The organism is Bacillus sp. 22475, assembly GCF_052044835.1.
In the GTDB taxonomy this organism is placed as follows: Bacteria; Bacillota; Bacilli; order Bacillales; family Bacillaceae_G; genus Bacillus_A; species Bacillus_A cereus.
On sequence record NZ_JBQENW010000004.1, the window covers coordinates 57,672 to 115,342 of the forward strand.

The window sequence follows — 57,671 nt, forward strand, 5'->3', positions numbered from 1 at the left end:
TCGGCTTCAATTGGAACAAGCTTCTTCGCAACTTGAATGCTATAAATCGATGCAAGTACTTGTCTTACATCACCGTTTCCTGACGTATGAAGCAATTTCTTTTCATTATGAAACAGTTTTATCGATACTTCTGGATGTGACATTGCAATACGATACACGATATCTGTAATATTCCCGAGCTCCGTATGAATGGTTTTCATATATTTAAGACGCGCTGGTGTATTAAAGAATAAGTTTTGTACTGTAATATCTGTTCCTTTTCGGCTCGCAGTTTTCTCTTGCTTTATAATGTCTCCACCTTTAATGATGAGGTGTGTACCAGGCGCATCACCTGTGCTAGTAATTAATTCTAATTCACTAACAGAGGCAATACTCGGCAATGCCTCACCGCGGAAACCGAGTGTTCTTATGCGAAACAGATCGTTTTCATCTTTAATTTTACTCGTCGCATGGCGTTCAAAAGCGACGATACAGTCTTCTTCTGCAATACCATCACCGTTATCAATGATACGAATTTTCGATAACCCAGCTTCTTCTAAGTGGATTTCAATAGATGTACTATTCGCATCGATAGAATTTTCCACAAGTTCTTTTACGACTGAAGCAGGGCGCTCTACTACTTCCCCTGCCGCAATTAAGTTAGAGAGTTGGTCATCGAGTTTGCGAATTTTCCCCATCTACTTACTCATCCTTTCTTTAACTTCTTCTGTAAGCGATACAATTCGTTCATCGCTTCTAAAGGTGTCATATCAAGTAAATCAATTTTTTTAATTTGCGCAAGTACTGCGCTTTCTTTTTGATCAAGCACAGGCTTGTCTTGTTTTTTTGAACATTGGTCTCCTCCAAAGAAAGATAGTTGTGACTCTTCTTCAGTCTCTTCTTTCTTTTCTTGTATTTCTGCCGGTTCTTCTTTTACAACTACAGGTTCTGGAACAACTTCTTGTACCTTTACTTCTACACGCTTTGGAATAATAATTTCTTCCTGTCCTTCCAGTTGTGCTAACACTTCTTTCGCGCGGGCGATTAAGCTATCTGGAAGCTCTGCAAGTTGCGCAACGTGAATTCCGTAACTTTTATCAGCTGCTCCATCTTGAATTTTATGAAGGAATACTACTTTTCCATTCTCTTCAATTGCTGAAACGTGTACATTTTTCAGTTGATCTAAACTCTCTTCTAACACAGTCAATTCGTGATAATGCGTAGAGAATAACGTTTTTGCACCAATTTGGTCATGAATATGTTCAATGATTGCTTGTGCAAGTGCCATACCATCATACGTAGATGTACCTCGTCCAATTTCATCGAATAAAATTAAACTTCTTTCTGATGCGTTTGCAATTGCATTTTTCGCTTCTAACATTTCGACCATAAATGTACTTTGACCTGATATTAAATCATCCGCTGCACCAATTCTCGTAAAGATTTGATCAAATACAGGTAATACTGCTTCTGTTGCTGGTACGAAACAACCGATTTGCGACATAACAGTTACAAGTGCTAATTGTCTCATATACGTACTTTTACCAGACATGTTTGGTCCTGTAATTAAAAAGACATCCATCTTCTCTGGCATAATACAATCATTCGGTACATACAATTTCCCGTTCAATACTTTTTCAACGACAGGATGACGACCATCTTTAATAAAGATTTCACGCTTCGTTGTTAGTACAGGTTTTACAAACTGTTCTTCTTCACTAACTGTCGCAAAACTTTGCAGTACGTCTAATTCACTAATTACTTTTGCTAAATGTTGTAATTTCGGAATAAATACTTTTACTTCTTCACGAAGCGCTGTAAATAAATCGTATTCTAATTGTACAATTTTTTCTTCTGCTTCTAAAATTAACGTTTCTTTTTCTTTCAGTTCATCTGTAATGAAACGTTCAGCATTAGCAAGCGTTTGTTTTCGTTCGTAGCGGCCTTCTGGAAGTGCTGCAAGATTCGCCTTCGTCACTTCAATGTAGTAGCCGAAAATACGGTTGTACCCGATTTTTAACGATTTAACTCCTGTAATATCACGCTCTCGTTTTTCAAGCTCAGCGATCCACGTTTTTCCGTTTTTACTAACGTAACGATATTGATCAAGCTTGTCATTATAACCGTCTTTAATAATATCTCCATCTTTAATAGAAAGCGGTGGGTTTTCTTGAATACTTCTTCCTAGTAATTCAGTTAAGCTCTCACATGGATCCGCTCCTTGAATTAACCTTGCTGCATAAGCATTATCTAACAAACTAATCGCTTCTAAAATAGCTGGCACTTGAAGTAAAGATCGTCTTAACTGTAATAAGTCCCTTGCATTGACATTACCAAATGCAACTTTTCCTGCTAAACGTTCTAAATCATATACTTCTTTTAATTTTTCTTTTAAATCTTCACGTAAGAAGTAATCATTTACAAATGTTTCAACCATTTCTAAACGCTCTTCAACTTTTTCTTTCTGAATAAGTGGACGTTCCATCCACTGTTTTAACATACGACCACCCATAGCTGTTTTTGTTTTATCCAATAGCCATAATAATGATCCTGTTTTTTCTTTCGTTCGAAGTGTTTCTGTCAACTCTAAATTTCGCTTTGAATGCACATCAATTTTCATAAATTGATTCGTATAATAAATTTCTACAGGTTGTAAATGATCTAATGAACGTTTTTGCGTTCTTATCACATAGTTAAATAAGCGTCCAATTGCTTTAATTAACTTTGCTTGCGAAACATTTTTCACAAGATGTTCTAACCCTTCAGGAATTGCCGTTGCATCTTCATATGAAATTGTCATTTTTAACGTTTCAGTTAATTTATTTAATTCATCTTTAGAAAATGAAGAATCTACAACAATTTCTTTCGAACCAGTTGCATACACTTCCAATAAAATATCTTCTACTGAACCAGTTAACAATGTTACTGTATTTTGTCCAGTCGTTAAATCATTACAAGCTAAAGCATATGATCCATCTTCAAAATGTGTTAATGCGGCTAAGAAGTTGTTTTCTTTCTCATCAATTGTACGCCCTTCCATCATCGTTCCTGGCGTAATTAGTTGTACTACTTCACGGCGCACTACACCTTTAGCTGTTTTTGGATCTTCCACTTGCTCACAAACAGCAACTTTATATCCTTTTTCAACAAGTTGTTCAATATAGTTTTTAGCTGCATGATGGGGTACACCGCACATCGGTATACGATCACTACTGCCACCATCTCGGCTCGTTAATGTAATCTCAAGCTCATGAGCTGCTTTAACGGCATCTTCAAAGAACATTTCATAAAAATCGCCTAATCGGAAAAATAAAAAGGCATCTTGATAGTCTGCCTTAACCTTTAAATATTGCTGTATCATAGGGGTATATTGCGTCATACTTTTCCTCCATAATTCTTACATAGTAATCAATTTTCATATATGTCACATTTCACGGACATCCATATCTCCTATTTCAGGAGTCTATCTTCATTATAACATATTTCATAAAGAATCATGTTCATTCAGCCCCACTTATATAAAGTAAAAAGCTAGGAAGAACTTCTCCCTAGCTTTCTATTACTCTTCTTCTGCATCAACGATAAAGTTCGGATCTAATTCTTCAAATTCATCATCAGCAATTTGGAAATCATCATCTGATTCTACGCAGCCTTCAGGATTTACACTTACACAAATTTTCGTTTCTCCAACTACTTCTGTTACAAATTCACGTTCTACAGTTACAACAATTTTATTACCGTTTGGTGATACAAGCGCTTCTAAACAATTTGGTGGCTGAATAACACGAGCAATAATTTCTAAATCGTCACCAGAAAAGTTTTTATCACGATAACCAATGCTTACTTCGTCCGTGTAGTTCACGCGTTCTGTTACAACTTCAGTCTTTGTATTTCCATCAAATGAATACCAAGTGTTCACATCATAGAAACCTTCAATTTCCACATGCTTCCCATTTTTTCTTGCTTCGTACGAGTGGTTAATTACCCAGCACCCTAAAATACTTGTTGGTTCATTATTCGATTCACATGTATGCGTTGACTTTGTATACTTACGTCCTTTTCCAACCACTGCTTTTGTAATAATCTCTCTAAATTCGGACATTCGTAACCCTCCTCAATCACTATTCACTTAATCATATGCGTGACAATAGCGGAATGTGTCATTCTTTTTTTGAGAAGAGCTTACGTTTAATCAACTAAAAAAAAGAGATGTCAATATGACATCTCTTTAACAACCACAATTTCCTTTTTTACTTTCTACCGCTGCACCAGTTTCACCCTTAAGTACATCGCCACCAGTTGAAATTAGTATTTCATCTGTTACGTTGTTAGAAATTGTACTAGCAACTAACTGTAATAAGTCATTTACGTATGTTTGTGAAGATTTAAATTCTTGTACGACTGGAATACTGTCTAACTTATCTTGCAATGCATCAATTTCAGCTTCTACCTTTTTTAAAGCTTCCCATTTCCCGTAATGTTGCAAGTTTACTGCTTGTTTTTGCAGTGCTTTAATTTCATCGATTGCGCGCTTTACATTTTCATTTTTATGAATTTGCGCCTCTGCTTTCTTAAAAAAATCAACTTCTTCTGTTTCAGAAATCATTTTTGCTAATTCTTTCGCTTGTTCAACAATTTCATCTTTCGAATATGCTTTCATCAATTATTTCACCTCAATCGGCTCTTCAACTAATTCCCCGTTAAGAGACCAAGTTTTTGCTTCCGTTACTTTTACTTTCACAAGCTGACCAATTAAAGATTTTGAAGCGACGAAGTTTACAAGTTTATTCGTACGAGTATAACCTGCAAGTACTTCCGGATTATTTTTACTTTCCCCATCAACTAACACTTCTACAATTTGACCTTTGTAACGACTATTCTTTTCAATTGCCAACGTATTTACTAGTGTATTTAAGCGTTGAAGACGTTCTTTCTTCACTTCCATTGGTACATTATCTTTCATTTTTGCAGCTGGTGTACCTTCGCGAGGAGAATAAATAAATGTAAAGGCAGTATCAAATCCTACTTCACGATATAACGACATCGTTTCTTCAAATTGCTCATCTGTTTCATTTGGGAAACCAACGATAATATCTGTTGTTAATACTGCATCTGGAATTGCTTCTTTAATTTTTCTTACAAGTTCTAAATAATGCTCACGCGAATATTTACGCGCCATAATTTTCAACATCTCTGTACTTCCAGATTGAACTGGTAAATGGATATGTTCTACTAGGTTGCCACCTTTGCCAAGCACTTCAATTAAGTGATCATCGAAATCACGTGGATGACTCGTTGTAAAACGAATACGGGCAATATCAACTTTACGGAGCTCGTCCATTAAATCGCCAAGACCGTATTTTACATCTTCAAAGTCTTTACCATATGCATTTACGTTTTGTCCAAGTAACGTAATTTCTTTATAACCATTTGCAGCTAAATGACGAATCTCTTGGATAATATCTTCTGGACGTCTACTTCGCTCTTTTCCTCGTGTATACGGTACAATACAATACGTACAGAACTTATCACAGCCATACATAATATTTACCCAAGCTTTAATATCACCACGACGTACTTTCGGAAGGTTTTCAATTACGTCGCCTTCCTTTGACCAAACTTCAACTACCGTTTCCTTCGAGAACATCGCATCTTTTAGAATGTACGGTAATCTATGAATATTATGCGTTCCAAACACCATATCTACATGCTGATTTTTTTGCATAATTTTATTTACAACAGATTCTTCTTGAGACATACAACCACATACACCAATTAAAAGGTCCGGATTTCTTCGTTTTAGTGACTTTAAATGGCCCAGTTCACCAAACACTTTATTTTCAGCATTTTCACGAATGGCACAAGTGTTTAATAAAACTACATCTGCATCCTCAGTTGAAAAAGTTGGTTCATATCCAAGTGTTGTGAAAATACCTGCCATTACTTCCGTATCATGCTCATTCATTTGACAACCATATGTACGAATATAGAACTTTCGGCCTGTACCAAAATTGCGAAACTCTTCAGGTAAGCCAAAATCCCGTTCAATTTTAACTTCTTCTTTCCCGCGCTTTTTCGCATCCTTTAAGGAAGGTGGTTGATATACACTTTCAAAGTATTTACTATAATCTTTCTCTTCTTTTTTCGTAGAGGAATTTGCTTGTTGACTTGCTAATCGTTGTTGCTCGTTCATCGGTAATCTCCTTTCACCCTTAACTATACACACTCTATAGTCCATTTTAATGCGCTTAGACTCACCTCAAAAATGGTTAGATAGCTTGGAGATAACTTGTCCTTTGAAACTTGAGTAATCAATCTAATCATTCATAAGAATGTAGTCTTCCCCACGCAAATAGACATTCCCTTTTTATCATTTCTTGTTGTCCTACCCAAAAGCATATTGCTTTATCCCTATAAACATTACCATAGTATGACGTGTTTCGCCAATTTTAACAATCCAGAGGCCCTTTATTATCTTACATTTCATAAGCAATGAACTTGCCATTTTCATACAACGATTTACATATTATTTTACCATTCTGAATTTTCTAAGTAAATAAAACTACCCTATATTTTTTGCACATAAAAAAGGTTACCAAATCGGCAACCTCCTCTTCTTACATTACATAAATTCAGCAACAAGCTCATCAAACATTTTCTGATCCATATTTAAATCAGATTTCACTAAAGGCTCTTCACTATAGCCTTTAACAAGTTCTTGATATGATGGTTGCTTAGTATTTTGATAAATCAAACCTGTTACTAAACCGTTATTTTCCATTAACGTTTGCATAGCCATCATGCGATTAGATGGATCATATCCCTCTACTGTGCTTAGTTTCGTTAAGTTCTCTTTAAACCAATCGTAAGTATTTACTTTATTATAAGTAACACATGGACTGAATACGTTAATTAATGAAAATCCTTTATGGTTAATACCAGCTTCAATAATTTGTGTTAATTCTTTTAAATCACTCGAAAAGCTTTGCGCCACAAATGTCGCACCAGCTGTTAAAGCCATTTCCATTACATTTAGTGATGGTTCAATTGAACCTTGTGGTGTGCTTTTCGTTTTAAATCCCGCTTCACTACGTGGTGAAGTTTGCCCTTTTGTTAACCCGTAAATTTGGTTATCCATTACGATGTACGTAATGTCGATATTACGACGAATAGAATGGATTGTATGTCCCATACCAATCGCAAATCCATCACCGTCACCACCTGAAGCGATAACTGTTAAATCACGATTTGCCATTTTCACACCTTGTGCAATTGGAAGGGCACGACCATGAATACTATGCACACCATATGAATTAATATAACCTGAAATACGGCCTGAACAGCCGATACCAGAAATAACAGCAAGTTCATCTGGATTTAAGCCAACGTTAGCTGCTGCACGTTGAATTGCAGCTTGCACTGAGAAGTCTCCGCAACCTGGGCACCAGTTTGGCTTTACACTGTTACGAAAGTCCTTAAATGTTGCCATTTAATACAACCCCTTTTTTGCATTCGTTGTAAATCTCTTTCGGCAAGAATGGGTTTCCATCATATTTTAAAAGACTAGAAATTTTCTCACCATTACCAAGATTCATTTTCATAATGTTAGCAAGCTGACCTGTTGCATTGTTTTCTACTACTACAACACGCTTCGCCTTTTTCACAAGTGGATCGATTTCAGCTGTTGGGAACGGGTGAATTAAACGCACATGAGCATGGTTTACTTTCATACCCTCTTGTTCTAAACGCGTCATTGCCTCTTCGATCGCACCACGAGTTGAGTTAAATCCAACAAGCAATACATCTGCTTCTTCATGCTTAACATTTTTATAAACAGGGGTATTAAACTTCAAGTTCTCCATTTTACGGAAACGTTTGTCCATTTGATCTTTACGGTTTATTGCTGATTCCGATGGCTTTCCAGTTTCATCATGTTCTACACCTGTAACATGGTGAACACCATTTTTCATACCAGGTAAAACACGCGGCGAAACGCCGTCTTCAGTTACTTCATAACGCTTGAAGTATGCTTTATTTTCACGTTCTGGTAATTCTGCTTCTAAATCAAGCTTACCACGACGGATTTCCACTTTATCTAATTTAAGTGGTTCTACTGTTTGTTTTCCTAACGAAAGCTGTAAATCTGTTAAGAAAATAACAGGAACTTGATATTCTTCAGATAAGTTAAATGCTTCTACAATGTCATAGAAAGCTTCTTCAACTGTACTTGGCGCCATTACGATTTTTGGAATTTCACCATGCGTACCGTAAATCATCGCCATTAAGTCAGACTGTTCTTGTTTCGTTGGTAATCCCGTACTTGGACCACCACGTTGTGTATCAACAATTACTAATGGGGTTTCTGTAATACCTGCTAAACCGATTGCTTCCATCATTAATGACAGACCAGGACCAGCAGATGCAGTTAATGTACGAACACCAGCATAGTTTGCGCCAATTGCCATTGTACAAGCTGCAATTTCATCCTCAGTTTGGATTACTGTTCCGCCGACTTTCGGTAATTTTTTAATTAAGTATTCCATAATTTCTGATGCAGGTGTGATTGGGTATGCTGACATAAAACGAGCACCACCAGCTACCGCACCAAATGCGATTGCATCGTTTCCAATCATAAACATGCGTTTTTTACCATCAGCTTTTTCAAGCTGCATCATGTTTACTTTCTCACCTAGTAATTCTTTCATATATTGAGAGCCGCGTTTAATTGCGTCCATATTCTTTTGAACGACTTGCTCTCCTTTACGACCAAAGATTTCTTCAACAACATCTAAATAAGCTGTTTCGTCTAATCCTAATACTGCACTTGATGCTCCAACAGCAACCATGTTTTTCATTAATGATGTGCCTAATTCTGAAGCAATATCTGTAAACGGTATCACATATAGATTTACATCTGTATTGTCGGGTATTGTTGGATTAAATTTCGCATCCGCAACTACAATTCCACCTGGACGTAGTTCGTGGAAGTTAAAATCAATTGTTTCTTGGTCAAAAGCAATTAAAATATCTAAATCATCTGAGATCGCGCGTACTTCTGTTGTACTTACACGAATTTTATTATTTGTATGGCCGCCTTTTATACGTGATGAGAAGTGGCGGTAACCGTATAGGTAATATCCTAATCGGTTTAATGCAATACAGAAGATTTCTCCTGTACTTTCAATTCCTTCACCTTGTTGGCCTCCAACTTTCCATGAAAGTTGACTAATCATCTCCTACACCCCTTTTGGCTGCATTCATTGTAGTGTATTTTTTTACAGTAATAGTTTAGCATTTTTTATGCAAATAAACTACAACGGACGCAAATTATGCCTCTTCTGATTTCCCTGAATCTTTAGTATAAAGCTATTTTGTTTTTCATTCTAGTATTAGGTCTTAAAAAAAGCAATAAAATCAAATGAATTAATTTTAATTTTTCTGAATTTTAAACCACAAACTTAAAAACTCATATGTTCAACAAAATTATCATATAAAAATCTTTCTACAGTAGATGCAGCATAGTATTTATAAAGCTCATTCATGACATTTTCATAATCTCCATAGGCAGATACATTGACAACCGTATCTACAATCCCATCAAAATCTGAACCAAACCCTATATTGTTTTCTCCACCTAGCGAGCAAATATATTCGATATGTTTTATGATATCAGTTATATTTGCTTGCCTTTCACTTGTTAGAAACTGCGGTACAAAAGTGACACCAATTACGCTATTTCTCTTTATAAGCGCTTTAATTTGCTCGTCATTTAAATTGCGAGGATGCTCGCACAGTTTATAACAATTTGAGTGGGATGCAATTGGGTTATTCGCAATTTCTATCACATCCCAAAAACTTCTCTCATTTAAATGTGATAGATCCGTCCATAGGCCCAAAGTATTTAGCTCGTGTACAACTTGTCTACCAAAAGTAGTTAAACCTGCTCCACGTGTCTCTAGCGCCCCATCAGCTAACAAATTCGCATAGTTCCATGTTAATCCGAAAGAACGTACACCTAACCGATAAAACAAACGTAATTTCATCGCTTCTTTACCAATTGCTTCGCACCCTTCTAACGTTAATAGCGCGCCAACCTCGTCCTGTTTTAATCTATTTATATCCTCTTTCGTTCGGATAAATCTCACACCTGATAGCGATAAAATTTCATTATAAAAAATATCTATCATTTGTAATGCCGCTTCAAATCGTTTTTCATACGCCACTGTTTCTGGCACATATACAGCAAAACATTGTATACTTCCTTTTCTTTCTTTTAACTGTTCAAATGTAATATGTAATTGTGAATCATCGTTAAAATTCCTTTTCCCTTGTGCACTCCATAACTGAAGAAGCACGTCACAATGAGCATCAAAAATTTTCATTTTCATTCCTCCATTATAAAAACAACCTGTTTGCATACTGCAAACAGGTTGTTTAAAACTTAACGAGGTTCTACAATTAATTTTATTGCTGTACGCTCTTCGCCATCAATCATAATATCTGTAAACGCTGGGATACAAATCAGGTCCAAACCACTAGGCGCTACAAATCCTCTTGCGATTGCTACTGCCTTTACCGCTTGGTTCAATGCACCTGCACCAATAGCTTGAATTTCTGCTGTTCCGCGTTCGCGAATAACACCTGCAAGTGCACCAGCTACAGAATTAGGGACCGACGTTGCTTTAACTTTTAATATTTCCATTCCGCGTTTCCTCCTCGTTTCTTTAAAAAGTATTAGCAATTATTTCACTTTAACTTATATTCACGAGGAATGGCGCGTATTCCTGCTAAATTTTCGTAATTTTTCTAAAAAATTAAAATATAATAACTTATCTAAAATTTAACAGAAATTTACTCAAAAAATGGTTGATCGTCATTAATTAAAATGCGCTCAATTTTCTTTGCTTTTCCTGTATTTGGATCCACATCAATTAACACTGCACTTAATTGCGTTCTACCACTTGTTACTTCAAATCGTACTGGTAAGTTTGTTAAAAACTTCTTCAATACTGCTTCTCTGTCCATACCTAATATTCCGTCATATGGCCCTGTCATCCCAACATCTGTAATATATGCCGTTCCGCTTGGTAAAATACGGTTATCTGCTGTAGGGACATGCGTATGCGTACCTACTACTGCTGTAGCACGCCCATCTACATACCAACCTAGCGCTTGTTTTTCACTTGTAGTCTCCGCATGGAAATCAACAAAGATAATATTCGTACGTTTTTTCGCAATATTAATTAATTCATCCACTTTACGGAATGGACAATCAATCGGAGGAAGGAAAGTACGTCCTTGTAAGTTAATAACTGCAACTTCTGTTCCATTACAGTTCACAAAGATAAGTCCTTTTCCTGGAGTTCCTTCTGGGAAGTTAGCTGGTCTTGCAAGATATTTTGCATCATCGATGAATTCAAATACTTCACGATTATCCCAAGCGTGGTTTCCAAGTGTAACTGCTTGCGCCCCACATTCTAAAAAGTTTCGATATATTTTTTCTGTAATCCCACGGCCACCTGCTGCGTTTTCTCCATTAATGATTGTTACTGTAGGTGTATATTTTTTCTTTAATGCCGGTACGTATTGTTGAATCATACCTCTACCAGGAGATCCTACTACATCCCCAACAAATAATATTCTCATATGTCTTACCCTTTCTATGTACTGCATTTTTTATTGCTATAGCATCAAGTAAATTCCTTATAATATGTTTATTATAAGTTTGTTTCACTTTTATGCTGTATAACTAACTGTCTTTATTTTATCCAATTCCAACACAAAAAAATAAAGTGGTGTTTCACCACTTTATTTTGCGTATTCCACTGCACGTGTTTCACGAATAACAGTTACTTTAATATGTCCTGGGTAATCCAGTTCATTTTCAATACGTTTTCGGATATCACGAGCTAAACGATGAGCTTCTAAGTCATCGATTGTATCTGGTTTTACCAAAATACGAACTTCACGTCCTGCTTGAATTGCAAATGATTTTTCAACGCCTTCATAAGACTCTGAAATCTCTTCTAACTTTTCAAGACGACGAATATAGTTTTCAAGTGTTTCACTACGAGCTCCCGGTCTTGCAGCTGATAAAGCATCTGCTGCTGCAACTAAAACTGCAATGATAGAAGTTGGTTCTGTGTCACCATGGTGAGATGCGATACTGTTTATAACTACAGGATGCTCTTTATATTTCGTTGCGAGTTCAACACCAATTTCAACGTGGCTACCTTCTACTTCATGGTCAATCGCTTTTCCGATATCATGTAATAGACCAGCACGTCTTGCTAGTTTTTCATCCTCGCCAAGCTCTGCTGCCATAAGTCCAGTTAAATATGCAACTTCCATAGAGTGTTTTAAGACGTTTTGTCCATAACTTGTACGGTATTTTAAACGACCTAAAATTTTAATTAAATCTGGGTGTAATCCGTGAACACCCACTTCAAACGTTGTTTGCTCTCCGACTTCGCGAATATACTCGTCCACTTCACGTCTTGATTTTTCGACCATCTCTTCAATACGCGCTGGGTGAATACGTCCGTCCTGTACTAGTTTATCAAGAGCGATACGAGCTGTTTCACGACGAATTGGATCGAATCCAGAAAGGATTACCGCCTCTGGTGTATCATCGATAATTAAGTCAATACCCGTTAACGTTTCTAACGTACGAATATTACGACCTTCACGCCCGATAATACGTCCCTTCATTTCGTCATTTGGAAGATTTACAACCGAAACGGTTGTTTCAGCAACATGATCAGCTGCACATCTTTGCATTGCAAGAGATAAAATCTCTTTTGCTTTCTTATCCGCTTCTTCTTTCGCGCGAACTTCACTTTCTTTTACCATAACAGCGATTTCATGAGAAACTTCATTTTCTACTTTACCAAGAATAATTGCTTTCGCTTGTTCGCGTGTCAGATTGGAAATGCGCTCTAATTCTGTTTGTTGCTTTTGAACTAACTCTCCCACTTTGCTTTCCAACTCTTCAATCTGTTGTTGTCTCGCTACAAGAGAATCCTCTTTCTTCTCTAACTGCTGCTCGCGTTTATCGAGCGTTTCGTCTTTACGATCAAGGTTCTCTTCTTTTTGCATTAAACGATTTTCTTGTTTTTGTAATTCGCTTCTACGGTCACGAATTTCTAATTCAGCTTCTGTACGAAGTGTATGAATTTCATCCTTTGCTTCTAAAAGCGCTTCTTTCTTAAGTGCTTCAGCCTCACGATTCGCTTCGTCTAGAATACGTTTCGCTTCATTAGCCGCACCATTAATCTTCGCTTCAGCAATAGACTTTCGAACAAAAAAGCCAACAACTGCACCGACTGTTGTTGCAAGCAAAATGGAGATGAGTATCCAAACTGTACTACTCATGATTTCACCTCCCCTTGCTATGAATGAAAAAAGACTGTCGGCATGTACATTAAATTACAACATACAGCAAAGACCGTCGTCCCGCTTTTTTAAGGGACTTTCTTCATTTCACAATTAAAATGTCATATTATTATTTCGGTAAGTTTTAAACCTTACTCCGAATATTACTTCTCTTCTTGAGAAGAGTATATCGTATATAAGAAAAAATATACATTCTCATTGTATCTATCGTAATTTTCATTGTCAAGCGTTGTCTACTTTTACTTTCTTTACCTTCAGTCCTGAATGTTATCTGAATTTGAAAAATTGATAGCATATTATCCTGGAAAACCTTAGTAAATACCATTTTATTCCCTTAAAACGCATGAATATTCCTCTTTACACATCCCATTTGAGTCAAAAAATATTTTAACCACTACGATAGATACCCCTTTAATAGAAGGTAAAAAAATAAAAGACACGGGTCCCGTGTCTTTTATTTTTTAATCTTGAAGAGTTGAATCTTCCGTGTCTTCCACACCAGAATCTTCACCAATTCCGTGATGATCACGAACAAAGAAGGCAATTTCCTCTCTTAAGTCCGTATTCTCTTTTAAGAATTGCTTCGAATTTTCACGACCTTGTCCTAAACGTTCTTCATTATAAGAATACCAAGCACCGCTCTTTTGAACGATATCAAGCTCAGAAGCCATATCCAAGATTTCACCTTCTCTTGAAATACCTTCTCCGTACATAATATCAACTTCAGCAACACGGAATGGTGGCGCTACTTTATTTTTCACTACTTTTACTTTTGTTTTATTACCAACGATGTCGTTACCTTGCTTTAATTGCTCCGCACGACGCACTTCAAGACGGACAGTTGAATAGAATTTCAACGCACGACCACCTGGAGTTGTTTCTGGCACTATCTATAGATTTTCCATCTCTATAGTCCGGACTATCTCTTCATCTCTTTACAGAGAGCCTTGCACTTCCAGCAGTAGCCTATCATCTGCCGTACCCTACTCAGTTAACTAAAAGTCCTTTTCGGTAGTCTCTACACCTTCCCCATATCACTATGGAGCTTGGCACGGTATTACCCTAAATAATGGTGGGCTTCACCGTTAGCAACTATATGGATAGTTACACCCTTAGGCAATAAGGTTCACAAGGTTTTTTAACATGCTATCACTAGCAAGGGAAACCCATGGTAAACTCCTTAATCTTTTCGATTAAGCAACTTGTAGTTGATTTCCGAACATAACCCCAACTTTTTCACGAATTTGGTTAATAAAGATTGCAATTGTTTTTGATTTGTTGATTGCCCCTGAAAGCTTACGAAGTGCTTGTGACATTAAACGTGCTTGTAAACCTACGTGTGAGTCACCCATGTCGCCTTCAATCTCTGCTTTCGGTACAAGAGCTGCTACAGAGTCAATTACGATAATATCAACCGCACCACTTCGTACAAGTGCTTCTGCAATTTCTAATCCTTGCTCCCCTGTATCAGGCTGTGATAATAGTAATTCATCTATGTTAACGCCTAATTTTTGTGCATATACAGGATCCATTGCGTGCTCCGCATCGATGAATGCTGCTTGTCCACCTTGACGTTGTACTTCTGCAATTGCATGTAATGAAACTGTCGTTTTACCTGAACTTTCAGGTCCGTAAATTTCGATAATACGGCCACGTGGGTATCCGCCTACACCTAGCGCCACATCAAGTGCTAAAGAACCACTTGAAATTGTAGAAATTCTACGTTCCGCTTGTTCTCCTAATTTCATAATTGAACCTTTACCGAATTGCTTCTCTATTTGTTTTAACGCCATATCTAATGCCGCTTGACGATCACTCATTCAAAATTCCTCCTTAACTGAATTGCTAATCTTATTATACCTATTTTCAATTCAATTTGCCAACAAAAATCGAACATTTATTCGATTTTTTTATTTTCCATTACATAAATACGGAATTTAACTATAAAAAAAGCTAGAAGAAACTTATATCTCTTCTAGCTTTTTATATAAATGATAAAATCCATATTTTGTCGAGCGTTCTCTAATTTGTTGACGACTTCCACTTAAATTAAGAGGAAAGACTACAGTTTGTTCACCTTTAATCGCCAATCCAACAAATACTGTTCCTGGCTCTTTCTGTTCTGAAGCATCTGGCCCTGCTACCCCAGTGAAACTAATTCCGATATCCGCTTTTAATAAATCCTTAACATTTTCAGCAAGATAACGAGCACATTCCTTACTAACTGCACCATCAGTATGCAACACTTCTTCAGGCACACGTAAAACATGTTGCTTCACATCATTATGATAACAAATGACACCGCCTTTAAACACAGAAGAAACACCAGCGTTTTCAGTTACTTGATTTCCAAAAAGACCACCTGTTAAACTTTCTGCACACGCTAAAGTTAACCCTTTTCTCTTCAATAACTCGATTGCCTTATAATGCAAAAATTCTTGGTCATATCCGTAGAAAAATTCTCCTACTCTTTCTAAAATCAAATCTTCCACATGTTGAATTAGTTTCTCCGCTTCGCTAACATTTTGATGCTTAGCGGTTAAACGTAATGTCACTTCTCCATCATTTGCTAACGGGGCGATTGTTGGGTTTGTTTGTCCATCAATTAAATCTTGAACTTTCACCTCTAATTGGGACTCCCCAATACCGAAGAAACGAAGCACACGAGAATAAATGTTTTCTCCTGTTGTAAAATTACGTAAAAAAGGCTCTACGTAACTTACATACATTGGTTTCATTTCTTTTGGCGGCCCTGGTAATAAAATATAAACTTTTCCGTTCTTATTTACCCCCATCCCCGGCGCCATACCGTGGTCATTTGCAAATACTGTTGCTCCATTTAAAACGAGCGCTTGCTTTTTATTATTCTCCGTAAATTCACGGCCTGTACGCTTAAAGTAATTACTTATTAAGGCTAATGCCTTTTCATCATACACAAGCTCTTCATCTAAACTAGCAGCTATCGTTTCTTTCGTTAAATCATCTTTTGTCGGTCCTAATCCACCTGTAAAAATAAGTATATCAGCACGTTCTTCCGCAGCTTCAATCGCCTTTTGCAATCGCTTATTATTATCACCAACAACAGTATGATAGTACACGTTAATTCCGATTGAAGCTAACTTTTCAGATAAAAACTGGGCATTTGTATTTGCAATTTGTCCAAGTAATAATTCAGTTCCAACCGCAATAATCTCAGCATTCATCCCAATTCCCCCATAAACTTCTATTTTGAGTTTACAAAAGCAGCTCTATTTTTCCAGAAATAATCCCATCCTGAAATAACAGTAAAGATTAATGCAATCCATATGAAGATATCAGCAACTGGAATATGGATTAAATTTAAAGGTACATCGTGTAATAAATATGCTGCAATCGCAATAATTTGTGTCCATGTCTTAATTTTCCCTAGCTGATTTGCCGCAACTACTTCCCCTGTTCCAGCAAGTACAAGACGTAAACCTGTTACAGCAAACTCACGACTGATAATTACAATAACAATCCAAGCCGGTACATATTGCATCTCTACCAATGTAATAAGTGCTGCCGAAACAAGTAATTTATCAGCTAACGGGTCAAGAAACTTCCCTAAATTCGTTACAAGATTATACTTTCTTGCGTAATGTCCATCAATCCAATCTGTAGCTGAAGCAATGATAAAGATAAGTGCCCCTACTAAATGCTGAATTGGCAAATCAACATCACCAATTTTGTATGAACCCCAATCAAAGGGCGCTAACATAATTACCATAAAAATTGGAATTAAGAAGATTCTAGATATTGTAATTTTATTTGGTAAATTCACAGCTATTCCTCCATCATATCAAAAACATTTGTTCATCGAAAAAAAGTCATCGAAGCGATGACTGTTATTGTGCAGGTTGCTCTATCCCTTGGTTTTTAATCACCAATCTTTGGTGATATTCTTTTTGTGGATCTAACGGGAAAGCAAGCACTTGGCCATTCAGTTTAATTTCAACATTCGGTGCACTTCCAATATTAAGTCGTACTTCTTTTAATGTTGATACATCGCGTTTTTCTGTTTGACCGCTTTGTACTGTAGTGTTTAGAATTTCGTTACCCGCATCATCCTTAACATCTACATAACTTGCACCCTTCGCTGAAATTTCCAATTCTAACGTTTTATTATTATGAATTTCCAAAGTAGATACCTTACCAGTTGTTCCAACTACTTTCACTTCTTGCTGTCCAGTTGGTGGTGCTGGTTGCTCCTCTTTCTTTGGTTCTTCTTTCTTTGGTTCCTCTTTTTTCGGCTCTTCCGCTTTCGCTTCATCTATCTTCGTATCTAACGGAGAATCTTTTGCTTTTTGAACTTCAATTTTCTCACTTTGAGCACTCGGAACTTTTTCATCATCTTTTCCAGTTAACGCTTGAAACACAAACCAGATTACGACTCCAACTGCGATTACTAACAGCGCAACTAAGATTTTCGGCATGTGATCTGCAACTGGCCATGATGAAGATTTTTGCATTGTTTCTTGTGTTTTTTGTCCCGTTGATACTTGTGGAACTTCACGCTTTTCAGATTGTGGTATCGTACTCTGATGTTCCACAAGCAGTTCCTCTCCATGTAATCCAACCGCATCTGCGTATTGTTTAATGAATGCACGCGCATAAAAAGCTCCTGGCAATACATCATAATTGCCTTCTTCAATTGCCACTAAATGGCGTTTTTGAATTTTTGTAATCTCATGCAGCTGATCAATAGTCAAGCCTTTTGCTTCTCTTGCTTCTTTCAGCTTTTGTCCCAATTCCGTCACTACTAACACCTCAATATTTCTTTAAAAGTCAAACATAGAGAAATTATTTTGCGTACCTTGCTCAATTTCATCTACTAAATTATATTGAATTTCTTCATCATAATCGTTACGCAACTCGATAATATAATCAAAATCATCCAATGTGTATTCTGACTGACTCACAAATACATCAGGATGTTCTACAACTTTCGTTGCAGGCAATCTCATAATTTCACGAACGAGCTGCCAATGTCTTTCGTTAGCACGCTTCGTTGACACAATTCCATCTAGGATGAAAATATTGTCATCGCTATACTCATCTTCAATTAATTGACTACGAACAGTTTGCTTAATAAGAGTAGATGATACAAATAACCACCTTTTATTTGCACAAACACTTGCAGCAACAATGGATTCTGTTTTTCCGACACGAGGCATTCCGCGTATCCCAATTAGTTTATGGCCTTCTTTTTTCATAATTTCTGCCATAAAGTCTACCAGTAAGCCTAATTCATCACGCACAAATCGAAATGTTTTCTTATCATCTGCATCTCGTTGTATGTACCTACCATGCCTAACTGCTAGCTTATCTCTTAGCTTGGGCGGACGATATTTCGTTACCGTTATGTTATCCATCGTATTTAAAATTGATTCAAGTCTAGAGATTTGCTCTTGATTATCACACATAAGAAGTAACCCACGTCGTGCATTATCTACACCATTAATTGTGACAATATTAATGCCGAGCATACCGATTAACGAAGAAACGTCACCAAGCAAGCCAGGTCGGTTTTTATGTATTTCATATTCAAAATACCATTCAATCATCCAAGATCACTCCCCTTGCTTACTTTACACCTACGTACTATATTATATGATTTCACCTTAATAGGGAAGCTAAATGTATAATCTATCCTGTGTAATTATTATACAAAAAAAGTAGAGAGGAGAATCTCCTCTCTACTTTTACTTATGTTGTACAAACTTAACCATTAAGTTTGCGATTGTATGTTGCTCCTGTTCATCAGCAACTTTCCAAAGCTCAGCTAATAATTTCTCTTGGTCATTGCGTCCTTCTACTTCATTAGCAAGGTAGTCGCCAACACGAAATGCCATATCTGATACCGCACCGCCGTCTAAACCTTTTCCTTGCGCTTGCTCTAAACGATCTCCTAAAAAGCTCTTCCACTGATCAAAATTATCTAATACTGACATAATTAAGCACCTCACTATTGAGTAATAAAATCATGCTTAATTTGTGCAACTATTCATTTTTTATGTAAGAAATTTTTAACAGTGCCAACCGCCATTCACTCCGATGATTTGTCCAGTTATGTAAGATGCTCCTGGTGATACGAGGAATGCAACTGTTTTTGCTACTTCTTCTGGTAACCCTATTCTACCTAATGGTATATCTTCAGCAATTCCCATTTTATCTTCTTCAGAAAAAACACTTAACATTTCCGTTTCAATTGCTCCTGGTGCTACCGCATTCACACGTAATCCACTTAAAGACACTTCTTTCGCTAAAGCTTTCACATATGAATTTTGCGCCCCTTTTACCATTGAATAAAGCACTTCACAAGAAGCCCCTATTTGTCCCCATATAGATGAAACAATTACAATATTACCACTTCTCCTCCCAATCATAGGCGGAAGTGCCATTGAAAGTAATTTATATACGTTCTTCACTTGAAGTTCTACCATATAATCCAATTCATCGTTTGTTACATCTGTTACTAGCCCAAAAATACTCTTCCCAGCTGCATATACAATAACATCAATAGGCTGTTCAATTTGTCCCCACAATTGCTCTGGTCCATCACTAGAAGCCAAATTCGCTTGAACAGGGATAACTTCCCCCCATTCCTTCTGCAATTCCAATACCTTTCCTTCACTGTTATTGTAATGTACATAAACTGTATATCCATCTTGAATTAATTGTTTCGAAATAGCAGAGCCAATCCCCCCGCTCCCTCCAGTTACTAACGCATACTTTTTCATAAATTCCCTCTCTTATCTCTACAAGTTCAATTTTCACACAACTAAATAATACCCTCATCTTACAATTTTTCAATGATAAGATGAGGGTATCTTTAAAATGTTATTTTTTCGGTAACACCTGACAAACACTCATTTTTTCTTCTGATAACAATAATTTTGCTACTTCTTTTAAGTCTTGAACGGTTAGCCCTTCCAATACAGTCAATGCATCAAATAGACTAGATTCATTAAACGCATATCGTGTAAATTGATTTGCAATATATTCTGGTGAATTCAACGAGCGTAAAAAACCACCAATTTTCTTTTTCTTCACTCGTTCTAATGCCACCGCATCTAATTGATCATAATCTGTTTTTAATAAAATATCTTTTAAACGATCTGCCAATTCATCAGGTTGTTTCGTATCACCGCCAACCATTGCAAAACCGAAGTTATTTTCTTCTGTATAGTCATACGAGAATGAATCATCAATAAGCCCTTCATTATATAAAGCTTCGTAATGAACAGAACTTTTTCCAAATAAATAATCTAAAAGTAACGTAAGCGCAATTTCTTGTTTTAAAAGCGCTTGCCCTTTTTCTTTTAAATTAGTCGCTTTAATACCAACTAAACATTTCGGTGTTTGCACAGGCATTGAAATAATTTTTTTCTTTTCATTTACCTCATTTGGTTCCTCTTCAAATGAACGCACAATTTCTGGCTGGTTTTTATAATCTTTTTTCGCTTGATTTTCACGTACTAAATCCATTGTTTTCTCTGGATCAATTGCACCCACAACAAATAATAACATATTGCTCGGATGATAAAATGTTTCATAACATTCATATAATAAATCTTTCGTAATTTTACTAATAGATTCGATTGTCCCTGCAATATCAATTTTAATTGGGTGTTTTACAAACAAGCTATCAATTAACCCAAAGTACAAACGCCAATCTGGGTTATCTTGATACATTTGAATTTCTTGCCCAATAATCCCCTTCTCTTTTTCAACTGTTTTTTCAGAGAAATAAGGCTCTTGCACAAAGTTTAGCAATGTATTTAAATTTTGTTCTACGTTTGAAGTACATGAAAAAAGGTAAGCTGTTCGTGTGAAGGATGTAAAAGCATTTGCCGATGCTCCTTGTTTACTAAACAATTGGAAAGCATCGTGATCTTCTTTTTCAAATAATTTATGCTCAAGAAAATGTGCAATCCCATCAGGTACACGAATCATTTCTTCTTTCCCTAATGGTACAAATGTATTATCTACTGAACCATATTTCGTCGTAAACGTCGCAAATGTTTTATTAAATCCTTGTTTCGGTAAAACATATACATCTAATCCATTAGGAAGTTTTTCATAATAGAGTGTTTCTTTTAATTGCTCATAAACAATTTTCTCCATTTACTCTCCCTCCGTTCCTTGTAAAAAGTAAATTGTATCTAGTTCAATATTTTTAGCAACTTTTACAATTTCTTCTTTTGTCACACTTTCTATACCTGTAAGCCATTCTTCAACTGGACGTGTACGATCTGAAATAATACCATGATATAGCATTTCTACAAATCCACGCGGTGTATCAATCGCCTCTAATATTTGATTTTGGATGACACTTTTTGTTTGATGTATTTCTTCTTCAGAAAACTCTCCGTTTTGCATCGCAAGCATTTGTTCTTTAATAATCTCAACTGCTTTTTCATAATTTTTCGCTTCAATTCCTGACATAACAAATAATAAACCTTTATGACTTTCAAAGCGCGATGCTGCATAGTACGCTAAACTATTTTTTTCACGCACATTTACGAATAACTTCGAATGAGAAAAACCACCAAACAATCCATTGAACAATTGCAATGCAAAATAATCTTCATCTTTATATGTGACAAATGTACGATAACCGATGTGTAATTTACTTTGTTTTAATTCTTGTTTTTCAACAACTTCTTTTTCTTCATTATTTCGTCTATGAAGGAGTACATTTCTTTCTCTCACTGGACGAGCTGAAATAGAAAAATACTTACTTACAAGATCAACAGCATTTTCTGAAATATCACCAATAATATATAGATCCATTTCATCTTCCGCTAACACCTTTTGATAATATTGATACAGACTTTCATTTGTAATAGAAGTAACACTCTCTTTTTTTCCATTTGCACTTAAACGATACGGTTCTACTTTGCACATTTCTTCAATTAAGCGTTCGTTTGCATAACGCATTTTATCATCATAAGTAGCTTCAATGCGCTGTAAGAGTGCTCTTTTTTCACTTTCTACGATAGAAGGTAGGAAACCGTTCCCCTCCGTTGCTGGATGTAACACAATATCCGATAACATAGAAAGCGCTTTTTCAAATAACGGTGGTGCATCATGTAAATATACTTCATTTGCAATGTCTACATAAATGGAGATGATATGGTCTTCTCCTTTTTTACTTACATCTACCGCTAAAGAAGACCCGTATAATTCTTCTAAATATTGACGGAGACGAATTACAGAAGGTAATTTTTCTGTCGCACTTTGCAATACGTATGGCAATAGGGCACGCTCTGTCACCGTCTCTTCATTTAAAGGCGCTTTAAAACGAAATACAAACGTATTCGTTTTATATTTATCAGTCGGAATAATATGTACGCGTAAACCACCTAACTCATGTAGTTGTTGTTCCATTAGTTTCATTTATAGCCCTCCTTTACGTATATAGGAATATTCCTCTTCAATATACAGTTTTTAGAAATGAAAAATCAACTTTTCTTCCTTATTATGCTTACATATGATTCCTTCTAAAAACTTTAATATGTAAGGAACATAGTAAAATTCCGTATTAAATATATTCTATGTAAAAAAGCCCACACTAATGTGTGAGCTTTTTTATACTTATAAAATACTTATCGTTTTCCTTTTTCATAAGGAGTTCCTAATGCTTTCGGAGCTTCAGAACGGCCTACAAAACCGACAAGTGCTAATATTGTGAATACATATGGTAATATCGTTAATAAAACACTTGGAATTTGATCTAATACAGGAATTGTTCCACCCGTTACACTAAGAGATTGCGCAAAACCAAAGAATAGAGCTGCACCTAGTGCGCCTAGTGGATTCCATTTTCCAAAAATCATAGCCGCTAAAGCTAAGAAACCTTGTCCTGTAATAGTTGCCCCTGAGAAGTTATTAGAAATTGACATTGCAAATATCGCTCCACCAATTCCAGCAAACACTCCTGATATACAGACTCCAATATAGCGCATTTTATATACGTTAATCCCCATCGTATCCGCTGCCATGGGGTGTTCACCAACAGCACGTAGACGAAGACCGAACGGTGTTTTATAAATAACATACCAAACAACGAATGCTAAAATAATGGCAATATACGAAGTTATTGGTACGTTCGAGAAAAATATTTTCCCTAAAACCGGAATATCCGAAAGGCCTGGAATATCAATCTTTTCAATACGATACTGAATAAAGTCAGTCTGCCCTTTATCAAAAATCTTCTTAATTGCAAATACTGTTAAACCAAGAGATAAGAAGTTAATTGCTACACCACTTACAACTTGATCCGCTCGGAATGTAATAGAGGCTACCGCATGAAGTAATGCAAATAATCCACTACCAATTGCCGCAAATAATAACGCAATCCATGGAGTCATCGTTCCCCAAGTATCACCCATTAATAAGTTTGTAACTACTCCAATAAATGCACCAAATAGCATTAGTCCTTCTAATCCGATATTTACAACACCCGATCTTTCACTAAATACACCACCTAATGCTGTGAAAATTATAGGTGCTGATGTATATAACGTACCCGTCACAAGAATGGCTAATATATCTAAAAAGCTCATTTATTTCCCCTCCTTGCTCATGCGTGTAAGCGCCCATCTTAACACATAACTACATGCAACAAAGAAGATGATACATGCAATAATTACATTAATAAGCTCTGATGGTACATCTGCCTCAAAGTTCATTTGAGGGGAAGCACTTTTCAAACCACCAAATAATAAAGCTGAAAGGATTATACCAAACGGATTATTCCCTCCAAGTAATGCTACAGCAATCCCGTCAAATCCTACTCCTGTAAACGAAGACATCGCTGTCATACTCTGGAATGTTCCTAACCCTTCCATCGCTCCACCAATCCCCGCAAATGCACCAGCAATTGTCATGGAAAATACTACATTACGAGAAACTTTCATACCTGCATATTGAGAAGCATGCTGATTAAATCCTACCGACTTTAATTCGTAACCTAAAGTTGTTCTATCTAATAAGAACCACATTAAAATAGCGATTAAAATTGCTACAATAATTCCCCAGTGTAGACGTGAACCATCAGTAATAGAAGCAAGCCAGTCTGAAGATAGTGACGCACTCTCTTTAATATCATACGTTTTGTCATTACCCGCATGTAAGAAACGCTTAATAATGTCATATGTTACGTACAACGCGATATAGTTCATCATAATGGTTACAATAACTTCATTCACTTGAAACTTCCCTTTTAAATATCCCGGAATGAAGCCCCAAATTCCGCCCACCAATGCTGCGAATAAAATAGATAATGGAATATGAAGGAAAGCTGGTAGTGAGACTGCATAACCGAACCAAACCGCCGCAAGCCAACCAACTAACAATTGACCCTCTACCCCGATATTAAATAAACCTGTACGAAATGCAAACGCCACCGATAAACCAGCAAGAATAAGCGGTATCATTGTACGAAGCGTTTCACCAATCGCACTTGCGCTACCGAACATACCTGTCCAAAGTGCACTATAACCAACAATTGGGTCATAGCCACTAACTAGCATTACAATTGCTCCTACAAGTAAGCCGAAAATAACGGATAGTACTGGGACTAAAATATTTATCGTTCGCTCTGTTAAAAGTTTTTTAGCCATTGGTACCCACCTGCTCCTTCTTTGTTCCTCCAGCCATTAACAATCCAAGCTGTTGTTCATTCGTTTCTTTCGCATCAACTATTGCTACAATTTTCCCTTCATAAATAACAGCAATTCGATCGCTAACATTTAAGATTTCATCTAACTCTAGTGATAAAAGTAGTACACCTTTTCCTTTATCCCTTTGCTCTATTAATCTCTTATGAATAAATTCAATTGCTCCTACATCTAAACCACGTGTTGGCTGTGCCGCGATTAATAAATCTGGATCACGGTCTACTTCACGTGCAATAATTGCTTTTTGTTGATTCCCCCCAGATAGAGCGCGTGCTAACGTTTGGTCACTAGGTGTACGTACATCAAACTGTTCAATAAGAGCCTTTGCTTTTTCTGTAATTTTGCTGAAATTTAAAATCCCTTTCTTTGAAAACGGATTTTTATAGTACGTTTGCAGAACTATATTATCTCTAACAGAAAAATCAAGAACGAGTCCGTGTTTATGACGATCTTCTGGAATATGACCAATTCCCTCTTCTGTTATTCTTCTAACAGGCCAATTTGTTATTTCTTTTCCTCTAATTGCAATAGAACCTGACTCAACTTTTCGTAAACCAGTAATTGCTTCTATTAATTCACTTTGTCCGTTTCCATCAATTCCTGCAATCCCAACAATTTCCCCCGCACGAACAGTTAAGTCAAGGCCTTTTACAGCAGGTAGTTGACGTGCATCGTGAACAACAAGGTTTTCAATTGAAAGTACCTCTTCTTTTGGCTTCGCGTCTATTTTTTCTGTTTTAAAATTCACTTGACGTCCGACCATTAATTCTGCAAGTTTATTTTCATCCGTATTTGCAACGTCAACCGTTCCAATCCCTTTTCCTTTACGAATAATCGTACAACGATCGCAAACTTCCATAATTTCTTTCAACTTATGTGTAATAAGAACAATAGATTTTCCTTCTTGCACAAGCTTTTTCATAATTTGAATTAGCTCATGAATTTCTTGTGGTGTTAACACAGCTGTCGGTTCATCAAATATTAAAATTTCTGCACCGCGGTAAAGGGTTTTCAAAATCTCAACACGCTGTTGCATACCAACTGAAATATCCTGTATTTTCGCATATGGATCTACAGCTAAGCCGTATTGTTCAGACAGCTTTTGAATTTCTTTAGCAGCTTCCTCAACAGCAATTTTCCCTTTTTTCTTCGGTTCATTTCCGAGAATAATATTCTCTGTAACTGTAAAATTATGAACAAGCATAAAGTGCTGATGAACCATTCCAATACCAAGGTCATTTGCCACATTCGGATTGGTAATGTTTACAGACTTTCCTTTAATTTTAATTTCACCTTGTTCTGGTTGGTACAAACCAAATAGTACATTCATCAATGTGGATTTCCCTGCACCATTTTCTCCAAGTAAAGCATGTATCTCACCCTGCTTTACTTGCAGCGTAATATCATCATTCGCTACAATGCCTGGGAATACTTTCGTAATATTATTCATTTCAATTACGTATTCCATTGTGTTCCTCCTTTTAACAGGGAACATTCCCCTATTACACTATTAACTTATTAAGCAATTCGGAAGTTTTATACATACAAAGGTTAGTTCTATGAACTAACCTTTGCTATTTCTCTATTTATTTTTTTAGAGAAGCTTCATATTCTTTATACTCTTTATCTGTAGCCGGTACTTTAATTTCACCGTCTGTAATTTTCTTTTCAAATTCTTCTACTTTTGTTAAAATTTCAGGGCTAACTTTTTTCACGTTATCAGTTGTTTTTGAAATACCAATACCGTCATCTTTTAAGCCAAACGCTTCAATTTTTCCACCTTTTAACTTTCCATCTTTTGCTTCTTTAGCTACTTTTTCTACAGCTACATCAACGCGTTTTATCATTGAAGTTAATGTTACATTTTCAGGCATACCTTCTTGATGTTGGTCACGGTCAACACCGATTACCCAAACATTTTCACCTTTTTTCTTACGGTTTTTCGCTTCAGTGAACACACCGTTACCTGTACCACCAGCAGCATGATAAATTACATCTACGCCTTGACCGTACATTGCTGAAGCAAGAACTGTACCTTTTTCAGGCTTATCGAATGCTTCTGCATATTCAGATACGATTTCAATGTTTGGATTTACTGCCTTTGCACCAGCCTTAAATCCATTTTCAAATTTACTAATTAAATCACTCTTCATTCCACCAACAAATCCTACTTTATTCGATTTTGTTGACATAGCCGCTACCGCACCTACAAGGAATGATCCTTCATGATCTTTAAATGTAATGCTCGTTACGTTCGGTGCATCTACAACAGTATCTACGATTGCAAATTGTTGTTTTGAAGATTCTTTTGCAACTTCTTTAATTGCACCTTCTAATTTATAACCAATTCCGAAAGTTAAATCATATTTATCTTTTGAGAATTTTTTCAAATTCGGAATATAATCAGCTTCTTTTTCAGACTGAAGGTAACGATAATTTGTCTTTTCTTTTAAACCATTATCTTTACCAAACTTTTGTAACCCTTCCCAAGAAGATTGGTTAAATGATTTATCATCAACGCCCCCAACATCTGTTACGAGACCAACCTTGAAGTCTTTATTGTCTTTCGTGTCTTTCTTATCACCGCTCGCCTTATCCGAGTTACCACATGCACCTAAAACTGTACTTGCTGCTAATGTTAATGATAATAAAAGGCCTGCTTTTTTCTTCATACTAGAAACCCCTCCAAAAATGATATATATTTATTTATTCTTACGCTGCTGTCCCTTACTTCTTGCTGTCACCTCCCTAAAAAGGAATTTACCTACATACGCTTTCTTAATACGTGGAAGCTAAATTTATCAGCTCTAAAGTAATTGATAGAATATAAGATTGGCTCATCATTTTGATCATAGTGCATTTGTTTTAATACAAGCAGTGCTGTTTCAGGCTCACATTCTAAAATCGGTGAGATTTTCGGATGATAGCCAATTGGCTCAATGTGAGCAACCGCATATGTTATGCGCTTATGCGTGTTATTATGTATCACTGTTAATAATGATTCCTCATTGTAACCCGATAAATCTGGCAATATTTCTTTTGCAAGTTTATCGATACAATACACAACAGGTTCCCCATCTGCTGTACGCACGCGTTCAATCATCACTGCATTAAAACCATCTTCACTATTAAACTTCTCTTTTTCCTCTTCAGTTAAAGTTGTAGTAGATGATGATAAAAAGATTGTTCCTGGTGTTTTCCCCACACTAGAAATCATATCTGTAATACTAGAAAGTTGTTCTATTCCAGAAGAAAATAATGGCTTTGCATTTACAAATGTCCCTACACCATGTCTACGAATGACAACATTTTCTTCTTCTAAAATACGTAATGCTTCCCTTAAAGTCGCTCTACTTACGCCAAGTTCTTTCGCTAAATCAAACTCTGATGGTAACTTTTGTCGTTCTTTATAAGCCCCATCTTTAATTTTTTCTTTGATGTGATCAATCACCCGTAAATATAGGTGACGACTATCGGATTTTACTGACATAAGACTCCCCCGCATTTCAATTATTCGACCTCTGATGTAAGACTTCTTTTCTCTTTTTTCAACTTACAACATAGTACAAATGACTAACTACTAAAAATAAGCGCAATTGTCGAATAAATAATAATAATTTTTTAAGATGAAATTTTCACTCTTTACTGTATAAAAAAAACTTTGCACCATAAACATTCCTCATTTCGAGAAAAAGTTCGGCACAAAGATCCTTTACATCCTTTGTTACACACTTTTCCCCTCATAGTCTAGCAATTCATGGTTGCCAGGTAGAAACTTATGGACCTTATCTCCAAGATTATATGAGGCAGTGATTCTTTTCGAAGTAATCTTACCATTTGCTCTCATACGTGTCAACAAAATCTAACATTTTTCTACATTAAATATCGAACATTTACAAAAAACATACTCAAAGTATTCGTATTCTAAAGAGCACCTCTAAATGTAAGCCCTTTCTTTATTGTTGAGTATAGTATATAACAAAAACACTATATAAAAAAGCCTAATTGTAAAAACAATTAGGCTTTTTTTAAGAACTTTTTTCTTGTACATCATTAATGAGCACTTCTCTCGGTTTACTACCTTCATATGGACCTACTACACCATTCATTTCCATTGCATCAATTAGACGAGCAGCTCGCGTATAACCTACTCTAAACCTACGTTGTAGCATAGAAACAGATGCTGTTTGCATTTCCACTACAAGTTGAACCGCTTCATCATATAATTCATCTTCTACTTCCTGCTTCGTATCAGGAACATCTTGCGGAATCATATCTTCTTGATATTGTGCTTTTTGCTGTCCAATAACATATTCTACAACTCTCTCAACTTCATCATCTGATAAAAATGCGCCTTGTACACGTACAGGTTTCGATGCACCAATTGGTATAAACAGCATGTCGCCACGACCTAGTAGCTTCTCTGCACCACCACCATCAAGAATTGTACGAGAATCTGTTTGAGAAGATACAGCGAATGCAATACGTGATGGAATATTTGCTTTAATAACACCCGTAATAACGTCAACTGACGGACGTTGCGTTGCAATAATTAAATGAATACCAGCAGCACGAGCCATTTGCGCTAAACGCATAATCGCATCCTCTACATCAGACGAAGCAACCATCATTAAATCTGCTAACTCGTCCACAATTACTACAATATACGGTAATTCGGGTTGTTTCGCTTCTGATTGACTATTATGTTCTTTTATATAATCATTGTATCCTTCAATGTTACGTGTACCACTATGAGCAAATAATTCATAACGACGTTCCATCTCACTCACAACTTTTTTCAATGCTTGCGATGCTTTTTTCGGATCAGTTACAACTGGCGTTAACAAATGAGGCACACCGTTATATACATTTAACTCTACCATTTTCGGGTCAATCATCATTAATTTTACTTCATGTGGTTTTGCACGCATTAAAATACTAACAATAATACCGTTAATACATACACTTTTCCCGCTACCTGTCGCACCAGCTACGAGTAAATGGGGCATTTTATTTAAACGGGCTAATACAGCTTCACCTGTAATATCTCGGCCAAGACCAATTAACAACTTCTCTTCCGGATGATTATTAGCCTTAGAATCAAGAACTTCCCTCAGCGTTACCATCGAAACTTCTGAGTTCGGAACTTCGATCCCTACAGCTGATTTCCCGGGAATTGGGGCCTCAATACGAATGTCCTTTGCAGCTAAAGCAAGGGCTAAATCATCACTTAAACTGACAATTTTGCTTACCTTTACCCCCATATCAGGATACACTTCATATTTTGTAACTGCAGGACCTCTATGCACTTTGGTTACTTTCGCTTTCACTCCGAAACTTTGGAATGTACGTTCTAATTTACGAGCATTCTCATAAATTTCCGCATTTTCATTTGTAACTTGCTTATTCTTTGGAAATTTTAATATATCAAGTGAAGGAAGCTTGTAATCTTTATTTTCTACATTTGAAAATTGCATAGGAGGTGCTTGCGCTTCACTCTCTAACGATTCAACGATTTTTTCTCCACGCTTTTTCTTTGATTCTTCAATTGGTGGAGTCTCTTCAATAAACGGTGAGGTGTTCAAATCTTCTTGCTCTACTTCAATTCGTTTATCCTCTTCTTCATTTACAGGATAATTCTCAGTGAAATTTGAAATAATTGGCGGATCAATTTGGATTTCTTCCATCGGCTCAATAACTTCTTCTTGTTCTGCAGCACGTTTGCTTCTTGTACTTCTTGTTGTTTTTTTCTTTTCTGTTTGTTCAGCCGTTCTTTTGGATCTCCAATCTTTATAATCCCCTTGCATCACTTGAAATTGACTTCTAAGAATTCTACCAACTGGAGCTAACACTTCTCCAATATGTTTATTTGTTATACAGAGTACCCCGAGAATAACTAAAATAATTCCAATGATATAGGCTCCTACTTCGTCGAATAGGAAGTAACATGTCGCGAACATAAGCGCACCAAACATACCACCGCCTAAATGAACGCTATCTGGCCCCTTTTTCATTTCAAGAAAGAAGTTATCTTTCGTACTCACAATAACAGAAGTATTTTGCACTGCTCCATCTTTTGTAAGAAGGTTAAATAATGTAATATGACTAAACATTAATATTGCCAATACAATTAAATAAAATCCAATTAACCGTTTATTTAAAAGGTTCGGCCATCCGCGTTTTATAACAAAGGAAACCGATAAAGCTATTACACCTAACACACCAATTATGTACCACTCACCAAAGAAGAAGCGAAAAAATAACACAAACGATTTCCCTACAACGCCTAGCTGTAAAATCGTAATGATTGAAAGTGCAAAAAGAGTTAAACCGACGATTTCATAATACAAAGTTGGCTTTATCGTACGTCTTGCCTTTGCCTTCGTCCCTCTTTGCTTTTGTTTTGCCATTTCTTCACCTCGTGTTCTACATATAAGTAAAGCTCTCCTAAAAACGCTCTATTTATATGTCTGTTTTCTCTATTTTTCAGGTCTTTATATCTTCTATTTTTACACTTCTTGTAAAATGCTAAATAAACAGAAGAAAGCAGCCTACTCATGGCTGCTCAACCGTCTTGTTTTTTATATTATACCATAGCTTTTAAACAAAATCCTTCTTTTTGCTAAAAGGTTATTTTCTGACCTGGCTCAAACTCTAAATAGTGAAGTGGGTCCGTACTGAGCACACGTACAATAGAATAACACCCATGTTCCTCTTCAGAAACCATTAATTCCACACCATTTATATTTACAACTTTTTGACTTTCACATTGTGAATAATCGGCCGGATACACAAGTTGCTCTGGCATAATTGTATATAAAATCATTGTAACATTGTCCCTTCTGCACTACCTTCCGCGCGAATATCGATTAATTCGTTTAATTTTCGAATTGCATTTCCAATACCACCAACATCATCTATAAGACCGTACTTTACTGCATCCCCACCAATTACATTCGTCCCAATATCTCGCGTTAAATTTCCTTTCGCAAACATAAGCTCTTTAAAACGATCTTCTGTTACTTTCGAGTGCTTCGTCACAAAACGAATGACTCTTTCTTGCATCTTATCCAAATACTCAAATGTTTGTGGCACACCTATGACAAGACCTGTTAAACGAATTGGATGAATTGTCATCGTCGCAGTTTCCGCAATAAACGAATAGTCAGTAGAAACAGCAATCGGTACACCAATGGAATGTCCCCCACCTAAAACTAGAGATACTGTTGGCTTTGAAAGTGAAGCTACCATTTCAGAAATTGCTAGTCCAGCTTCAACGTCACCCCCAACCGTATTTAATATTAAAAGCAAACCTTCAATTTTTGGATTTTGTTCAATCGCAACAATTTGCGGAATGATATGCTCGTATTTTGTTGTTTTATTTTGCGGCGGTAATTGAACATGACCTTCCACTTGTCCGATAATCGTTAAACAATGAATACGTGATTCATTCATCTGTGGTACATTTGTCTGTCCAAGCTGTTGAATTTTTTCTACTATTGAAGCCTCTTTTCCAGCTTCTTTTGGCTCAGCTTCTTTTTCTTCATTTGTATATCGATCACGTTCTGTCATTTCGTATCCCCTTTCACTCGTATATAACTATTATTTCTTAAGTTAGAAATTTCATTCGATAGGGTTAAAAAGAAAAAAAGATCACCCATAAGGGTGATCTTTTTTATACTTCCATAATAATCGGTAAAATCATAGGTTTTCTCTTTGTCTCTTCGTACAAGAACTGTCCTAATAATTCACGAATATTTTGTTTTAACATTGACCATTCAATCGAATATTCTTTAATTGACTGCTCAACAATCATACGTACAATCTCTGTAGATCGTTCAATTAATGCTTCTGATTCACGAACATATACAAAACCACGTGAAATGATTTCTGGACCAGAGATAATTTTCTTTTCATCTTTACCAAGTGTTACAACAACTACTAATATTCCATCTTGAGATAACATCTTTCTATCTCGAAGAACGATATTACCAACGTCACCTACACCTAATCCATCAATTAACACATTACCAGCTTGCACTTTACCGACTAAGTTCGCTTCATCGTCACCAAAACCAATTACATCGCCTTTTTCTACGATAAAGATATTTTCTCTTGTAATACCTACATCTTCAGCTAAATATGCATGTGCTTTTTGCATACGGAACTCACCATGTACGGGTACAAAGTACTTCGGTTTCATTAAATTTAACATTAATTTTAATTCTTCTTGGCTACCATGACCTGAAACGTGAACTTTTCTTTCACCGTAATAAATAACTTCTGCTCCAGCTCTAAATAACAAATCAATAATTTTCGATACAGATATTTCATTCCCCGGAATTGGAGAAGCTGCAATAATAACAGTATCACCTTTACGAATTGAAATTTGTTTATGAGCTTGCTTCGCCATTCTAGAAAGGGCTGCCATCGGTTCACCTTGACTACCTGTCGTTAAAATAGCTACCTTTTTCTCTGGGAAATTATCTACTTCTTGTAATGAAATAACCATACCTTCTGGAACATCTAAATAACCAAGACGTCTTGCAATGTCTACTACTTTCACCATACTACGTCCTACCACTGCTACTTTTCTTCCTGTTTCAGCAGCCGCGTCAAATACTTGTTGAATACGATGTACATTCGATGCAAATGAAGCAACGATAATACGACCTTCTGCACCATAGAACACTTTAGAAATTTCTACACCAACTTCTTTTTCCGAACCTGTATAGCCTGGACGCTCAGCGTTTGTACTATCAGATAATAAGCAAAGTACGCCTTCATTTCCGATTTGCGCCATTTTCCCAAGATCTGCTCCATTATTTCCAATTGGAGTTTGATCAAATTTAAAGTCTCCTGTATACACTACAGCACCTTTTGATGTATGGAAGCAAACACCAACAGAATCCGGAATACTATGTGTCGTTCCAAAGAATGAAACTGTTGTAGTATTAAAATCTACTGTTGAATTTGAATCGATTGTTTTTAAGTCTACACGGCCTAACATGCCCGCTTCGCCAAGTTTTTCTTGTATAAGTCCTACCGTTAATTTCGTTGCATACACTGGAATAGATAATTTACGAAGTACATAAACAATTCCACCGATATGATCTTCATGACCGTGAGTAATAAATAAACCTTTTACTCGCTCTTGATTTTCCACTAAGTATGTAATATCAGGAATAACGATATCAATCCCAAACATTTCATCTCCTGGGAACATTAATCCTGCATCTACAATAAAGATTTCAGAATCAATTTCAACACAGTACATGTTTTTCCCGATTTCACCTACTCCACCAAGAGCAAATACTTTAACAGACTCATTCTCTTTTCTCTTCATGTTGTTGCCTGGTTTAAAAATCTTGCAAACACTGATTTCACTAAAATTGTAGAGACACCAGGGAAACTCTACAACCACCATATATTCACCGTCCAAGACGAATGTCCTTACCGTTATGCGATATCATGTCCTTGTATATTTTTTAAACCAGGTTTCACCTCTCTTTCATTATATAAATCAAATATCTTATTCGATATGATATGAAAATTTAATTAAATTATAATTTCTTCCAATTTTGCTAAGCATACCCGTACTAAGCTACTTAGCCATATTATACCTGATACAAGAAATAGAACACAAGTTAAATCGTGCGAAAGAAAAAGTAAAAGAAAGGAACAGCACTAAAAGTATATGGCTTATTTCCGCTGCTTTTATACTCCATGTTATTTGAAAAAAACCTTAAACACTTTAAATTACTTTCATTTGATGGATTTCCTAGATTTTTTTCTTGAATTGCACAAAAACACTTATAAAATGAAGCTTTTTTATAGATTACGTCATATTTGAGGCAATTCCTATAAAAACATAATTGAAAGTATTTTCTGTACTAGCAACTACTTTTCAACAAATTTAAAGGTGTCAGATCCTTTTCTTATAAACATTGCATTACATGACAAAAGGCTATGAATTACAAAATCTAATAGAAATTTAATAAGGTTGAATTTTTAGCAGGATTTTACAGACATTATCGAGAACAAGATGTTGGAACCAAATTAATGAAAGAACAATATCATACTTTAACAAGTAGAGAACGCGTAGCGTAATATACTCGTTTTCAACATAAAATGTTTTCTATATTATAGGGTCATATACAGACGAGAAAGGCGAGCCTAAAATCATTTTACAAAAGATTCACTTTAAAACATTTTCATATCAATAAAAAAATGACCTAGTTTCACACTAGGTCATTTTTATTAACGAGGAATAGATTGCATTACAGATTGTAACGTTACTCTTTCTTCTTCTGTTAATGGAAGAAGTGGTAAACGTACAGAACCTACATCTAATCCAACCATTTGTAACGCTGTTTTTACTGGAGTTGGACTTGGCGCCATAAATAACGAATCTGTTACTCTTACAAGTAATTGATGTAATTTTTGTGCCTTTTTAAACTCTCCTGCTTGAAATGCTGTAATCATTTCTTGCATTTCATTTCCGATAACATGCGATGCTACCGAAACGATACCTTTAGCCCCAACTGCCATAGCCGGTAACGTTAAACCGTCATCACCGCTGTATACCGCAAAGTCGTCCGCTGTTTTTTCAATGATTTCTGTCATTGTCAACACATCGCCGCCGGCATCTTTAATAGCAACAATGTTTTCTATTTCAGATAAACGAACAACTGTATCAACGGAGATTTGTACAATAGATCGTCCTGGAACATTATATAGCATAACCGGAAGCGGCGTACTTTCAGCAATTGCTTTAAAATGCTGATACATTCCTTCTTGACTCGGCTTATTATAATACGGTGCTACTAGCATTACTGCATCCACACCAACTTCTGTTGCCTTTTTAGTTAAGTCAATAGAAGCATGCGTATTATTGCTACCTGTTCCAGCGATTACGGGCACTCTTTTATCGACAACAGATACGACATGGCGATATAACGCTACCTTCTCTTCTGAAGTTAATGTAGGAGATTCTCCTGTCGTTCCTCCTACCACGATTGCTGTTGTACCGTTATCAATTAAATAATTTACCAATTTCGTTGTCTTTGCAAAATCGATATTCCCGTTTATATCAAACGGTGTTACCATCGCGGTTGCAATTGTCCCAAAATCTATCATGGTCTCACTCCTTATTGTTCCAGTTGCTTTTCTTTTGAAAGCTCAAACGCACTATGTAATGCATTTACAGCCTCCACTAAATCAGTTTCTTTTACAAGAACCCAAATTGTTGTATGACTATCTGCCGATTGCAGGATTTGAATACCTTTTTCCGCTAAAGCTGTAACGATTTTCGCAGTAACCCCTGGGTATCCTGCCATTCCAGCTCCAACGATAGATACTTTCGCACAATGCTCTGTCACAATTGGCTCATATCCAAGGTTCTTTAATAATTTAACTGCATGACTTGATACATTATCACTCACCGTATATGCTACACCAGTAGGTGAAATATTAATTAAATCGACACTTATTCCTTCGTTCGCCATCTCTTTAAACACATGTTGTTGCAAATCATATGCCGTTTCTTTTGCAAGCACTTTAATTTGCGTTACGTTTGATACGTGGGCGATACCTGTAACAGGACGTTCTTCTACATCACGACCTCTTGTAGCGCCGTCATATGCTGAAATAAGCGTACCTTCACTATCAGAATACGTAGAACGTACACGAAGTGGCACTTTTGCATGCATCGCAATTTCAACTGCACGTGGATGAACGACTTTCGCACCTTGATAAGCCATGTTACAAATTTCGTTATACGTTACAGTTTGAAGATGACGTGCATCTTTTACAATACGGGGATCCGCAGTCATAACACCTTCTACATCAGTGAATATATCGATGTATTCAGCATGAAGTGCAACACCTAATGCTGAAGCTGAAGTATCACTACCTCCGCGTCCAAGTGTTGTCGTATCACCTTTTTTCGTTTGCCCTTGGAATCCTGTAACGACGATTACATCTACATTTTCTAACTCTTCATGTATACGATCGCAATTCATTTCAATAATCTTTGCATTCGTAAAGTCATCATTCGTTACAAAACCAGCTTGTGCACCATTTAATGCTGCTGCTTTTATACCGTTCTCATTCAACATATTAGAGAAAACAATTGCAGAGATTAACTCTCCGCACGATAATAATAAATCTTGCTCACGTTTAGAAATAGTAGATTCCTCTTGATTTACAAGACTTAATAACGTATCCGTTGCATATGGTTCACCTTTACGACCCATAGCAGATACGACAGTAACTACTTTATAACCAGCAGCTAATGATTTCTTTATATGATGAAGCGCATGCTTACGTCCATTATCATCACGTACTGATGTGCCACCAAATTTTTGAACAATTATTTTCATATTTTGCACCTTCTCTTAGCCGTTTACACTAATTGTAATTTTACTAAGCGCTCTGCAATTTGAACAGAATTCCATGCAGCGCCTTTTAATAAGTTATCAGATACGACCCAAAGATGGAATCCTTTATCGTTATTTAAATCTTTACGGATTCTTCCAACGAATACTTCGTTTTTACCTACTGCAGTAGCTGGCATTGGATATAACTGCTCTTCTGGATTATCTTGCAGAACAATACCTTCCGCATTTGCAAGTAAGCTCTTTAATTCTGCTACTGTTACGCCTTCTTCTTCTACTTCGATGTAAACAGACTCAGAGTGTCCTGATACAACTGGTAAACGTACACATGTTGCCGCTACTTCTAATTCAGGCATATGCATAATTTTTTTCGTTTCGTTAATCATTTTCATTTCTTCAAACGTAAATCCATTATCTTGGAATTTATCAATCTGTGGAATCGCATTAAAAGCAATTGGGAAATGCTTCTTATCACCTGATACAGGAAGAACATTTGCCTTAACTTCTTCGCCATTTAAGATTGCTTGTGATTGTTCATGCAGTTCTTCAATAGCTGCCGCACCAGCACCTGATACAGCTTGATATGTGGAAACGATTACTCGTTTTAAACCATATTGCTGACGAACTGGCTCAAGAGCTACTACCATTTGAATTGTAGAACAGTTTGGATTTGCAATAATACCATTATGTTCTTTTAAGTCGTTTTCATTTACTTCAGGTACAACAAGTGGCACGTTTTCTGTCATACGGAATGCACTTGTATTATCAACAACAATCGCACCGCGTTTTGCTGCTTCTGGCGCTAATTGTTTCGATACAGATCCACCAGCACTAAATAGTGCGATATCTACTCCTTCAAAGCTTTCAGGAGTTGCCTCTTGAACTGTAAATTCTTCGCCTTTAAATACAAGTTTCTTACCTGCAGATCGTTTAGATGAAAGTAACGTTAATTTCCCGATTGGAAATTCTCGTTTCTCTAAAGTATTTAACATTTGTTCACCAACTGCGCCGGTTGCTCCAACTACAGCGACATGAAAAGTTTTTTGCTTTTCCATCACTATGCCCCTTTCTAGATACCAATCCTTCTATAACTTAGAATCAGAAGGAGTATACAATACCCCTTCTAATCTTAATAACGTTAATTTTATCATATTCTACAGTAAGAATGATGGTTTCATCAAAAATTGTCCGTTTTTTTTCGTTTTTTAATTCATATATCTGAATTTTTCTACGACCACCGGTTGCAATTGCTTTCCTTGCAGCGCTTCTAATACTGTATCTTCCAGTAACTCCATACGAGCTACCATTGAGTTCGGTTTTTTCTCTGGCGCATCTTGACCGAATGGGACGAAATAGATATTTTTTGTAGCCATTAGGCGCATGAGATTTACCCCATTTAATCCTAAAGCATCATTCGTCGAAACTGCCAATACGACAGGCTTGCCATTTCTTAGCGTCGCTTTTGCTGCCATTAGTACTGGAGAATCTGTCATTGCATTTGCAAATTTACTCATAGAATTTCCTGTTAAAGGAGCGATTACCATGCAGTCTAATGGAATTTTAGGTCCAAGTGGCTCTGCTCCAACAATTGAATTAATTGCTTTAAAACCTGTTATTTCTTCAATCTTCTTAATCCACTCTGCTCCTTCTCCAAATCTAGTATTTGTTGATTGAACAGTGTATGAAACAACGGGACGTACTTCTGCCCCTTCAGCAATTAATTTTTCTAAGTGCGGCATAACTTCCTCATACGTACAATGTGAACCCGTAAATCCGAAACCAATTCGTTTCCCCTTCAAACTCATTTCTTTTCCTCCTCCTTTGCAATTGCATCTGCTGCTAATAACTGAGAAAGAACATTTGCTAAAATTTGCCCAGCCGTTTTGGGAGCAACAATACCTGGTAATCCAGGTGCTAGCAACGCTTTGACTCCTCTTTTTTCCGCATATCTAAAGTCAGTACCGCCTGGTTTAGAAGCTAAATCAATCACTAACGTATGAGCTGGCATTTTTGCAATAACATTCGCTGTTACAACGAGGTGTGGAATTGTATTGATTACAATATCGATATTTCCTACTTCTTTCTCTATGTCTTGCATATGAAAAGGAGAAAACATCATTTCTGTAATACGTGCAATATGTTCAGATCGTCTTGCTCCAACTTTGACATGGGCTCCTAATGATTGAAATGCTCTCGCAACACTCATTCCTGTTCTACCAAATCCTAGAACCATTACATTAGACCCATGAATTGTATAGTCGGTATGTTGAATTACCATCATTAATGTACCTTCTACAGTTGGAATAGAATTGTATATTGCCACATCATCACGATCAAATAATTTAACAAGTTTTCGGTTCGTAGTAGATACGAGATTTTCCAAGTAAGGTGTACCAATACCCGAATATATAGTAAAGTGTTCTGGTGTATTTTCAATTTGTTCTTTCGTTATTGAAACTTTTTCATTTGAAAAAATAGTATCTACTTCTCCTTTAGCATTTGTACCTGCAACCGGCAAAATAATTGCGTCTACAGAAGTGAAATCTAAATTTTGTATACTTTCTTTTGCTGCCCCTGTGAAACCATGATCTAACTGATCAAACCCTATCAAAGAAAGTTTCGCATCCAATTCAACTAGCTTACGAATTACTTCTAGCTGCCTTGCATCTCCTCCTATGACAGCAATATGCATCTCAGTCAACATTCCCTAATTCACCTTCTTTTTCTGTCATTTATAAGAAAAGTGCCTACTTTTTCTTTTTCCTCCACATCATATGTAATGTACGAGTTTATGGTGATTGAAAATCCAAATGCACATATGATTTATCAGGTTTCTATGTAGATACAAAAAAGATGACCAAAATGGCCATCCTTCACTCCGAATTTGAACGATCTATACTATCACAAAGAAGCATATCATGTCCGACTTTCTTTATTTGACTCCATGCGACCCTTACTTCTTGTGGTTCCTTTTTAAAACCTCCCCACTTCCCTACAGGTATTATAAGTGTTTGTATTTGTCCGTCTTTCTCATTAATCTCTAAATCCATATAACCTAAGACTCCCATTTTTTCCGCTTTTTCTATATCTACAACCTCTTTACCACTTAATTCACTTAATCGCATACATACTCCACTCCCCCTACTGAATTTTTCATTTGCGTTGTCTATAATTAGTACCTATTCTATATGGATAAAAATAATAACCTTCTCTCATTTAAAAAGAGAGAAGGTTATTATCAGATACATCATAAAAATCGATTATAGTTTTATTCCTTTTGGAAGTTTTCCGTCTGGACTAATAAGTGCCGCAGAGAATTCATCAGTAAACATGTTGCGAATTAATCCGTCCACATTTTCTTTTGTTACAGTGTTTACACTTTCAATAATCTCATCAAGTGAACGATGTTTACGAAGAAGCAATTCATTTTTACCGTTACGGCTCATACGGCTATTTGTACTTTCTAAACTTAACATTAAGTTTCCTTTTAATTGCTCTTTACTATTCATAAGCTCTTTTTCTGTAATACCTGTATTTTTCAATGTCTCTAATGTTTCTTGCATTGTTTCATACAGTGTATCTAATTGTTGGCTACCTGTTCCACCGTAAAGTGTTAACATACCTGTATCTTCATAAGAAGAGTGGTAAGAAAATACCGAGTAAGCTAATCCACGTTGCTCACGTACTTCTTGGAATAAACGGCTACTCATGCTACCTCCTAAAACATTATTTAATACAATTAAGTTATAAATATCTTCGTGTCCCATTTGTAAGCCTTTATATCCTAGACATAAATGAGCTTGTTCCGTTTCCTTTTTACGGGCTACCTTATTGAAATGGAAAATTGGGCTATGTACTTGTTCACGGTTTGTTGTTCCTTCATAACTACCGAAATATTGCTCCACTGTTTGTAAAAATGCTTCATCAATATTTCCTGCAACTGATACAACTACATTTTCAGGTGTGTAATGATCTTTTATATATTGACGTAACGTATCACCTGTAAACGTATTAAGCGTTTCTTCTGTTCCTAAAATAGGATATCCAAGTGGATGCGTTTCATATGTTGCTTTCGTTAACATATCATGCACAATATCATCTGGAGCATCTTCGTACATTTTAATTTCTTCACATACGACATTCTTCTCTTTTTTCAGTTCTTCCTCATCAAATGTTGAATTAAAGAACATATCTGCTAAAACATCTAAAGCATATTTAGCATGCTCATCTAATACTTTTGCATAGTAACAAGTATATTCTTTTGAAGTAAATGCATTCACTTGACCACCAATGCTATCAAATGATTCTGCAATCTCTCGTGCGCTACGTGTTTCTGTCCCTTTAAAGAACATATGCTCTAAAAAGTGAGAAATCCCATTATTTTTTTCATTTTCATTTCTTGATCCCGCATGGATCCAAATACCAATTGCAACCGATCTTACAGTTGGTATATTCTCCATAACTATTCTTACACCATTTTTACAAGTATATTTTTTAATCAAAAACTTTCCTCCTACTGCCAGTTTCTCTAAATAAAACGCTATTATTTAATGATAACAAGTTTAAGGATGAATGTCATGCAAATGTATTTAATCCACACGTTTTTCATCCAGTAATTCAGTTATATTCCCCACTTTATATCCTTGTTCCTTCAATTTTGTAATCATTGTTTCTAAAGCCTCTGCTGTAGACGAAGTAGGATGCATTAATATGATAGCACCTGGATGTATTTTTCTCATTACTCTCTGCAATAGTACATCCGGCTCAGGTCGCTTCCAATCAATCGTATCTACAGTCCACATAATCGTTCCCATTTGAAAATCATCTGCAATCTTTACGACTTCATCTCGAAAGCTTCCACTCGGCGGGGCAAACCATCTTACTTTTTGATTCGTTGCTACTTCTATCATTTGATTTGTTTTTTGTAACTGATCTCGTATTTCATCTGACGATAACGTTTTCATATTAGGGTGTGTGTATGAGTGATTTCCAACTTCTTGTTTTGCATCGACAATCATTTTTGCAAACCGCAAATTTTCTTTCACCCAACGTCCTTCTAAAAAGAAAGTGGCCTTCACATCATGCTTTTTCAAGATTTCTAATATGCGAGGCAAATACTCATTTCCCCATGCCACATTTATTGTTAATCCTACCATCTTTTTATTTGGATGCCCTCTATAAATTGGAGCTGGTGATAAATCTTCCAAATGAACACTCGGTGAGACTTCTTTGAATTCAAGATATTTTTGATTAAATTCCTTTAGCTTCTTCATATTATTATACGATGCTTCAATATCCACTTGTCTTCCATTATATCCAGGTGTTGCCTTCCATATTTTATCAATCATCGCATTTTGAGGTGCAATCTCATACTGTTTTGCATGCTTTTGAATTTCTTCATGCAAGTTATCTTGTGCAAAAACAGAATAAGAGCCTAAACTGACATATAAAGAAAATATACATATGTATGCCAATATACGAACTTTCATATAAACCCTCCCAAATTAACTATATAAAAACATTTTCTTCTTATCTTTGTTAATTTGAGCGTTATAATGAAAACTATACCTATACCGACATAAAAATATATGAACATCATGTTTTTTACATAACAAAAAAAGCCAGTTTAACTGGCTTTTACTTATTGCTGCTCTTGTTTGTTTTCTTCTTTAGCAGCTTCTTTTTCTTGCTCTTCTTTTAGCAATACTTTTCTAGATAGATTTACGCGACCTTGCTTGTCAATCTCGATAACTTTAACTGTAATTACATCACCGATTTTCACAACGTCTTCTACTTTACCTACACGCTCAAGTGCAAGTTCAGAAATATGAACTAATCCATCTTTACCGCTGAATAATTCAACGAAAGCACCAAATTTCTCAACACGCTTCACTTTTCCTTCGTAGATCTCACCTACTTGTACTTCGCGAACGATATCTTCGATAATCTTCTTAGCTTTGTCGTTCATTTCTTGATTTATTGATGAAATGAATACTGTACCATCTTGCTCGATGTCAATTTTAACGCCAGTTTCTTCAATAATTTTATTGATTTGTTTACCGCTTGGTCCAATAACGTCACGGATTTTATCTGGGTTAATTGTCATTGTAATAATCTTTGGAGCGTAAGCTGATAATTCAGTACGTGGCTCTGCAATAACAGATAACATATGATTTAGAATGTGCACACGACCAATTTTCGCTTGTTGTAATGCCTCTTCTAAAATCTCACGTGATAAACCATCGATTTTAATGTCCATTTGCAGTGCAGTTACACCTTGTGCTGTACCTGCTACTTTAAAGTCCATATCACCTAAATGATCTTCCATACCTTGAATATCAGATAAAATTGTGTAATGCTCACCAGATTTAACTAGACCCATTGCAATACCTGCAACTGGAGCTTTAAGTGGAACACCCGCATCCATCATTGCTAAAGTACTACCACAAATACTTGCTTGTGAAGTAGAACCATTTGATTCTAACACTTCAGATACAAGACGTACTGTGTATGGGAAATCTTTTTCAGATGGAATTACAGGCTCAAGAGCACGTTCTCCTAGTGCACCGTGACCAATTTCACGACGACCTGGTCCACGCATCGGTCTTGTTTCACCAACACTAAATGATGGGAAATTGTAATGGTGCATAAAGCGTTTTGATTCTTCTACACCAAGACCATCTAAAATTTGCACATCGCCTAATGCACCTAATGTACAAATACTTAATGCTTGTGTTTGTCCACGTGTGAATAAACCAGAACCGTGTGTACGAGATAAAATACCAACCTCTGATGCTAAAGGACGGATTTCGTCACCTTTACGGCCATCTGGGCGAATTTTTTCAACTGTAATAAGACGACGTACTTCTTCTTTTACAATTTTATATAAAATCTCATTTACTTGTCCTAATGTATCAGCGTCAGCTTCCTGAGCTTCGTAATGCTCAATAACACGCTTTTTCACTTCGTTAATTGCATCTTCACGTGCATGTTTCTCATGTACTTGAATTGCAGAATGCATATCCTTCTCAGCCATTTCACGTACAGCTTGATTAAGATCAGCGTTAACTTCATAAAGTTTCACTTCTGATTTCTCTTTACCTACAGCTTGTACAATCTCTTCTTGGAATGCAATTAAACGTTTAATTTCGTCATGACCAAACATAATTGCTTCTAACATTGTTTCTTCAGGCACTTGATCTGCTCCTGCTTCAACCATGTTAATCGCATCTTTCGTACCAGCTACAACTAAGTGGATATCACTTTGTTCTTGCTGTTCTACTGTTGGATTAATAACGAATTCGCCATTAATACGACCAACTGTCGCACCAGCGATCGGACCTTCAAATGGAATATCTGAAATCGATAACGCTAATGAAGAACCAAGCATAGCTGCCATTTCAGAAGAACAATCTTGATCAACACTCATTACAATGCTGACAACCTGTACTTCGTTACGGAAACCATCTGCGAATAGCGGACGAATTGGACGGTCGATTAAACGACTTGCCAAAATTGCTTTTTCACTTGGACGACCTTCACGCTTAATAAAACCGCCAGGAATTTTTCCGACTGCATATAAACGCTCTTCATAGTTTACTGTAAGTGGGAAAAAATCTACATTTTTAGCTTCTTTTGATGCAGTTGCTGTAGATAGAACCGCTGTATCGCCATATCTTACTAATACTGCTCCGTTCGCTTGTTTGGCAAGCTGACCAGTTTCAACTGTTAGCTGGCGACCAGCTAAATCTATCGAGAAGACTTGCTTTTCTTGACTCATTTAAGTACCCCTCTCAATTTAAAGTATTCAATTCTTCTATGTAAATGGATAGTATATCACAATATTCTACCTCTAGTATTGCCTAAAATTAAGTAAGCTATAAAGCGTAGAAGATATATTTTTACCTAACAAAAAAGCGGGAATATTCCCGCTTCTTTGACTATCGACGTAAGCCAAGCTTTGTGATTAATTCACGGTAACGTGTGATATCGCTATTACGAAGGTAAGTTAGTAAGTTACGACGTTTACCAACCATCTTTAATAGACCACGACGTGAATGATGATCTTTCTTGTGAGTACGTAAGTGCTCGTTTAGAGTGTTAATTTGCTCCGTTAGGACAGCAATTTGAACCTCTGGAGAACCAGTATCAGTCTCATGAGTTCTAAATTGTGCAATGATTTCATTTTTACGCTCTTGTGTTAAAGCCATCCTATTTCACCTCCTATTAATTAAACCCCCAATTACCTAGCAAGCGTCGGTGAGTCGCAATGCCAAGCAATGGTTGTCATAAAGTACATAACATAGAATACTACTTTTCATTTGAAAAAGCAAGTATATTCTTTTCGCTCGCAAAATATTCTTGTGCTGTTTTCTTATCTTTTGCGATTTGTTCAACTAACTCATCAATGCCATTGAATTTCTTCTCTTCTCTTATACGCATATGCCACTCTACTGTAACATTTTGATCGTATATATCTTTGTTAAATTCAAATAAGTGCACTTCAATTGATAATTGACGCTCATCTTCTTTAAAAGTCGGTTTATATCCAATATTACATACACCATCGTACCATTCATCGTGAACTTTTAATCTCACTGCATAAACACCTACAGGTGGCAATAAATACTCATCACTTAAACCTACATTAGCTGTTGGAAAACCAATTTGACGCCCACGTTTGTCGCCGTGTATAACTGTTCCCGCTACAGTATAGGCTCTACCTAAAATAGATGGAATTTGTTCCATTTCGCCATTTCGAATTAACTTTCGTAATGCTGTAGAACTTACTTTCTCTTCTTGAAATTCAACTTTTTCAATCACAGTCTGTGTAAACTCCCCTCTTGCATGAAATGGTAAAGTCTCCATCTTTCCTTTTCCTAAACGTCCATATGAATAATCAAACCCTGCTACTACATGCTTTACATTTAAACCAATAATATAATCATCTACAAATTGTTGTGGTAATAACCCTGCAAATGATTCATCAAATTTAATCACATATAATATATCGATTCCTAAGCTTTCGACTATTTTTTCTTTATCACGCATTGGTGTAATATACTCCACATGCGCATCCTTTTTCCCTAAAACAACAGATGGATGAGGATGAAATGTCATAACTGCACTTTTATATCCTCGGTCGTCCGCTATTTTTTTCGCAGTTCGAATTACACATTGATGTCCTAAATGAATGCCATCAAAAAATCCTAATGCCATTACAGTAGGTGGTAATTCTAATTTATTTTGTTCATGTGGATGAGTTAAATGAATAAGTTTCACGCTTGAATTCACCTTTTTCTGTAATAATCCTTCCAATAATTCATTATAGCTTTAGTTCTTGATTATTCACAAGTACTTTCATCGGCTTTAACATGCCAGGATGTTTCGGATGATGTTCATAAATTGCTAAGCAACGATCATTTTTATCAAACACTGTAATAAATGGTGCTGTTATTTCTAATTCATTCTTTAAGAACATACCATTCTTGATTTTCTCTGCTTGCTTTTCATCTACAACCATTTTTGGAAACTTACTTAATGCTTCATCAATTGAAATGAAGATAGACTCTACTGTTCCATTTTGCACGTTTTCTTCAATTTCTTCAAATGATATGCAATCTTCTAATAAAAATTCACCAGATGCCGTTCTTACAAGGTGAGACATATGTGATGGGAAACCAAGTTTCTCCCCGATCATTACCGCTAACGTTCTTACATATGTTCCTTTACTACACGTTACACGGAAACGGAATGAAATATTTTCTCCTTCAAAAACTTCACGGTCATCAAGTAATACGAATTCATGAATCGTAATTGTACGAACTGGACGTTCCACCTCTTGTCCTGCTCTTGCATATTCATATAATTTTTTCCCGTTTACTTTTACAGCTGAGAACATTGGTGGCATTTGTTCAATCGTGCCTGTTAATTCCGCTAGTACCTCTTCTACTTCTTTACGTGTAATAACACGGTTTACATCTTGTTTCTCCACAACTTCACCAGAAGCATCTTCTGTTGTTGTTGAAAACCCTAATGTTACTTCACCTTCATATGTTTTCGTTTCACTTGTTAAAAATTGTGCAATCTTCGTTGCTCTCCCCACACAAAGTGGTAATACTCCCGTTACATCTGGATCTAATGTTCCCGTATGACCAATTCTCTTTTCTCGCAATATCTTTCTTAATTTAAATACACAATCATGTGATGTCATGCCTTTTGGCTTATGTAATAACACTACACCTTCCATATATGTTCACCTCATCATAATTCTTTCGTAGTAAATATCCAAAACTTATTTTGCATTGAAAAAATGGATAGACAAATGTCTATCCATTATTCTTCACGTTTACCGTCTTTATTAATTTCATGTAAAAGTGTATCAATTCGATGACCATATCCGATAGACTCATCAAACTCAAAGGTAATTTCCGGTGTTTTACGAAGACGAATACGTTGGCCAATTTCTGAACGAATAAAGCCTTTTGCCTTCGCTAAACCTTTTAACGTATTTTCTTTCTGTTCTTCGTCACCTAAAACAGAAATATATACTTTGGCAATTTGCAAATCACCACTCACTTGTACATCTGTTACTGTAACAAATCCGATACGTGGGTCTTTAATTTTACGACTAATGATGTCGCCTAATTCTTTTTTCATTTGCTCGCCTACACGGTTTGCACGTAATTTCATAACTCTTCACCTCATTCAATACCATTCCAATTGTGTTATCGTACGTTCAATTTCAGGAAATGAATCGATGTACTCCAGTACACGATTCATTTCTTTTTCACAGATAACACGATTTGAGGATACGGAAACAATCGCAATTTCTGTACGTTGCCATACATCTTGATGCCCAACTTCAGAAACAGCTACATTATAGCGCTGTTTCACACGAGTTAGCACTCGTTGCAAAATTGCCCGTTTCTCTTTTAAAGAATGCACATCGTAAATCATACACTCGAATGAGAGTGAAGCGACAATCATCGCTTCACTTCTTCCATAACGTATGCTTCAATGATGTCCCCTTCTTTAAGGTCATTATATCTCTCAATTGTAATACCACACTCATAGTTCTGTGCAACTTCTTTTACGTCGTCTTTGAAACGTTTTAACGTATCAAGTTGTCCTTCGAAAATTACGATACCATCGCGGATAATACGAACGCCACTATCGCGTGTAATTTTACCGTCAATTACGTAACAACCTGCGATTGTTCCAACTTTTGTTACCTTGAATGTTTGACGAACTTCTGCTTGACCGATTACTTTTTCTTCGAATTCTGGATCCAGCATACCTTGCATTGCTAATTCAATTTCTTCGATTACTTTGTAGATAATACGGTGTAAGCGAACATCAACGTTCTCTAATTCAGCTGTACGCTTCGCGTTCACATCCGGACGTACGTTAAATCCAATTACAATTGCATTAGATGCAGAAGCTAAAATGATATCAGATTCTGTAATCGCACCTACACCAGTGTGAATGATTTTAACTTTTACGCCTTCAACATCAATTTTACGAAGTGACGCTGCCATCGCTTCAACAGAACCTTGTACGTCTGCTTTTACGATTAAGTTGATTTCTTTTACATCGCTCTCTTGGATTTGTTGGAATAAATCTTCAAGGCTTAATTTAGATTTCTCACCACGTTGTGCAACTAACGCTTCTTGTGCACGTGATTCACCGATTTGACGAGCTTTCTTCTCATCAGCGAATGCCATGAAACGATCTCCAGCCTGTGGTACTTCATTTAAACCTGTAATTTCAACAGGAGTTGATGGACCAGCAACTTTTACACGACGACCAATATCACTTACCATTGCACGAACACGCCCGAATGAAGTTCCAACAACGATTGGATCTCCAACTCGAAGTGTACCGTTTTGAACTAATAATGTCGCGATAGTTCCTTTACCTTTATCAAGCTGTGCTTCAATTACAGTACCCGTTGCATAACGATTTGGGTTTGCTTTATATTCTTCTACTTCACTTACAAGAAGAATCATCTCTAGCAAGTTGTCAATTCCCTCGCCTTGGATTGCAGAAATTGGTACGAAAATTGTATCTCCGCCCCAAGCTTCTGGAACTAATTCATATTCTGTTAATTCTTGCATTACACGATCAGGATTCGCCGCTGGTTTATCCATTTTATTCACAGCAACAATAATTGGTACTCCAGCTGCTTTTGCATGGCTAATCGCTTCAACTGTTTGAGGCATAACACCGTCATCAGCTGCAACAACAAGGATTGTAATATCAGTTACTTGCGCACCACGAGCACGCATCGTTGTAAATGCCGCGTGACCAGGCGTATCTAAGAATGTAATTTTCTTATCATTTACTTCAACTTGGTATGCACCAATATGCTGAGTAATTCCACCCGCTTCGCCAGCAGTCACTTTTGAATTACGAATTGAGTCAAGTAATGTTGTTTTACCATGGTCAACGTGTCCCATAATCGTAACAACAGCTGGACGCTCTTTTAAGTTTTCTTCATCATCTTGCTCATCAATGAATGTTTCAAACTCAGTTTCACTTACAACTACTTCTTCTTCTACTTCAATACCGTAATCAGTAGCAATTAACTCAATTGTATCTTTATCCAAGTCTTGGTTAATTGTTGCCATAATTCCAAGCATGAAGAGCTTTTTAATAATTTCAGATGGCTCTTTACTTAACTTTTTAGCAAGTTCACCTACTGTAAGGCTTCCAGAGAAAGTAATTTTATCTGGTGTTTCTACTATTTGCGTTTGTTGTCTTCCAGCAAAGTTATCTTGACGTTTGTCTTCATTTCCTTTGCCTTTTTTCTTTTTCTTATTGCTGTTCTTTTTACTGCGAACAACTTTCTCTTCTACTTCAAACTCATCTGCAACAGAAGGTTTTTCCGCTCCAGTGTTATATTCATTATCCAATTTGTTTACTACTTCATCTTCTAACATTGTCATATGATTCGAAACCTCGATATTCATCTCTTTAAGTTTTGTCATAAGATCTTTACTTGAGATATTATTTTTTTTTGCATATTCATGTACTCGAATTTTACTCATACCTTCACCCCCGGTAATTTGTATCGAGCATGCTACGTAGCTTTTTCGCAAAGCCTTCATCTAACACAGCTACAACGACTCGCTCGTCTCTCCCAATCGCATGCCCTAATTGTTGTCGATTTTCGACTTTTTTCATTGGTACGTTGTAGTACGTCGTTTTATCAGTGATACGTTTAGTAGTGTTCGCTGACGCATCTTCAGAAAGCAATACGAGCTTTGCTTTACCACTTCGTACTTCTTTTAAAACGAGTTCTTCACCCGAAATGATTTTTCGAGCGCGATTTGCTAGTCCTAAAAACGATTTCCAATCGGACACTTATTTCGACTCCTTCTCAACAAGCTCAAGAAGCTCTTCATACAGAGAACTGTCGATTTTCGCTTTTAGATGATGTTCCAAAATGTTTTTCTTTTGAGCTTGCATAATGCATTCTTTATCTTTTGACAAATATGCACCTCGTCCTGATTTTTTTCCAGATAAATCAATAGACACTTCGCCCTCTTTGGAACGAACAATGCGAACGAGCTCTCGTTTTGATTTCATCTCTTGCGTCGCGATACATTTTCGTAACGGAACTTTTCGATTGCTCATACTCATCACCTCTATTCGATTTCGTCTTCAACTGAATCGAATCCGAATGCGATTACGCTATCTTCTTCTGTTACAATTCCAAGTTGTTTCGCATCAGACTCGCTTTTAATATCGATTTTCCAGCCTGTTAATTTAGCTGCAAGACGCGCATTTTGTCCACGCTTACCGATAGCTAATGATAGCTGGTGGTCTGGAACAACAACAGTTGTTGCTTTTTCATCTTCATCTACAAGTACTTTAACAACTTGTGATGGGCTTAAAGCATTTGCAACATATTCAACTGGATCATTTGACCAGCGAACGATGTCAATCTTTTCACCTTTTAGTTCATCTACAACACGTTGTACACGTTGTCCTTTCGGTCCTACGCAAGAACCAACTGGATCAACATCAATGTTTTCTGCATGCACAGAGATTTTAGAACGATCTCCTGCTTCGCGCGCTACAGAGCGAATTTCTACAGTTCCATCATAAATTTCTGGAACTTCCATTTCGAATAAACGTTTTAAAAGACCAGGATGTGTACGTGATACGTAAATTTGTGGTCCTTTTGTTGTCTTTTCTACTTTTGTAATAAATACGCGAATACGATCATGTGGCTTATATTGCTCATTTGGCATTTGCTCACTTACAGGTAATAAAGCTTCTACTTTACCTAAGCTTACGTAGATGAAACGAGCATCTTGGCGTTGTACAATACCAACCATAATGTCTTCTTCACGATCACTAAATTCTGAGTAAATAACACCACGTTCTGCTTCACGAACTCGTTGTGTTACAACTTGTTTTGCAGTTTGCGCTGCAATACGACCAAAATCTTTTGGCGTTACTTCAATTTCTAGTACGTCGCCATCTTGGTAGTTTGGATTAATTTGTCTTGCCTCTTCTACAGAGATTTCAAGACGTGGATCAAACACATTATCAACAACGTCCTTACGTGCTAAAACTTGAATTGTTCCCACTTCTGGGTTAAAGCTCACACGAACGTTTTGTGCTTGGTTAAAATTGCGTTTATAAGCAGAGATTAACGCTGCTTCAATCGCATCAATAATAATATCTTTACTAATACCTTTTTCTGACTCTAATACGAGCAAAGCATCTAACAACTCAGTGCTCATGAAGATCCCCCTTCTTACTAAAACGTAACAGCAAGTCGCGCATTTGCAACTTTATCCATTGGAATTTGGATTTCTTTTTTACGTGTTTTAATTGTTAATAGTAGTGTAATTGTAGTACCGTCGTAGGAAAGTAACTTTCCTTCAAACATCTTTTCGCCATCAATCGGCTCATATGTTTTAATTGCCACTTGTTTTCCTACCGCTTGCTGGAAGTCTTTCTCTTTCTTTAATGGGCGTTCTGCTCCAGGAGATGATACATCCAAAAAGTAAAGGTGAGGAATTGGATCCTCTTTATCTAAAGCTTCGCTTAAACGTTCACTTACCGCACCGCATTCTTCAATGTCGACTCCCTTTTCAGAATCGATGAATACGCGTAAGAACCAGTCTTGTCCTTCTTTCACATACTCTACATCTACAAGTTCAAGATTTAACTCTTCAACGATTGGCTGCGCAAATGCTTCTACAACTTCTGTGACTTTCTTATCCATAAACAGCCTCCTTCCTGCCGCCATGTACCATTTACAAGAAAAGATCCCGTTCATAAAGACGGTCTATCTTATTCTTTCTCGTTAGCTAACAAAAGCCCCTGCCGTTAAGCAGGGAATATCTGTCTTAGTATTACCAAATTTAAGAAGTAAAACTTGTAACAAAATATGTATATACGACAGAAATGTCTTTACTATCTACATGAATAAAATGTAGATAGTAACACGAAAGAGTGGGTTTCCCCACTCTCTTTTTCACAAAATATACATGACATGGTTATCTCGGTTTATAGTATACCATAGCAAATATTGATTTGCAAAGACTTTTCCTACCTATTAGAACAGTGATAATTGGTTTTGATCCGGTAAATCTCCTAAACAACCTTGGCTATCTAAATACTCAATAATTGTTTTCGAAACCTTACTTCGTTGCTGTAAGTCTTCTTTTGATAAGAAGTCTCCATTTTTGCGCGCTTCCACAATACTTAAGGCTGCGTTCGTACCAAGACCAGGCACTGCATTAAACGGAGGGATTAATGAGTCTCCATCAATAATAAATTCCGTTGCATGCGAACGGTATAAATCAACCTTTTGGAATGAGTATCCACGCTCGCACATTTCAAGCGTCATTTCTAGTACCGTTAATAAACTTTTCTCTTTCGGCGCTGCATCCAATCCTTTTTGAGCTATTTCATCAATTTTCACACGTATGGATGCTGAACCTTTCGCCATCGCCTCTACATCAAAATCATCTGCACGGACTGTAAAATATGCCGCATAGAATAAAAGTGCAAAATGTACTTTAAAGTATGCGATACGCACAGCCATAAGTACGTAAGCAGCCGCATGGGCTTTAGGGAACATATATTTAATCTTCTTACATGAATCAATATACCAACCTGGTACATTATTACCTTTCATGTCATCTTCCCATTCTTCCGGTACACCTTTACCTTTACGAACCGACTCCATGATTTTGAAGGCTAATGATGGATCTAAACCTTGATAGATTAAATATACCATGATGTCATCACGACAACCGATAACTTCACTCAGCGTACATGTACCGTTATAAATTAACTCATTTGCATTACCCAGCCATACGTCAGTACCATGTGACAGCCCAGAAATTTGGACCAATTCTGAGAATGTCGTTGGTTTTGTCTCTTCTAACATCTGTCTTACGAATTTCGTACCGAATTCTGGGATACCAAGTGTACCTGTTTTACAGTTAATTTGTTCTTCCGTTACCCCTAACGTTTCTGGACCAGAGAAAATTTTCATTACCTCTGGATCATCCGTTGGGATTGTTTTCGGATCAATACCACTTAAATCTTGTAACATACGAATAACGGTCGGATCATCGTGTCCTAGTATATCAAGTTTCAATAAATTATCATGAATCGAGTGGAAGTCAAAATGCGTTGTTCTCCACTCAGCACCAATTGAATCAGCAGGAAACTGTATTGGGGAGAAATCAAAGATATCCATGTAATCTGGCACAACGATAATACCACCTGGATGCTGTCCAGTTGTACGTTTTACCCCTGTACATCCCGCTACTAAGCGGTCAATCTCTGCATTCCGAATTGTTAAATTGTGATCATTTGCATAACCTTTTACATATCCATAAGCTGTTTTTTCCGCAACTGTACCAATCGTTCCAGCACGGTATACATAATCTTCACCGAACAGTACTTTCGTATAGTTATGGGCACGTGGTTGGTATTCCCCGGAGAAGTTCAAATCGATATCAGGTACCTTATCTCCTTTGAATCCAAGGAACGTTTCGAATGGGATATCATGTCCATCTTTTACATATGCCACATTACATGTCGGACAATCTTTATCTGGTAAGTCGAAACCAGAGCCTACCGAACCATCATTAAAGAATTCAGATTGCTTGCATTTTGGACAGACATAGTGTGGTGGTAATGGGTTTACTTCTGTAATTTCCATCATCGTTGCAACGAACGATGAACCTACTGAACCACGCGAACCTACTAGATATCCGTCGACTAACGATTTTTTCACAAGCTTATGTGAGATTAAATAAATAACGGCAAATCCATGTCCAATAATACTTTTCAATTCTTTTTCTAAGCGAGCCTCTACAATTTCTGGTAGTTCTTCACCATATATACTGCGTGCCATTTTATAACTCATATCACGTGTTTCATCATCGGCACCCTCAATTTTCGGTGTATATAGATCATCTTTTACCGGACGAACATCACCAATTAATGACGCAACTTTTTGTGTATTCGTTACAACAACTTCTTTCGCTTTGTCCTCACCTAAAAATGAAAAACACTCTAGCATTTCATCAGTTGTACGGAAATGTACTGGCGGTAATGAATGTCGATTTAACGGATTTGCCCCGCCCTGTGAACTAACTAAAATTTTACGATACATTGCATCTTCTGGATCTAAGTAATGCACGTTCCCTGTAGCGACAACTGGTTTATCTAACGTCTCACCTAGTTTTACTAAGTTAGAGATAATTGTTTTTAATTGTCCTTCATCTCGAACGAGTTCACGCTCTACTAAATGACGCAACACCTCTGGAGGCATTACTTCAATGTAATCATAGAACTGTGCAATTTCTTCTACCTCTTCAGGAGCTTTTTGCATCATTGCCTCAAATACTTCACCTTTATCACAAGCCGTTCCTACTAAAATTCCTTCACGGTATTTTTTTAATAGTGACCTCGGTACTCGTGGTACACGGTAAAAGTAATTAAGGTGAGAATATGAAACAAGTTTATATAAATTTTTCAACCCAACATCTGATGTGGCAAGTAACGTCATATGACTTGGACGGCCACGCTTATACGCATCCCCTTGTCCCATACTATCATTTAATTGATCGTGATATTCAAATCCCTTTTCAATTACATCTTTCAACATTTTCACAAGTAAATATCCCGTCGCTTCTGTATCATAAATCGCACGGTGATGTTGCGTTAATTCAATATCAAGTTTTTTACACATCGTATTTAATCGATGATTTTTCATTTCTGGGAATAAGAATCGTGCAAGTTCTAACGTATCAATAACGGGGTTATTCGTTTTTTCTAACCCAGCCTTTTTAAAACCTACGTTAATAAAGCCCATATCAAAGCTTGCATTATGGGCAACAAGTGTATGGTCACCCATCCATTCCTCAAACTTTTTAAACACTTCGTCCACTTCTGGTGCATCAGTTAACATATCATCTGTAATACCTGTTAATTCAATAATCGTCGCTGATAATGGTTGATGTGGATTTGCGAAAGATTCAAAGCGATCAATGATTTCGCCACCCTTTACTTTTACGGCAGCCAACTCAATGACTGTGTCGTATACAGCTGATAAACCTGTCGTCTCAACATCGAAAACAACATACGTTTCCTCTGCAAGTAAACGATGCGCCTCGTTATACGCTATCGGTACACCATCATTAACTAAATTCGCTTCTACACCGTATATAACTTTAACTCCAGCTTTTTTCCCCGCAGAATATGCCTCCGGGAACGACTGAGCCACAGCATGGTCTGTAACCGCAATAGCTTCATGTCCCCATTTACCAGCTTGGGCAACAAGCCTAGAAACAGGAGTAACAGCATCCATTTGGCTCATCGGAGTGTGAAGATGAAGTTCTACACGCTTTTCGCCTTCTGGCGCTTTATCTTTACGAGACGGCCCTGTTATTTCATTAATATCATTTGCAATCATTACTAAATCTCGAACGAATGTATCGTTTTGAACAGAACCACGCGCTTTCACCCACATTCCTTTTTTCAAGGATTGCAGCATTGGAATATCTTCTTTGTCACGCGAGAACATTTTGATCATAATAGAATCCGTATAATCCGTTATTTTTAAAGTTAATAACGTACGCCCACTACGAAGCTCTTTTGTTTCTACATGGAAGACATATCCTTGAACCGTTTTTCTTCTTTCTTCATCTTGAATTTCTCGCATCGGTGTAATCTCTTCATCCGGCTTAATAAGATACCCGAGTGTAATCGGTCCTTCATGCACAACGCTGCTTTCTTCAGCTTGCTTCTTCGCCATTTCTTCCATAGCTTGTATAACACGCTCGCGGTCTTCTTGCTGAGTTTGCTCACGAAACTTTTGCATTTCTTCTGTATTTTGCTGTATATGTGTGTCTAACTGGAAACGCGGGAATCCAAAAACTTCGTATTGATCCCCCACTGGTTTCGCAACGTTTTTCTTTAAAGCAGTAGACTCCAGTTCGTTATTTACATTTATTAACAACTTCACTCCATTCACCTGCGGAAGTTGCTTCTTTAAGTACGCGAACATGGGTGAAAATGTAATTCGTTCCGTACAAAGTGGCCAATACGCCCTTACTTCTTCTTCTGTAAATTGTTTATTCTCTGTTTCTAATGCAAATGTTGTTCTTGCAATATGAGAAAATGATTGCTTAAGCTTTGTTTCTAGCAATTCATATAATTCTGTAGGCAAAATACGTGGCACTTGTAAATCAAAATGCCAACTTTTATTCGCTTTATCAATAACGAGCCTTTCAATACCACCGCCTTGTAAATATTGATTTATAAGGTCGTCTGGTATTTGCAACTGCTGGAGCAAAATTTGAAATCGCTCTTGTTGTTCATTTGTTAAAGACATAAGCACTCTCCTTCCATTTGCTATTATAAATTGAAACGTACTACAAAGAAAGATTTCTTCCTTCTTCTTTTACAAAATACGTTTACAAAGAAAGAGAAGGTACCCCATTACGAGGTACCTCTTCTTATTTTAAAATATTTGCAATATATGTTTGAAGTTCTTCTACTTTTACTTCTTCAGACTCACCTGTAGCACGTACTTTCACTTCTACAATACCTTCGTCTGCTTTTTTACCAACTGTAACGCGAACTGGAAGACCGAATAAATCTGCATCTGCAAACTTAACACCTGCACGTTCTGCACGATCGT

49 protein-coding genes, 2 pseudogenes and 1 riboswitch (2 of these 52 cut by a window edge) are annotated in these 57,671 nt (G+C 36.6%); all 51 genes and pseudogenes read right to left on the minus strand.

All coding sequences use genetic code 11. The features are described 5' to 3' along the window. Nucleotides 1-677, minus strand: the 5' end (the start) of a protein-coding gene (gene mutL / locus ACTJJY_RS08855; RefSeq protein WP_440605388.1) for a DNA mismatch repair endonuclease MutL. It extends 1,267 nt beyond the left edge of the window; only the first 677 of its 1,944 coding nucleotides appear in the window; the start codon lies at nucleotides 675-677; the stop codon falls past the left edge of the window. A gap of 8 nt (nucleotides 678-685) precedes the next feature. After that, complete coding sequence (gene mutS, locus ACTJJY_RS08860) at nucleotides 686-3,358, minus strand: DNA mismatch repair protein MutS (protein WP_440605389.1); 2,673 nt, start codon at nucleotides 3,356-3,358, stop codon at nucleotides 686-688. 180 nt (nucleotides 3,359-3,538) lie between these two features. Then, nucleotides 3,539-4,081 (minus strand): outer spore coat protein CotE, encoded by a 543-nt coding sequence (cotE, locus tag ACTJJY_RS08865; protein ID WP_001288799.1) that lies wholly within the window; start codon nucleotides 4,079-4,081, stop codon nucleotides 3,539-3,541. 126 nt (nucleotides 4,082-4,207) lie between these two features. Beyond that, complete coding sequence (locus tag ACTJJY_RS08870; protein ID WP_000649387.1) at nucleotides 4,208-4,639, minus strand: RicAFT regulatory complex protein RicA family protein; 432 nt, start codon at nucleotides 4,637-4,639, stop codon at nucleotides 4,208-4,210. A gap of 3 nt (nucleotides 4,640-4,642) precedes the next feature. After that, nucleotides 4,643-6,172: a tRNA (N6-isopentenyl adenosine(37)-C2)-methylthiotransferase MiaB gene (gene miaB / locus ACTJJY_RS08875; protein ID WP_078400453.1), complete on the minus strand. Its 1,530-nt coding sequence runs from the start codon at nucleotides 6,170-6,172 to the stop codon at nucleotides 4,643-4,645. 429 nt (nucleotides 6,173-6,601) lie between these two features. Continuing rightward, nucleotides 6,602-7,468: a 2-oxoacid:ferredoxin oxidoreductase subunit beta gene (locus tag ACTJJY_RS08880; RefSeq protein WP_000190155.1), complete on the minus strand. Its 867-nt coding sequence runs from the start codon at nucleotides 7,466-7,468 to the stop codon at nucleotides 6,602-6,604. Next, nucleotides 7,455-9,212: a 2-oxoacid:acceptor oxidoreductase subunit alpha gene (locus ACTJJY_RS08885; protein ID WP_000625417.1), complete on the minus strand. Its 1,758-nt coding sequence runs from the start codon at nucleotides 9,210-9,212 to the stop codon at nucleotides 7,455-7,457. The genes ACTJJY_RS08880 and ACTJJY_RS08885 overlap by 14 nt, the downstream gene beginning before the upstream one ends. 225 nt (nucleotides 9,213-9,437) lie before the next feature. Continuing rightward, the gene (locus ACTJJY_RS08890) at nucleotides 9,438-10,397 is read right to left on the minus strand and encodes a dipeptidase (RefSeq protein ID WP_440605390.1); all 960 of its coding nucleotides are present in this window, start codon (nucleotides 10,395-10,397) and stop codon (nucleotides 9,438-9,440) included. A 23-nt stretch (nucleotides 10,398-10,420) separates the two neighbouring features. Beyond that, entirely contained in the window at nucleotides 10,421-10,681 is a 261-nt protein-coding gene (spoVS, locus tag ACTJJY_RS08895) for a stage V sporulation protein SpoVS (protein WP_000404341.1), read from the minus strand. Nucleotides 10,682-10,830: 149 nt separating this feature from the next. Continuing rightward, complete coding sequence (locus ACTJJY_RS08900; protein WP_001221097.1) at nucleotides 10,831-11,625, minus strand: TIGR00282 family metallophosphoesterase; 795 nt, start codon at nucleotides 11,623-11,625, stop codon at nucleotides 10,831-10,833. Between the two features lie 162 nt (nucleotides 11,626-11,787). Further along, nucleotides 11,788-13,353 (minus strand): ribonuclease Y, encoded by a 1,566-nt coding sequence (gene rny, locus ACTJJY_RS08905; protein ID WP_000099769.1) that lies wholly within the window; start codon nucleotides 13,351-13,353, stop codon nucleotides 11,788-11,790. A 482-nt stretch (nucleotides 13,354-13,835) separates the two neighbouring features. Continuing rightward, nucleotides 13,836-14,258 (minus strand): annotated as a pseudogene (locus tag ACTJJY_RS08910) (recombinase RecA); the annotation flags it as partial. A 327-nt stretch (nucleotides 14,259-14,585) separates the two neighbouring features. Beyond that, a pseudogene (gene recA, locus ACTJJY_RS08915) lies at nucleotides 14,586-15,194 on the minus strand (recombinase RecA); the annotation flags it as partial. 144 nt (nucleotides 15,195-15,338) lie between these two features. Then, on the minus strand, nucleotides 15,339-16,577 hold the full coding sequence (gene cinA / locus ACTJJY_RS08920; RefSeq protein WP_440605391.1) for a competence/damage-inducible protein CinA: 1,239 nt from the start codon (nucleotides 16,575-16,577) through the stop codon (nucleotides 15,339-15,341). A gap of 20 nt (nucleotides 16,578-16,597) precedes the next feature. After that, complete coding sequence (pgsA, locus tag ACTJJY_RS08925) at nucleotides 16,598-17,176, minus strand: CDP-diacylglycerol--glycerol-3-phosphate 3-phosphatidyltransferase (RefSeq protein ID WP_001052967.1); 579 nt, start codon at nucleotides 17,174-17,176, stop codon at nucleotides 16,598-16,600. A 64-nt stretch (nucleotides 17,177-17,240) separates the two neighbouring features. Further along, nucleotides 17,241-18,152 carry a helix-turn-helix domain-containing protein gene (locus ACTJJY_RS08930; protein WP_440605392.1) on the minus strand — a complete coding sequence of 304 codons (912 nt, stop codon included), beginning with the start codon at nucleotides 18,150-18,152 and terminating at the stop codon, nucleotides 17,241-17,243. A 21-nt stretch (nucleotides 18,153-18,173) separates the two neighbouring features. Then, complete coding sequence (locus tag ACTJJY_RS08935) at nucleotides 18,174-18,959, minus strand: DUF3388 domain-containing protein (RefSeq protein WP_000574107.1); 786 nt, start codon at nucleotides 18,957-18,959, stop codon at nucleotides 18,174-18,176. A 138-nt stretch (nucleotides 18,960-19,097) separates the two neighbouring features. Then, nucleotides 19,098-19,346, minus strand: coding sequence for a DUF3243 domain-containing protein (locus ACTJJY_RS08940; RefSeq protein WP_000114444.1), 249 nt, complete (start codon nucleotides 19,344-19,346; stop codon nucleotides 19,098-19,100). A gap of 75 nt (nucleotides 19,347-19,421) precedes the next feature. Then, entirely contained in the window at nucleotides 19,422-20,135 is a 714-nt protein-coding gene (gene ymfI / locus ACTJJY_RS08945) for an elongation factor P 5-aminopentanone reductase (protein WP_000759628.1), read from the minus strand. A 100-nt stretch (nucleotides 20,136-20,235) separates the two neighbouring features. Beyond that, nucleotides 20,236-21,522, minus strand: a complete 1,287-nt coding sequence (gene yfmH / locus ACTJJY_RS08950; protein ID WP_440605393.1) for an EF-P 5-aminopentanol modification-associated protein YfmH — start codon at nucleotides 21,520-21,522, stop codon at nucleotides 20,236-20,238. Beyond that, complete coding sequence (gene yfmF, locus ACTJJY_RS08955) at nucleotides 21,523-22,797, minus strand: EF-P 5-aminopentanol modification-associated protein YfmF (protein WP_000772415.1); 1,275 nt, start codon at nucleotides 22,795-22,797, stop codon at nucleotides 21,523-21,525. It abuts the gene before it with no gap. A 209-nt stretch (nucleotides 22,798-23,006) separates the two neighbouring features. After that, a complete protein-coding gene (locus ACTJJY_RS08960; RefSeq protein WP_000008857.1) occupies nucleotides 23,007-23,966 on the minus strand; it encodes an ABC transporter permease in 960 nt (319 codons plus the stop codon). After that, on the minus strand, nucleotides 23,967-25,025 hold the full coding sequence (locus ACTJJY_RS08965) for an ABC transporter permease (protein ID WP_001085254.1): 1,059 nt from the start codon (nucleotides 25,023-25,025) through the stop codon (nucleotides 23,967-23,969). After that, the gene (locus tag ACTJJY_RS08970) at nucleotides 25,018-26,550 is read right to left on the minus strand and encodes an ABC transporter ATP-binding protein (RefSeq protein WP_440605394.1); all 1,533 of its coding nucleotides are present in this window, start codon (nucleotides 26,548-26,550) and stop codon (nucleotides 25,018-25,020) included. Before ACTJJY_RS08970 ends, ACTJJY_RS08965 begins: the two co-directional genes overlap by 8 nt. A 118-nt stretch (nucleotides 26,551-26,668) precedes the next feature. Then, the gene (locus ACTJJY_RS08975; protein ID WP_440605395.1) at nucleotides 26,669-27,754 is read right to left on the minus strand and encodes a BMP family lipoprotein; all 1,086 of its coding nucleotides are present in this window, start codon (nucleotides 27,752-27,754) and stop codon (nucleotides 26,669-26,671) included. 92 nt (nucleotides 27,755-27,846) lie between these two features. Next, nucleotides 27,847-28,572, minus strand: coding sequence for a GntR family transcriptional regulator (locus ACTJJY_RS08980; protein WP_000114182.1), 726 nt, complete (start codon nucleotides 28,570-28,572; stop codon nucleotides 27,847-27,849). A 233-nt stretch (nucleotides 28,573-28,805) separates the two neighbouring features. Further along, a riboswitch (purine riboswitch) is annotated at nucleotides 28,806-28,907 on the minus strand. A 203-nt stretch (nucleotides 28,908-29,110) separates the two neighbouring features. Continuing rightward, the gene (locus tag ACTJJY_RS08985; RefSeq protein WP_440605396.1) at nucleotides 29,111-31,492 is read right to left on the minus strand and encodes a DNA translocase FtsK; all 2,382 of its coding nucleotides are present in this window, start codon (nucleotides 31,490-31,492) and stop codon (nucleotides 29,111-29,113) included. A 212-nt stretch (nucleotides 31,493-31,704) separates the two neighbouring features. Then, nucleotides 31,705-31,908: a YlzJ-like family protein gene (locus tag ACTJJY_RS08990; RefSeq protein ID WP_000605020.1), complete on the minus strand. Its 204-nt coding sequence runs from the start codon at nucleotides 31,906-31,908 to the stop codon at nucleotides 31,705-31,707. Continuing rightward, complete coding sequence (gene tepA, locus ACTJJY_RS08995; RefSeq protein WP_440605397.1) at nucleotides 31,905-32,654, minus strand: translocation-enhancing protein TepA; 750 nt, start codon at nucleotides 32,652-32,654, stop codon at nucleotides 31,905-31,907. Before tepA ends, ACTJJY_RS08990 begins: the two co-directional genes overlap by 4 nt. A gap of 103 nt (nucleotides 32,655-32,757) precedes the next feature. Continuing rightward, nucleotides 32,758-34,428: a ribonuclease J gene (locus tag ACTJJY_RS09000; RefSeq protein WP_098614006.1), complete on the minus strand. Its 1,671-nt coding sequence runs from the start codon at nucleotides 34,426-34,428 to the stop codon at nucleotides 32,758-32,760. Nucleotides 34,429-35,342: 914 nt separating this feature from the next. Next, on the minus strand, nucleotides 35,343-36,221 hold the full coding sequence (dapA, locus tag ACTJJY_RS09005; RefSeq protein ID WP_000564763.1) for a 4-hydroxy-tetrahydrodipicolinate synthase: 879 nt from the start codon (nucleotides 36,219-36,221) through the stop codon (nucleotides 35,343-35,345). An 11-nt stretch (nucleotides 36,222-36,232) separates the two neighbouring features. Further along, nucleotides 36,233-37,465, minus strand: coding sequence for an aspartate kinase (dapG, locus tag ACTJJY_RS09010; protein ID WP_000692450.1), 1,233 nt, complete (start codon nucleotides 37,463-37,465; stop codon nucleotides 36,233-36,235). A 23-nt stretch (nucleotides 37,466-37,488) separates the two neighbouring features. Further along, on the minus strand, nucleotides 37,489-38,535 hold the full coding sequence (locus ACTJJY_RS09015; protein WP_440605398.1) for an aspartate-semialdehyde dehydrogenase: 1,047 nt from the start codon (nucleotides 38,533-38,535) through the stop codon (nucleotides 37,489-37,491). A gap of 150 nt (nucleotides 38,536-38,685) precedes the next feature. After that, the gene (gene dpaB / locus ACTJJY_RS09020) at nucleotides 38,686-39,285 is read right to left on the minus strand and encodes a dipicolinate synthase subunit B (protein ID WP_000053596.1); all 600 of its coding nucleotides are present in this window, start codon (nucleotides 39,283-39,285) and stop codon (nucleotides 38,686-38,688) included. Beyond that, nucleotides 39,282-40,184, minus strand: coding sequence for a dipicolinic acid synthetase subunit A (gene dpaA / locus ACTJJY_RS09025; protein ID WP_000954735.1), 903 nt, complete (start codon nucleotides 40,182-40,184; stop codon nucleotides 39,282-39,284). The genes dpaB and dpaA overlap by 4 nt, the downstream gene beginning before the upstream one ends. A 169-nt stretch (nucleotides 40,185-40,353) precedes the next feature. Further along, nucleotides 40,354-40,605: a YlmC/YmxH family sporulation protein gene (locus ACTJJY_RS09030; protein ID WP_001239759.1), complete on the minus strand. Its 252-nt coding sequence runs from the start codon at nucleotides 40,603-40,605 to the stop codon at nucleotides 40,354-40,356. Between the two features lie 135 nt (nucleotides 40,606-40,740). Beyond that, nucleotides 40,741-41,982 (minus strand): M16 family metallopeptidase, encoded by a 1,242-nt coding sequence (locus ACTJJY_RS09035; RefSeq protein ID WP_000593001.1) that lies wholly within the window; start codon nucleotides 41,980-41,982, stop codon nucleotides 40,741-40,743. Between the two features lie 87 nt (nucleotides 41,983-42,069). Continuing rightward, complete coding sequence (locus ACTJJY_RS09040) at nucleotides 42,070-42,969, minus strand: polysaccharide deacetylase family protein (protein ID WP_440605399.1); 900 nt, start codon at nucleotides 42,967-42,969, stop codon at nucleotides 42,070-42,072. A gap of 152 nt (nucleotides 42,970-43,121) precedes the next feature. Further along, the gene (pnp, locus tag ACTJJY_RS09045; RefSeq protein WP_440605400.1) at nucleotides 43,122-45,260 is read right to left on the minus strand and encodes a polyribonucleotide nucleotidyltransferase; all 2,139 of its coding nucleotides are present in this window, start codon (nucleotides 45,258-45,260) and stop codon (nucleotides 43,122-43,124) included. A 160-nt stretch (nucleotides 45,261-45,420) separates the two neighbouring features. Further along, nucleotides 45,421-45,690 carry a 30S ribosomal protein S15 gene (rpsO, locus tag ACTJJY_RS09050; RefSeq protein ID WP_001229392.1) on the minus strand — a complete coding sequence of 90 codons (270 nt, stop codon included), beginning with the start codon at nucleotides 45,688-45,690 and terminating at the stop codon, nucleotides 45,421-45,423. 100 nt (nucleotides 45,691-45,790) lie between these two features. Continuing rightward, nucleotides 45,791-46,762 (minus strand): bifunctional riboflavin kinase/FAD synthetase, encoded by a 972-nt coding sequence (ribF, locus tag ACTJJY_RS09055; RefSeq protein ID WP_000766703.1) that lies wholly within the window; start codon nucleotides 46,760-46,762, stop codon nucleotides 45,791-45,793. A 43-nt stretch (nucleotides 46,763-46,805) separates the two neighbouring features. Beyond that, on the minus strand, nucleotides 46,806-47,729 hold the full coding sequence (truB, locus tag ACTJJY_RS09060) for a tRNA pseudouridine(55) synthase TruB (protein ID WP_000399362.1): 924 nt from the start codon (nucleotides 47,727-47,729) through the stop codon (nucleotides 46,806-46,808). An 86-nt stretch (nucleotides 47,730-47,815) separates the two neighbouring features. Then, the gene (gene rbfA / locus ACTJJY_RS09065) at nucleotides 47,816-48,172 is read right to left on the minus strand and encodes a 30S ribosome-binding factor RbfA (RefSeq protein ID WP_000776437.1); all 357 of its coding nucleotides are present in this window, start codon (nucleotides 48,170-48,172) and stop codon (nucleotides 47,816-47,818) included. Between the two features lie 15 nt (nucleotides 48,173-48,187). Then, entirely contained in the window at nucleotides 48,188-48,469 is a 282-nt protein-coding gene (locus tag ACTJJY_RS09070) for a DUF503 domain-containing protein (RefSeq protein ID WP_000634349.1), read from the minus strand. Continuing rightward, entirely contained in the window at nucleotides 48,466-50,532 is a 2,067-nt protein-coding gene (infB, locus tag ACTJJY_RS09075; RefSeq protein WP_000036347.1) for a translation initiation factor IF-2, read from the minus strand. The genes ACTJJY_RS09070 and infB overlap by 4 nt, the downstream gene beginning before the upstream one ends. Before the next feature lie 4 nt (nucleotides 50,533-50,536). Next, nucleotides 50,537-50,848: a YlxQ family RNA-binding protein gene (locus ACTJJY_RS09080; protein WP_001286522.1), complete on the minus strand. Its 312-nt coding sequence runs from the start codon at nucleotides 50,846-50,848 to the stop codon at nucleotides 50,537-50,539. Beyond that, nucleotides 50,849-51,121, minus strand: coding sequence for an RNase P modulator RnpM (rnpM, locus tag ACTJJY_RS09085; RefSeq protein WP_000071125.1), 273 nt, complete (start codon nucleotides 51,119-51,121; stop codon nucleotides 50,849-50,851). It abuts the gene before it with no gap. Nucleotides 51,122-51,132: 11 nt separating this feature from the next. Then, complete coding sequence (gene nusA / locus ACTJJY_RS09090) at nucleotides 51,133-52,239, minus strand: transcription termination factor NusA (protein ID WP_000102598.1); 1,107 nt, start codon at nucleotides 52,237-52,239, stop codon at nucleotides 51,133-51,135. A gap of 17 nt (nucleotides 52,240-52,256) precedes the next feature. After that, entirely contained in the window at nucleotides 52,257-52,727 is a 471-nt protein-coding gene (gene rimP / locus ACTJJY_RS09095) for a ribosome maturation factor RimP (protein ID WP_000359095.1), read from the minus strand. A 333-nt stretch (nucleotides 52,728-53,060) separates the two neighbouring features. Next, nucleotides 53,061-57,362, minus strand: coding sequence for a PolC-type DNA polymerase III (locus ACTJJY_RS09100; protein WP_440605401.1), 4,302 nt, complete (start codon nucleotides 57,360-57,362; stop codon nucleotides 53,061-53,063). 124 nt (nucleotides 57,363-57,486) lie between these two features. Further along, nucleotides 57,487-57,671, minus strand: partial view of a proline--tRNA ligase gene (locus tag ACTJJY_RS09105; protein WP_440605402.1) — the final stretch only. The gene runs 1,516 nt beyond the window's last position; only the last 185 of its 1,701 coding nucleotides appear in the window; its start codon lies off the right edge, out of view; the stop codon is at nucleotides 57,487-57,489.

Excerpts from the sequence above, each read along its gene's own strand:
- spoVS (WP_000404341.1), bottom strand. The coding sequence starts at position 10,681 with ATGGAAATATTAAAAGTTAAAGCAACGTCGGTCCCTAATTCTGTAGCT.
- ACTJJY_RS08885 (WP_000625417.1), bottom strand. The coding sequence starts at position 9,212 with ATGATTAGTCAACTTTCATGGAAAGTTGGAGGCCAACAAGGTGAAGGA.
- pnp (WP_440605400.1), bottom strand. The coding sequence starts at position 45,260 with ATGAGTCAAGAAAAGCAAGTCTTCTCGATAGATTTAGCTGGTCGCCAG.
- ACTJJY_RS08970 (WP_440605394.1), bottom strand. The coding sequence starts at position 26,550 with ATGGAATACGTAATTGAAATGAATAATATTACGAAAGTATTCCCAGGC.
- cotE (WP_001288799.1), bottom strand. The coding sequence starts at position 4,081 with ATGTCCGAATTTAGAGAGATTATTACAAAAGCAGTGGTTGGAAAAGGA.
- dpaB (WP_000053596.1), bottom strand. The coding sequence starts at position 39,285 with ATGAGTTTGAAGGGGAAACGAATTGGTTTCGGATTTACGGGTTCACAT.
- ACTJJY_RS08940 (WP_000114444.1), bottom strand. The coding sequence starts at position 19,346 with ATGTCAGTATTAGATAATTTTGATCAGTGGAAGAGCTTTTTAGGAGAT.
- ACTJJY_RS08975 (WP_440605395.1), bottom strand. The coding sequence starts at position 27,754 with ATGAAGAAAAAAGCAGGCCTTTTATTATCATTAACATTAGCAGCAAGT.
- ACTJJY_RS09040 (WP_440605399.1), bottom strand. The coding sequence starts at position 42,969 with ATGAAAGTTCGTATATTGGCATACATATGTATATTTTCTTTATATGTC.
- nusA (WP_000102598.1), bottom strand. The coding sequence starts at position 52,239 with ATGAGCACTGAGTTGTTAGATGCTTTGCTCGTATTAGAGTCAGAAAAA.
- ACTJJY_RS08990 (WP_000605020.1), bottom strand. The coding sequence starts at position 31,908 with ATGATTTTATATACAATTATGCCAGAGCAACTTGTGTATCCGGCCGAT.
- ACTJJY_RS08935 (WP_000574107.1), bottom strand. The coding sequence starts at position 18,959 with ATGATTGAATGGTATTTTGAATATGAAATACATAAAAACCGACCTGGC.
- ACTJJY_RS09015 (WP_440605398.1), bottom strand. The coding sequence starts at position 38,535 with ATGGAAAAGCAAAAAACTTTTCATGTCGCTGTAGTTGGAGCAACCGGC.
- truB (WP_000399362.1), bottom strand. The coding sequence starts at position 47,729 with ATGGAAGGTGTAGTGTTATTACATAAGCCAAAAGGCATGACATCACAT.
- yfmH (WP_440605393.1), bottom strand. The coding sequence starts at position 21,522 with ATGGAGAAAATTGTTTATGAGCAATTAAAAGAAACACTCTATTATGAA.
- ACTJJY_RS08900 (WP_001221097.1), bottom strand. The coding sequence starts at position 11,625 with ATGAGAATATTATTTGTTGGGGATGTAGTAGGATCTCCTGGTAGAGGT.
- ACTJJY_RS08960 (WP_000008857.1), bottom strand. The coding sequence starts at position 23,966 with ATGAGCTTTTTAGATATATTAGCCATTCTTGTGACGGGTACGTTATAT.
- ACTJJY_RS09030 (WP_001239759.1), bottom strand. The coding sequence starts at position 40,605 with ATGCGATTAAGTGAATTAAGTGGTAAAGAGGTTGTAGATATAGAAAAA.
- ACTJJY_RS08880 (WP_000190155.1), bottom strand. The coding sequence starts at position 7,468 with ATGGCAACATTTAAGGACTTTCGTAACAGTGTAAAGCCAAACTGGTGC.
- rbfA (WP_000776437.1), bottom strand. The coding sequence starts at position 48,172 with ATGAAATTACGTGCAAACCGTGTAGGCGAGCAAATGAAAAAAGAATTA.
- miaB (WP_078400453.1), bottom strand. The coding sequence starts at position 6,172 with ATGAACGAGCAACAACGATTAGCAAGTCAACAAGCAAATTCCTCTACG.
- dpaA (WP_000954735.1), bottom strand. The coding sequence starts at position 40,184 with ATGTTGACTGAGATGCATATTGCTGTCATAGGAGGAGATGCAAGGCAG.
- ACTJJY_RS08985 (WP_440605396.1), bottom strand. The coding sequence starts at position 31,492 with ATGGCAAAACAAAAGCAAAGAGGGACGAAGGCAAAGGCAAGACGTACG.
- rny (WP_000099769.1), bottom strand. The coding sequence starts at position 13,353 with ATGAGTAGTACAGTTTGGATACTCATCTCCATTTTGCTTGCAACAACA.
- rpsO (WP_001229392.1), bottom strand. The coding sequence starts at position 45,690 with ATGGCTTTAACACAAGAGCGTAAAAATGAAATCATTGCACAATTTAGA.
- ACTJJY_RS08890 (WP_440605390.1), bottom strand. The coding sequence starts at position 10,397 with ATGCAAACAGGTTGTTTTTATAATGGAGGAATGAAAATGAAAATTTTT.
- ymfI (WP_000759628.1), bottom strand. The coding sequence starts at position 20,135 with ATGAAAAAGTATGCGTTAGTAACTGGAGGGAGCGGGGGGATTGGCTCT.
- mutS (WP_440605389.1), bottom strand. The coding sequence starts at position 3,358 with ATGACGCAATATACCCCTATGATACAGCAATATTTAAAGGTTAAGGCA.
- rimP (WP_000359095.1), bottom strand. The coding sequence starts at position 52,727 with ATGGATAAGAAAGTCACAGAAGTTGTAGAAGCATTTGCGCAGCCAATC.
- ACTJJY_RS08965 (WP_001085254.1), bottom strand. The coding sequence starts at position 25,025 with ATGGCTAAAAAACTTTTAACAGAGCGAACGATAAATATTTTAGTCCCA.
- yfmF (WP_000772415.1), bottom strand. The coding sequence starts at position 22,797 with ATGAAACTAATGGAACAACAACTACATGAGTTAGGTGGTTTACGCGTA.
- ACTJJY_RS09100 (WP_440605401.1), bottom strand. The coding sequence starts at position 57,362 with ATGTCTTTAACAAATGAACAACAAGAGCGATTTCAAATTTTGCTCCAG.
- ACTJJY_RS09000 (WP_098614006.1), bottom strand. The coding sequence starts at position 34,428 with ATGAAGAGAAAAGAGAATGAGTCTGTTAAAGTATTTGCTCTTGGTGGA.
- dapG (WP_000692450.1), bottom strand. The coding sequence starts at position 37,465 with ATGAAAATAATTGTTCAAAAATTTGGTGGCACATCAGTACGTGATGAT.
- cinA (WP_440605391.1), bottom strand. The coding sequence starts at position 16,577 with ATGAATGCTGAGATTATTGCGGTTGGAACTGAATTATTACTTGGACAA.
- tepA (WP_440605397.1), bottom strand. The coding sequence starts at position 32,654 with ATGACAGAACGTGATCGATATACAAATGAAGAAAAAGAAGCTGAGCCA.
- ACTJJY_RS08870 (WP_000649387.1), bottom strand. The coding sequence starts at position 4,639 with ATGAAAGCATATTCGAAAGATGAAATTGTTGAACAAGCGAAAGAATTA.
- dapA (WP_000564763.1), bottom strand. The coding sequence starts at position 36,221 with ATGATAGATTTTGGGACAATTGCAACCGCGATGGTAACACCGTTTGAT.
- rnpM (WP_000071125.1), bottom strand. The coding sequence starts at position 51,121 with ATGAGCAATCGAAAAGTTCCGTTACGAAAATGTATCGCGACGCAAGAG.
- infB (WP_000036347.1), bottom strand. The coding sequence starts at position 50,532 with ATGAGTAAAATTCGAGTACATGAATATGCAAAAAAAAATAATATCTCA.
- ACTJJY_RS08980 (WP_000114182.1), bottom strand. The coding sequence starts at position 28,572 with ATGTCAGTAAAATCCGATAGTCGTCACCTATATTTACGGGTGATTGAT.
- ACTJJY_RS09070 (WP_000634349.1), bottom strand. The coding sequence starts at position 48,469 with ATGATTGTCGCTTCACTCTCATTCGAGTGTATGATTTACGATGTGCAT.